Origin of the sequence: Brevibacterium sp. SIMBA_078, assembly GCF_046534565.1 — a bacterium.
Classification (GTDB): Bacteria; Actinomycetota; Actinomycetes; order Actinomycetales; family Brevibacteriaceae; genus Brevibacterium.
Genome location: NZ_JAWRYQ010000002.1, coordinates 227,841 through 285,511, shown reverse-complemented (window position 1 = coordinate 285,511; position 57,671 = coordinate 227,841). Strand labels below are relative to the sequence as shown.

Genomic DNA, 57,671 nt, shown 5'->3' with positions numbered 1-57,671 from the left:
GCTTCGCGCGTCTGCTTGAATCCAACCACGAGCTGTCCCGCGCGCTTGATTCGCAGGCCACCGATGAGAGCAAGCGCGCTCTCGTCTCCGACCTGCTCACCGGCAAGGCACAGCCAGACACCATCAAGCTGGTCGAACAGGCAGCTCTGCACCCGCGCGGACTCCGCGTGGCGAAGGCGCTCGACCAGTACAGCGATATCCTCGCCGCCCGCCAGCAGCGGTCGGTTGCGGACGTCACCGTCGCCCGACCTCTGAGCGAGTCGCAGACCGAAAGGCTGCAGGCGGCATTGTCGGCCAGCTATGGTCGCGAACTCGTCCTCAATGTCCAGGTCGACCCCGATGTTCTCGGGGGAGTCCGGGTGCAGGTCGGCGACGAGATGATGAACTCGACCGTGGCCGATCGACTGGCCGATGTGCAGCGCAAGCTCGCAGGTTGACACTAGTGGCCGGCTTCTCCGGCATCGGCGGCCCACCGGTCGTCGGACGCAAGATTTGAGTAAAGGAAGCAGGGAAACCAGATGGCGGAACTGACAATTCGCCCGGAAGAGATCCGGGACGCTCTCGGGAAGTTCGTTGATTCGTACAACCCGGAGAGCTCGGAAAAGACCGAGGTCGGCAAGGTCGTCACCGCTGGTGACGGTATCGCTCACGTTTCGGGCCTGCCCGGCACCATGGCCAACGAACTCCTGCGGTTCGAAGACGGCACACTGGGCCTGGCACAGAACCTCGACGAACGAGAGATCGGCGTCGTCATCCTCGGTGAGTTCTCCGGAATCGCCGAAGAGCAGAACGTGTACCGCACCGGCGAGGTCCTCTCGATTCCGGTCGGCGACGGCTACCTCGGCCGTGTCGTCGATCCGCTGGGCCGTCCCGTCGACGGACTCGGCGACATCGAGACCGTCGGCCGCCGTGAGCTCGAGCTCCAGGCCGCCGGCGTCATGGACCGCCAGGAAGTGCGTGAGCCGCTCCAGACCGGCTACAAGAGCATCGACGCGATGATCCCCGTCGGCCGTGGTCAGCGTCAGCTGGTCATCGGTGACCGCAAGACCGGTAAGACCGCTCTGGCGATCGACACGATCATCAACCAGAAGGCCAACTGGGAGACCGGAGACCCGAAGAAGCAGGTCCGCTGCATCTACGTGGCCGTCGGCCAGAAGGGCTCGACCATCGCCGGCGTCCGCCGTTCGCTGGAAGAGGCCGGTGCGCTCGAGTACACGACCATCGTGTCCTCTCCCGCGTCTGACCCGGCAGGCTTCAAGTACCTGGCTCCCTACTCCGGTTCCGCTATCGGTCAGCACTGGATGTACGACGGCAAGCACGTCCTCATCGTGTTCGACGACCTGTCGAAGCAGGCTGAGGCCTACCGTGCCGTGTCCCTGCTGCTGCGTCGTCCGCCGGGCCGTGAAGCCTACCCCGGCGACGTCTTCTACCTGCACTCGCGTCTGCTGGAACGCTGCGCGAAGCTCTCCGATGAGCTCGGCGGCGGTTCGATGACCGGTCTGCCGATCATCGAGACGAAGGCCAACGACGTCGGTGCGTTCATTCCGACCAACGTCATCTCGATCACCGACGGTCAGATCTTCCTGCAGTCCGATCTGTTCAACGCCGGCCAGCGTCCCGCTGTCGACGTCGGTGTGTCCGTGTCTCGAGTCGGTGGTGCCGCTCAGACGAAGGCTCTCAAGGGAGTCTCGGGCACGCTGAAGATCTCGCTGGCTCAGTACCGTTCGCTCGAGGCGTTCGCGATGTTCGCATCCGACCTCGACGATGCGACCAAGCGCGATCTGGCCCGCGGTGCGCGACTGACCGAGCTGCTCAAGCAGGGTCAGTACGCCCCGATGCCGTTCGAGAAGCAGACCGTGTCGATCTTCGCCGGAACCAACGGCTACCTCGACGAGGTCCCTGTCGACGACGTGCTCCGCTTCGAGTCCGAACTGCACGATCACATCGAGCGCAAGACCGGTATCTTCACGACCATCCGTGAGACGCTGAAGCTCGACGACGACACGACCGAAGAGCTGAAGAGCGTCCTGGCCGAGTTCACCCAGAACTTCGCCAGCTCGGACCAGAGCGGATCGAAGGCCGGCAGCGAAGACACCGCAGCCGCGTCGTCCGATGAGGTCGAGCAGGAGCAGATCGTTCGGCAGAAGCGTTGAACCTGTTCCGTAACGGCGAAAGGAAGAACTGATGGGAGCCCAGCAGAGGGTCTTCAAACAGAAGATCCGCTCGACTCAGTCCTTGAGGAAGATCTTCAAGGCGATGGAGCTCATCGCTGCTTCGCGGATCCAGAAGGCCATTGCCCGCTCGCAGGCCGCAAGCCCGTACGCGAACGCCCTGACCCGGGCCGTGTCGGCAGTGGCCAGCGAGTCGAACGTGGACCACGTTCTCACCACGGAGTCGGACAACGTCAAGCATGCTGCCGTCCTCGTGATCGGGCCCGACCGCGGATTCGCCGGTGCCTATTCGGCGAACCTGCTGCGCGAAGCCGAGGAACTCATTCGGCTGCTGCGCAACGAGGGCAAGAGCGTCGACCTGTTCACGATCGGCAGCAAGGCCAAGAACTACTACACCTTCCGCGATCGCAAGATCGAGAAGTCCTGGACAGGCATCTCCGAGAACCCGCTGGCCGAACACGCACGTGAGATCGGCGAGGCGCTGTTGGAGAACTTCGACCCGGAGTCGGCTGACTCAGGGATCGACGAGATCTACATCGTCTTCACCCGTTTCGTCTCCAGCGTCACGCATGACCCGGAATACCGGCGACTGCTTCCGCTGGAGGTCGTCGACGCCGAAGAGGCAGCGACCGGCGGACAGGCTGGGGAATCGTCCGATGCACCCGCGTTCCCGCTCTATGAGTTCGAACCGAGTGCGGAGGCTGTGCTCGACGCACTGTTGCCGCGATACATCGATTCGCGCATTCTGTCGGCGCTGCTCAGCGCAGCAGCATCCGAGCAGGCCTCGCGACAGGCGGCGATGAAGACAGCCACGGACAACGCGGATGATCTCATCAAGACCTACACCCGGTTGGCCAACACGGCTCGCCAGGCGGAAATCACCCAGGAACTCACCGAGATCGTCGGTGGGGCGGATGCCCTCGCGGCATCGGCAGCCGGCGACTGACCGGCGAGAGCAGAGAGAAAGAGACCATGACTGCCACAGCAACGGAAACCTCTCCGGCACAGGGCACTGCCCTCGGCCGGATTTCCCGAGTCATCGGCCCGGTTGTCGACATCGAGTTCCCGCTCGACTCCGTGCCCGAGATCTACAACGCACTGACCGCGTCGGTGGAACTGTCCGAAGGAACCCGGAAGCTGACCTTCGAGGTCGCACTTCACCTGGGCAACGGACTGGTCCGCGCGGTGTCGCTGCAGCCGACCGACGGACTTGTCCGGGGACAGGAAGTCGTCGACACCGGCGCACCGATCTCCGTTCCCGTCGGAGACGTGACCAAGCACCACGTGTGGAACACCACCGGTGACTGCCTCAACCTCGCCGACGGTGAGGAGCTGGAGATCTCCGAGCGGTGGCCCATCCACCGTCCGGCTCCGGCCTTCGACGAGCTCGAGTCCAAGACCGAGATCCTCGAAGTCGGCATCAAGAGCATCGACCTCCTGACCCCCTATGTCCAGGGTGGAAAGATCGGTCTGTTCGGCGGCGCCGGTGTCGGCAAGACCGTGCTCATCCAGGAGATGATCTTCCGTATCGCGCACAACCACTCGGGCACCTCGGTGTTCGCCGGTGTGGGCGAGCGTACCCGTGAGGGCAACGACCTCATCATGGAAATGGATGAGGCAGGCGTCTTCAAGGACACCGCGCTGGTGTTCGGCCAGATGGACGAGCCGCCGGGCACCCGTCTGCGCGTGGCGCTGTCGGCGCTGACCATGGCGGAGTACTTCCGCGATGTGCAGAACCAGGACGTGCTGCTGTTCATCGACAACATCTTCCGCTTCACCCAGGCCGGTTCCGAGGTCTCGACCCTGCTGGGTCGCATGCCCTCGGCCGTGGGCTACCAGCCCAACCTGGCTGACGAGATGGGTCTGCTGCAGGAGCGCATCACCTCGACGCGTGGTCACTCGATCACGTCGATGCAGGCGATCTACGTTCCCGCCGATGACTACACCGACCCGGCTCCTGCGACGACATTCGCCCACCTCGACGCGACCACGGAGCTCAGCCGTGACATCGCTTCGCGCGGTCTGTACCCGGCGATCGACCCGCTCGCATCGTCCTCGCGCATCCTCGATCCGCTGATCGTCGGTGACGAGCACTACCGCGTGGCCAACGAGGTCAAAGCGATTCTGCAGAAGAACAAGGAACTACAGGACATCATCGCCATCCTCGGTGTCGATGAACTCGGTGAAGAGGACAAGCTCGTCGTTCACCGTGCGCGTCGTATCGAGCAGTTCCTCTCGCAGAACACCTACACCGCTGAGAAGTTCACTCAGGTTCCCGGTTCGACCGTGCCGCTGGCCGACACGATCGAAGGCTTCTCGAAGATCTGCTCGGGCGAAGTCGACCACATCCCGGAGCAGGCATTCTTCAACGTCGGCGGCCTTGACGACGTTATGCGCAACTACGAAGAGATGCAGAAGTAAGCCATGGCGACACTCGAAGTGAATGTCGTGGCTGCTGATCGCGAGGTATGGGTCGGTGAGGCCAAGCGCGTCATCGCCCGTACCCTCGACGGCGAGATCGGCATCTTGCCGGGCCACGAGCCCGTGCTGGGTGTCGTCGCCGACGGCGAAGCACGAATTCTCACCCCGGGAGAGGACACCATCAGGGTCAAAGCCGATGGTGGATTCCTCTCCGTGGAGAACAACCGTGTGATCATTGCCGCTGATCAGGCCGAACTTCTCTGATCCGCAGGTTACACTGGCAACCGTGAACCCTTCTGTCCTGCTGATCGTTCTGCTCTCGTTGGTAGGACTTGCGCTTGCTCTGATCGTGGTCGTCACGATCCGACGCAGGTCGATCTCGAAGCTCTCGGGTGCCTTTGACTGTTCCATCAACGTGGGCGAGGAGTATTCTTCTCGCCCACGTTGGCGTTTGGGCGTGGCCGTGTTCTCGGTCACTTCCCTGGACTGGTATCCGGTCTTCGCACTGACGCGGCGCGCCGCGTTCCGATTGCCGCGCGCGGATCTCGACATCCTCGTCCGGCGCAAGCCCACCTCCGGTGAGCAGTATTCGGTTCTGCCCGAAGCGGTCGTCGTCGACTGTTCGTACGGCAAGGCGGACGGTCGTCCACGTTCCGTGTCTCTGGCAATGGACACCGAATCCCTGTCCACGATGGCTTCGTGGCTCGAATCATCACCTCCTGGCTTCAATCCGACGATGGGACGTTTCACTTAATGGATGTCTTCCGCTTGACCGGGCCCGCGCAGTTGGCGGGAACCATCGACGTCAGAGGCGCCAAGAACAGCGTCCTCAAACTCATGGCTGCGAGTCTCCTCGCCGTGGGACGCACGACTATCACCAACGTCCCGGCCATCCTCGACGTGCGGATCATGGTCGAACTGCTCGTCCGCCTCGGCTGCGGGGTGGACTATGACGCCGAAGACGGCGTCGTGAGCATCGACGTCCCCGCCGAAGTCGGCATCCAAGCCGACTACGAGCTCGTCCGCGCAATGCGGGCTTCGATCTCCGTCCTCGGCCCGCTGACCGCACGGATGCGAGCCGCACATGTGGCTCTTCCCGGCGGTGACGCCATCGGGTCCCGGGGACTCGACATGCATCAGGCCGGTCTCGAGGCCCTGGGCGCTGTCGTCCACCTCGACCACGGCTATTTCGTCGCCGAGGCGCCGACGGGTCTGCGCGGTACCGAGATCGTCCTCGAATTCCCTTCCGTCGGGGCCACCGAAAATCTCGTCATGGCGGCGACTCTCGCCCACGGCACGACGACCATCGCCAACGCTGCGCGCGAACCCGAGATCATCGACATCTGCACGATGCTCGTCGAGATGGGCGCGCAGATCGAGGGGATCGGCACCTCTGACCTCACCATCACCGGTGTCGAATCGCTGCAGCCGGTCACCCACCGCACGGTCGGAGACCGCATCGTCGCCGGAACCTTCGCCTTCGGCGCCGCATTGAGCGCGGGCGATGTGACCGTGCGCGGAGTCGGACTCGACATCATGCCCAATATCGGGATGAAGCTGCGGGATTCGGGCGCCACGGTGGAAGACCTCGGTGAGATCATCCTCGGTGATGGAACGCAGGGTAAGGGGTTCCGCGTCATCGGCGCTCCGCGTCCTCATGCCATCCGCGTGGCCACCATGCCGTTCCCGGGGTTCCCGACCGATCTGCAGCCGTTCGTCATCGCATTGAACTCGGTGTCCGACGGAATCGGTCTGCTGTCTGAGAATCTGTTCGAAGCGCGCTGGCGCTTCGTGCAGGAGATCGCCCGCCTCGGTGCGAAGGTCCGCATCGACGGCAATCATGCACTCGTCACCGGCAGCGACAGTCTTTCCGGAGCCGAGGTCGAAGCCTCCGACATCCGTGCGGGAGCCGGCTTGGTCATGGCTGCTCTCCGGGCCGGGGGAGTGACCGAGGTATCGGGAATCGATCACATCGAACGAGGCTACGAGAATTTCGTCGACAATCTTCGCGCCCTCGGTGTCGACATCGAACGCGTCGAGAAGCGCGACGTCCTCACCTTCGACTAGTTCTCTTTCGACAGACTCTGCGGACCCTGGCTGTCAGGACTTGCTCCGTTCGTGCAAGTCCGCCCTCGGTTTTCGGTAGTCTCCGCGCTCGTTCAAGCCGGCCCCCCCGTCTGTCCGCGGTTCGCTCTCTCGTTCAAGTCCGCCCTCCTCCGTCGATAGGTAGACAGCGCGGAAAACGCGCTTCGCCTTGAACGGCGACTGAGACCGACCGCCGTTCGTGGGGCTGCGCGGTGGTTCCGCGGACCTGCAGAGCGGCCGATCCTTCGTACGATGCGGTCTGTGCGGACGAGTCGGGAGTTATCCACAGCTCGACATCTCATCCTGGTACTCCCGCGTCTCGTCACCCATGCTTGAAGGCATGTATGGATGTTTGTCGACTGCCGCACTGCTCACGGCCGCGTGGGACTGTCATCGGATCAAAGCCGCCGAAGGATGCTGTCTGCGGCGATTGGAACGAGGGCGATATGTTGTCACCGCAGAATGCTCTGATCCGGCGCACAGTTTCGTCAATGCGATAGCGGCGGCTCCCACAACCACACTGCCGACAGAGTCGAGCGGGATGGCGTCTTCGCCGAATCGGTGAGTCCGCGCAGTGGAGTTCGTCTGGCGAAGATGCTCGTGCGGCGACGCGGCTCAGATCGTGCAGGGCAATAGAGACGGCAAGCACTTGGGCCGTACCGATTTCGCCAATAGGCGGGCCAAGGTCATCGCAGAGTTCGATGGTGCAGGAAAGTACCACCTCGACGGAGCGGATCCGCAAGTGACTTTCGAACGTGAACGGCGCAGTGGGGCCGCGCGGAGTGGCTACGGACGTTGCACGAAGGGAGCGACACGGCTCGGCTTGATCGGCGACGCTGGAGTTGGTGGCCGGCCATCCCGCAGGTTGACCGTGGGCTGATCCGCCGGCTGATCGTGGGTGATCAGAAGAGGCGCGTCTCGGGGTCGTCCATTCCGCGGAGAGCATCGTAGTCGAGAACGACGCAGCGGATGCCACGGTCCTCAGCGAGAGTACGTGCCTGCGGTTTGATCTCCTGAGCAGCGAAGACTCCGTTGACTGGGCTCAGCAGTGGATCGCGATTCATCAGCTCGAGATAGCGGGTCAGCTGTTCGACACCGTCGATATCGCCGCGGCGCTTGATCTCCACCGCCACAGACTTCTGTCCGTCGTCACGAGCCAAGATGTCCACCGGACCGATCGCGGTCATGTACTCGCGGCGCACCAGACTGTAGCCCTCGCCGAGGGTCTCGATATGTTCGGCGAGCAGTTCCTGCAGATGCGCTTCGACCCCGTCCTTGACCAGCCCGGGATCGACCCCGAACTCATAGGAGTCGTCAGCGAGGACCTCCGCGATGGAGATGACGAGACGGTCACCGGTCTTCGTCTGGGAAACCTCCCACAGCTCCGTCAGGCCGGCCTCGGCCTGCTCGGCGTCGGGCTCGATATGCCGAACCGTACACGGGGGAGTCATCCAGTTCAGCGGCTTATAGGAACCGCCGTCGGAATGGATGAGCACCGAGCCGTCGGACTTGAGCATGATGAGGCGGGTGGCCATCGGAAGGTGGGCGGTCAGACGACCGGCATAATCAACGGAGCATTGGGCAATGACTAGACGCACGCGCTTCAGCCTACGTGAGACAATGACTCAATGCCACGATCTTCATCCTCGCGTCGCAAGAACAAATGGCAGCAGTCTCCCCGCGATCTGTCCGACTCTGTGGCAGGCATGAGGACAAACCGTTCACTGCCGGACGGAACCTGGTCCGTGCAGACCGTGAAGGGAAACGAATCCGGCAAAGTCTATGTCTGCCCTGGATGTGGCCGGGATGTCAGTGCCGCCTCGAGCCATGTCGTTGCGTGGCGTCAGGAGGCTCCCCACGGAATCGAGATCGGGGTCGAAAGCAGACGGCACTGGCACCAGCACTGTTTCGACCGCTTCCGGTGAGAGTCGGGGAGATCAGATGATCTCCGGGCCGTCGTGAACAGGGCTGGAGTCGACTGAGACCTACAGTCAGCCAACGTGCCTCACAATGACGATGGGACCCGCATCAGCGGGTCCCATCGTCATAGTCGATTCGGCCGGTCTCAGATCAATCGTGCTGGACCCGGTCGGTCTCGACTCAATCGATCTCAGCGCAGCGAGTTGCGCGAGCGCGAGGTCTTCGAGTTGTCCTTCGAGCCGGAGACCTGAGCGTTGATCGAGATCGTGTCCTCGTCGGTGGCGCCGTTGGGCAGATCTTCGCCTGCCGTGTCCTTCTCATCAGCGGCAGAGTCAGCGTTCGACTCCGCAGCGTTCTTCGAAGCAGGAGTCGACTTCGAGCTTTCGGCCGACTCGTCGGAAGCCTTCGCAGGGCCGTTGCCCTCGGCTCCGGCGCCATCATTCTTCGCAGGACCGGTCGACTTCGAACCCCCGCCCGAGGCGGATCCGGACTTCGAGGTTTCGGCGTCGTTCGATGCTGCGTCATCGGTCGACTTCGCGGAGTCGTCGGTCTTGGGCGCATCCGACGAGTCATCGTCGGCCAGCAGGTCTTCGAGCTCCTGACCGTCGGCGATCTGCTCGGTGGCGTGAGACGCCGATTCGGCCTTCGCCGGATCCACTGAGTCGCCGCCCATGACCCCGGGCATAGCGAACAGCGAACGGAGCTGGTCGAGCTGAGCAGTGATCGTCTTGCGCTGCTTCGTGAGCAGATCGACCTGCGACTGTGCGGAGGCGACATTGCGTTTGGCCTCTGCCGCGGATTCCTCAATGGTCGCCTCGGCGGTGGCGCGAGCTTCCGCAATGAGCGTCTGTGCGCGGGACTTTCCGTCGGCGATGATCTCGTCGGCCTTCTTCACTGCGTCGGTGCGAGTCTGCTCCGCACGCTCGGCAGCTTCCTTAGCCTCGGTGTCGGCCTTCGCTGCGCGTGCCTGAGCCTCTTCGACGAGCTTCTTGTTCTCGACCTGAGCCTCTTCGTAGCGCTTCTTGCGTTCGGTCTCGGCTTCCTTGCGCTTGTTCGCGAGCTCGACGTCGAAGTCGTTTCCGGCCTTCTTCGATGCCTCGTCGCGAGCCTTCGCGGACTTGAGCAGCTCATCGGCCTGTGCCTGAGCAGCCGCCACCGTCTCCTCCGCCTCGGTCTTGGCCTCGGCACGCAGATCCGCAGCTTCCTTCTCAGCGGTCGCCCGCAGTTCGGAGAGCTCGAGATCGAGGCTCTCACGAGCCTCCTTCGCGGAAGCGGCATTCGCTTCCTTGGCCTGGTTGGTCTCGCGTTCGGTGGTTGCGCTGAGCTCGGCTGCGCGCTTCTCAGCGGCCTTGATCGTCTCTTCGGCGCGCAGTTCGGCCGAGGAGATGATCGCATCGGCTTCCGATCGAGCATTGGACAGTGTGTCGTTGCTCTCGGTGTGCATCCGAGCGCGAGCGGACGCCGCCTCGGCGCGGGCCTTGTTCCGGATCGTCTCAGCATCGGAATTGGCCTGAGCAAGGGTCTCGCGGGCCTGCGACTCGGCGATCTTGAGCAGATGGTCGATGCGGCTTCCGGGAGGCCCTGCCGCCTCTGCGTTGTCGTTGGCTGCCTTCTTGAGCTGTGCTTTGGCTTCGGAGAGCTCACCGGCGATCTGCAGCTTCGCCCGATCTGCATTGATGACCTGACTGCGCGCATCGGCCAGGGCCTTGCGGACCGACTCGACCTCGGTGCGCAGCTGCTGCAGTCGCGAATCGACTTCACTCTTCTCGTAGCCGCGCATCGCTGTGCGGAATTCTTCGGTGGGCGTCACTGAAGCGAACTCCTGTCATCTTGGAAAGGGGGTGTTCTTAGGCTGTCCTCGTCCTACTCTAACGGAGACTCCATGAGTGTTGGGTGCGAATGCGAGAGTGCGGACAGAGCCTTCGGGGACGTCCATGCGGACCCCGTGATGCAGGCCACATAGGCCTCGACTAGGCTGGTGGATGTCGAAATGCATACGTGTTGCGGACTCGCGTCCGCAACACGGATATCCGAGGAGGAAATATGGCTGATGCAGTGATCGTCGCCGGAGCGCGCACACCGTTCGGGCGACTGCAGGGAGAGCTGTCGAAACTCAGTGCCGTCGAGCTCGGCGCCGAAGCCATCGCCGGGGCACTCGATCGTGCCGGCATTCAGGGCTCCGACGTCGACTATGTGATCATGGGCCAGGTTCTGCAGGCCGGCAACAGTCAGGGTCCCGGTCGACAGGCGGCGGTCAAAGCCGGCATTCCCATGTCCGTTCCGGCTGTGTCGGTCAACAAACTGTGCCTATCGGGAATCAACACGATCACCCAAGCGGCTCATCTGATCCGAGTCGGCGAGTACGACGTCGTCGTGGCGGGCGGACAGGAATCGATGAGCCAGGCCCCGCACATGCTCATGAAGTCGCGTTCGGGGTACAAGTACGGTGATGTCGTCGCCAAGGACCATATGGACTACGACGGCCTTTGGGACGCATTCACCGATCAGGCCATGGGCGGACTGACCGAAGAAGCCAATGCCGGTGACCGCGAGTTCTCCCGCGTCGAACAGGATGAGTTCTCCGCTCGTTCGCACCAGCGCGCCGCGGCGGCACAGAAGGCCGGTGCCTTCGAGAACGAGATCGTGCCCGTGACCATCAGCTCGCGCAAGGGCGATGTCACCATCTCCGCAGACGAGGGTGTGCGCCCTGACACGACGGCCGAGTCCCTGTCCAAGCTGCGGCCGTCCTTCCGGAAGGACGGAACGATCACCGCGGGCAACGCTTCACAGATCTCCGACGGAGCCTGCGCTGTCGTCGTCATGTCGCGTGAGAAGGCCGAAGAGCTCGGCGCTCCGATCCTCGCCGAGATCCGTTCGCATGCCTGGACCGCCGGACCCGACTCGACTCTCCAGCACCAGCCGTCACAGGCGATCAAGGTCGCTGCCGAGCGTGAAGGCGTCGCAGCCGACTCCTTCGACCTCTATGAGATCAACGAAGCCTTCGCCGCCGTCGGCCTGGCCAGCGCCAAGGACCTCGGCATCGACGAGGACAAGGTCAACGTCAACGGCGGCGCCGTCGCACTTGGCCACCCGATCGGTGCCTCGGGAGCCCGGGTCGTCCTCACCCTTGCCCTCGAACTCCAGCGCCGAGGCGGCGGCACGGGTATCGCCGCACTCTGCGGAGGCGGCGGGCAGGGTGACTCGCTCATCGTGACAGTGCCCGCTCAGGCCTGAGCCGAGTCGTTCGACCGCAATTCAGCCAGATGAACCGGTGGGGAGCCGATCGGCTCCCCACCGGACCGGACAGAAGGGACCATCAACATGCTCGCAGCTTTCTCAGTCGCTCCCAGTGGGGGAGAAGGGGCCGACGCCTCGGTCCACGATGCCGTGGCAGCGGCTGTCGAGATCGTCCGCAATTCCGGTCTGCCGCACCGGACGGACTCGATGTTCACGACCATCGAAGGGGAATGGGACGAGGTCTTCGCGGTCATCAAAGAGGCCACCGAGGCTGTCGGCCAGTTCGGCACTCGAGTGTCCCTGGTGGTCAAGGCCGATATCCGTCCCGGCTACACCGGCGAGATCGACGGCAAACTCGAGCGTCTGGAGAAGGCGATCGACGCTCGGGGCGAAGGCTGAGACGAATTCTCCTGAAATTCTCAGTGACGTGAGTCTCATCTGGCGTTAGTCTTTCTCCATCGGATGCATCGATCGAAGGAGATGGACAATGAATGGTGCAAAGCTCTTCTCGGTTGCCACGGCACTCACGCTTGTCGCGTTGCTGGGCTTCATGCTCGCAGGATTCTTCCCGAGCATCGTCGACTTCGCATTCGGGATCGAGGCCGTGGCAGTCATTCTTGCGATGACGGGAGTGGTGGCCGTGTCATTCGTGACGGTGAGGAAGTCGATGGAGAACGCAGCCCGTCACTACTGAGATGTTCCTGCCGAGCTTTCACAGCAGCGTCGGCCCCGGTTCGAGGCGACGGACGAGACAGTCCGCACCGAACCGGGGCCGCTTTCTGTTCTCATCCGGGCATCGGTTACGATGTTTGAGCCTCCGTAGCTCAGTCGGATAGAGCAACCGCCTTCTAAGCGGTAGGTCGCGGGTTCGAGCCCCGCCGGGGGCGCTTCTCACGCCCGCATCCGTTGATTGGGCGGGTCCGTCTGATCCCTGCTGCCGCTGAGCAATTCCGCGCCGATACGGCGTGGCAGTTGGTGCCGAGCTGGGAAAACATAGAGAGTGGAGGCGTGATGACTGAGAGCAAGAGCGCCGTGACGCCGCCGGTCGGCCAAGCGTTGAACGATATCGTCAAACGCGTTTCGGAGACGCGCTTCACCCTGCGCAGCGAAGACTTCGCCGACGCTCGCGCAGCACACTCGGCACTGACTGCGGAACTCAACGACTACGTGCTGCCGCGGATCAACCGTTCGCGGACTCCGTTCCTCATCGCAGTGGGAGGATCGACAGGTGCCGGCAAATCGACACTGGTCAACTCCCTCGTAGGGCGCAGTGTCAGTCCTGCCGGCGTGCGTCGACCGACGACCGGCAACCCGGTCGTCATCTTCAACCCCGCCGATGCCAAGTTCTTCGAATCAGAGCATTACCTGCCTGACCTGCCGCGCAGCTCCGACGCTCAGTCGGCGATGCCCGGAGTCGTGCTCATCGCTGATGAGAACATCGAAGCGGGCACGGCCATCCTCGACTGTCCGGATATCGACTCCATCTCGGAGACGAACCGCGCGCTCTCGCGCAGGGTGCTGCTCAGCGCCGACCTGTGGCTCTTCGTGACGACGGCGAACCGGTATGCCGATGCCGCACCATGGGCCCTGTTGAAGACGGCGGCTGCGCGAAGCACTTCAGTGGCCATCGTTCTCGATCGAGTTCCACCTGAAGCCAACCGCGAAGTCAGGCATCACCTGTCGAGTCTGCTCGCTGATGCAGGACTGGCGAACTCACCGATCTTCTCCGTCGCCGAGCTCGAGCTGGAAGACGGTCTGCTGCCTCATGCGGCGATCTATCCGATTCGCTCCTGGACCACTCAGGTCGGCACGGAGGGCACCTCACTCGAACGTATCCGCAATCGCACTCTGACGGGTGCGATCGCTGCCCTGCCCGCACAGGTCAGAGAGCTCGCCGACTTCGCCGAAACTCAGGAACAGGCCCACATCGCCCTGGTCGGCTCAGTCGAGAAGAGCTTCCGATCGGCTCAATCCGGACTTGCCGAAGTCTTCTCCGACGGACGGGTCCTGCACGGAGAGGTCAATGCCCGCTGGCAGGACTTCGTGGGCACAGGCCAACTCTTCCGCGGACTGGAGCCGACGATGGCTCGAATGCGCGATCGCATCTCCGCAGCGGTGACCGGCAAACACGACGCGGCCACTCCACTGCATGTCGCCATCCTGCGCAGCGCGGCCGTGTCCCTGCGCGAACAGGCCATCGACGTGGTCGATGAAGTCAATGCCGAGTGGCGAAACACCGCTGCAGGTGCGGCCCTCATCGAAGATCAGCCTGAACTGCGCACGGTGGGCGCGGGGCTCGAGGACTCAGTGAAATCGGCGGTGAGCACGTGGTCGGACGAAGTCAACGCGCTCGTGCGCGATATCGGTCAGGGCAAGAAGTCCAAGGCCCGAATCCTGTCCTTCGGCGTTGCAGGCGTCTGCGCCGTCGTCGAATACGCGGCCTTCTGGGATCCGCGGAGCGCCGGCGAAGGCGGACAGAGCACCCGACAAGGGGCAGGAGTCGCACTCAATCTCGCGGAGACGATCTTCGGAGCCGACGAGGCGGCCGGGCTCATCGCATCGATCCGACAGCGCTTCCTCGACGCGGCTGTGGGCATCGTGGCGGGCTGCCGTACTCCTTTCGACAACGCACTGAGACTATCCGCGGTACCGGCGCGGCAAGCGGGCGCCCTGCGCGCCTCCGGTGAACGACTTGAGGTGGCATTGTGAACAGTTCCGCACAGACCGAGATCCGGCGCCTCGCCGAAGGCATCTCACACGCCCTGTCGCTGAGTGATGACAAGCTCGGCGGAGAGGTTCGCACCGATGCTCAGAATCTGCTCGACCGGGCGGAAGACCGCCTGGGCCTGGGAGAGGACTTTACCGTCGTGGCGTTCGCCGGGTCGACAGGCTCCGGCAAATCCTCACTGTTCAACGCAGTGGCCGGTCTCGAGATCGCCCGAGTCGGTGTGCGCAGGCCGACGACTTCACGACCGACCGCTTGCGTCTGGGGCGAGGGCGGCAACGATGTCCTCGACTGGCTGCATGTTCCCGAACGCAGCCGGACCTGGCGCGAGTCCGCGCTCGACGGCGACGATCAGAGACGCCTGCACGGTCTGATCCTGCTCGACCTGCCCGACCACGACTCCACGGCGGTCGAACACCGTGTCGAGTCGGATCGTCTGGTGGGACTCGTCGACGTCGTGTTCTGGGTCGTCGACCCACAGAAGTACGCCGACTTCTCGCTGCACTCCGAGTACCTGACCAAACTCGCCGAGAACAGCGCGAACATGGTCGTCGTCCTCAACCAGATCGACAAACTCAGTCCGGAAGAGCAGAAGGCCGCAACCGACCATCTGCGCCAGCTGCTCAACGAGGATGGGCTGAGCGAAACGAATGTGCGCATCTCCTCGGCCGTGACCCGTGAGGGCATCCCGGAGATCCGCAGCATCCTCGCCGACACCGTCGACTCGAACGATGCAGCGGCCGAGCGGCTGCTGGCCGATATGCAGGCGATGGCCAATCGGATTCGGAAGGAACTCGGAGAACCGGTCTCCTCGCCCGACGAGTTGGCCGGTGCATCCCGACTGGTCGAGACGATGTCCGAAGCCGCCGGTGTCGAAGCCGTGGCACAGACCGTGCACGATGATTACATCCGCCGTTCCTATCGCAAGACCGGCTACCCCATCCTCGCGTGGGCCCAGCGCAATGCGCCCGATCCGCTGGGTGCCAAGCACGGTCAGGACCGGGACGAGCTCGTCCGCGCTTCGGTGCCGGCGACGACGAAGGCACAGAGCTCCCACGTCCGGCTCATGGCGCACGAACTCATCGCAGAATCCGTGTCGACCATGCCGCAGGCATGGCAGAACGAGGCCGCGGAAGCAGAGAAGAAGAGCACCGACGAGCTGTCGGCGAATCTCGACTCGGCCGTCACGGCTGTGGATATCACTCGCCAGAGCCCGGGTTGGTGGTCGCTGGCACACACCTTGCAGATCATCTTCTTCGTCGCTTCGTTCGTCGGTCTCCTCGGCATCATCGTCTCCGCCCTCGTCGCCGTCATCGGTTCGGGTGCCCTGCCGACCTGGTGTTGGATCGTCAGCTTCGGGCTGTTCCTGATCGGCTGCATCGGTTCATTCGTGACTTCTCTGATGGCAAAGTCTGCGCGGGCCAAAGGCGCGAAGGAAGCGGCTTCCGAGGTCGACGGCAAGCTGCGGGACGCGGTCGGCCGCGTCGCCCAGAGCTCGTATCTCAACTCGGTGAAGAGCGTCATCGGAGAGCACCGACGGGCTTACGAGATGCTCGGCTGAGACGCAGACGCGCGTCTCCGACTCGAACACACTCCGTGGGCTACTCGGACAATGAAGCCCTGTGGACGGAGAACCTCTGTCCACAGGGCATTTCATGTTTCTGGACACTGGAGCGAAGGACCGGGCTGACTGGAGATCCATGCGGACGCAGACGACCGTATGGTTCCATCACACCGATTTGGAGACTCCGATGTCCGCAATCCCGATCACCGTCACCGGCACCATCGCCACCGAACCGAGCGCACGTACGCTGCCGTCCGGGCGAGCCTGCGCCTCGTTCAGGCTGGCCGTCAACCATTGGAGAGTCGACAAGAACACCGGTGAGTTCGTCACCGACGGCACCTCGTGGTTCGGCGTCGACTGCTACGGCGACCTGGCGAGCAATTCCGCGATGTCGCTCAACACGGGCGCCGCAGTGATCGTGTCGGGCAGCTTGAGGAATCGAGAATAGGCCACCGAGGAGCGCAGCGGAATCTCGCCGACGGTGGTCGCGGAGCATATCGGCCCCGACTTGAGGTACGGAACCGCTCATTACAAGCGCGCCAAAGCAGCCGACCGCTCACAGTCGACGGCCGGAGAGTCGAACTCTGAGTCATCCGGATCGAACGATTCGGGTTGGAGCGCCTTGGGCCCAGCCGAAACGCCGCCGGAGTCCGAATCCGACGGTGACACCGATCATGGCGACATCGTCGATACCTCGAGCGGCGACGATGCCGATATCGACACCGGTGCCGAAGATGATCCGATCGCCCAGCAGACCGCAAAAGTCGCGGCGCCCTTCTGATCGCGTGAATTCCTTGGCATCCTGTCGAATCGATGCGCCTCGCGGCCCAAGTCATCCGCTAGAGTGAGACTGTCAATCGTCCCCTCTCGCCGAGGTTGCAGATGCGTCTTGTTCCTGTGCTGAGTGCTGCGGCACTGACTCTGGCATTGTCGGGCTGCTCGCTTCTCGGCTTCGGTGCCGATGATTCGCAGCCGCAGCCGAAGCAGACCCAGGCTAAGCCCGTTGCCGAAGTCGACAAGGTGCTCAAGGCACTCAAACCGCTGACCGGTGACAAGGAATCGGTGCCGTCGACGAAGAAGTTCTTCTCCACGATGCTCGACGCCGGATATGAGCCCGAACAGCTCGAGGCGACGATCGACGAATCGCCACTCGGCAATGAAGTTCCTTCGAAGATGTTCGGAGTCAAGACCGACAAGGGGTGCGTCGTCGGCGAGATCCGGAAGGGCAAAGCCACCGCCGACCTCGTCCAGCCCACGGAATCGACGGGCTCCTGCCTGTTCGGCGAAGTCGAACGGCCGAAAGGTGTCAAAGCGCCGAAGGGCGAGAAGCGCGACGAAGACGGCGACTCGAACGGTGCCGGCCACCTGCCCGGCGAGGACATCAACGGCAAGGACGGTGAAACCGAGAGCCCCGCGCCGAGTGAAGACGAATCCTCGACGGCAAGCACCGGGGGAGCGGAAGGGACTGCGGGCTCCGAAGGCACCGACAGTCCCCAAGGAACCGACGGTTCGCAGGGCACCGACGGTTCCTCCGGTGAGGGCGGGTCCGAGGAGACCTCGAACGAGGGTGACACTTCGGGTGAAGCCCCGTCTCTCGGCGGAGGCTGAGCGCTCGTCAACGCAGGTCTGGCCGCCTCGGCGGAAGTTCGGACATCCCCGACGGATGCCGAGCGTCAAGTGGCGCTGGGGTGCGCCGAACCGATAGCCTGAGAGCACTATGGCCGAATTCATCTACACCATGCACAAGGCGCGCAAAGCGCACGGTGACAAAGTCATCCTCGACGATGTATCGATGTCGTTCTACCCCGGAGCGAAGATCGGTATGGTCGGCCCCAACGGCGCCGGCAAATCAACGATTCTGAAGATCATGGCGGGAATCGAGCAGCCCTCCAACGGTGAAGCTCGACTCAGCCCCGGGTACTCGGTGGGCATCCTCATGCAGGAGCCGCCCCTGAACGAAGAGAAGACCGTCCTCGGCAACGTCGAAGAAGGCGTCGGCGAGATCAAGGCGAAGGTCGATCGTTTCAATGCCATCTCCGAGGAGATGGCCGACCCCGACGCGGACTTCGACGGCCTCATGGAAGAGATGGGCAAGCTGCAGGAGGCCATCGACGCCGCTGACGCTTGGGATCTCGACTCGCAGCTCGAACAGGCGATGGACGCTCTGCGGTGCCCGCCGCCGGACGCGGACGTCTCTGTGCTCTCCGGCGGTGAACGTCGCCGTGTGGCACTGTGCAAGCTTCTGCTCGAGAAGCCCGATCTGCTGCTCCTCGACGAGCCGACGAACCACCTCGATGCGGAATCGGTGCTGTGGCTCGAGCAGCACCTGAAGACCTACCCGGGCGCTGTCATCGCGATCACCCACGATAGGTACTTCCTCGACCACGTGGCCGAATGGATCGCCGAAGTCGACCGTGGGCACCTCTACCCGTATGAGGGCAACTACTCGACTTACCTCGAGAAGAAGCAGGAGCGCCTTCAGGTCCAGGGTAAGAAGGATGCGAAACTCGCCAAGCGGCTGAAAGACGAACTCGAATGGGTGCGTTCGAACCCGAAGGCGAAGCAGACGAAGTCGAAGGCCCGTCTGGCCCGCTACGAAGAGATGGCGGCCGAGGCGGAGAAGACGCAGAAGCTCGACTTCGAAGAGATTCAGATTCCGGCCGGCCCCCGCCTCGGTGATGTCGTCATCGAAGCGGACAAGATCGAAAAGGGCTTCGATGGGCGCAAACTCATCGACGGTCTGAGCTTCTCCCTGCCGCGCAACGGCATCGTCGGCGTCATCGGACCCAACGGCGTCGGAAAGTCGACGCTGTTCAAGACGATCGTCGGTATGGAAGAGCTCGACGGAGGAGATCTCAAGGTCGGAGAGACCGTGAAGATCTCCTATGTCGACCAGTCCCGCGGCGGAATCGATCCGGACAAGAACCTGTGGGAGGTCGTCTCCGACGGACTCGACTTCATCCAGGTCGGCAAGGTGGAGATGCCCTCCCGTGCCTATGTCTCCGCGTTCGGATTCAAAGGCCCGGACCAGCAGAAGAAGGCCGGAGTCCTCTCCGGCGGTGAGCGCAACCGCCTCAACCTCGCTCTTACCCTCAAACAGGGCGGAAACCTGCTCCTGCTCGATGAGCCGACGAACGACCTCGATGTCGAAACCCTCGGCTCGCTGGAGAACGCTCTGCTCGAGTTCCCCGGCTGCGCCGTGGTCGTCTCGCACGATCGCTGGTTCCTCGACCGTGTGGCCACGCACATCCTCGCGTGGGAGGGCACAGAGGAGAACCCGGCGAACTGGTACTGGTTCGAAGGCAACTTCGAAGCCTATGAGAAGAACAAGGTCGAGCGTCTCGGCGAAGATGCGGCCCGCCCGCACCGAGTCACCCACCGCCGTCTCACCCGCGACTGATCTCAGTCCGGTCTGAGCCGAACCGGTTCCGACTCTTCTTTCGCACACAGTGATGCCCCGGTCATAGAGACCGGGGCATCACTGCGTCCGTGCGGAACAGGTGGACGATGAATGCGCCCGCACAGAATCAGTGGCAGTCGTGCGCTGCGTCCGCTCGCGGACGGTCCAAGCGGGCCAGCGTGCAGCCGCGACCGAGTGAGGAGAAGAGTCAGTCCTCTGAGCGGCGGGTGAGTCCGCCGAGGTTCGCGATCCCTCTGAACAGCAGACGGACGAGGATCGTGCCGATGACTCCACACACAACGGCCAACAGCCCGCAGACCGCCACATGCAGATCCGTGCGCCCCATGAACGCCACGAGGCTGAGCAGCCCGATGACGAGGAAAAGCGCCACATTGACCAGTCGGCTGAGGATGGTGCCGATGATGTCCATCATCGTCGGGTCCTTACTCGTCACTGAACCTCCTTGACCCGGACCATGCCTTCCTGGGCCACAGTGGCCAGCAGGGTCCCGTCCTGAGCGAAGATACGGCCGTAGCCGAGACCGCGCCCACCCTGTGCAGCCGGAGACTCCTGCACGTAGAGCATCCAGTCGTCGACGCGCACCCGGTGGTGCCACCACATCGCATGGTCGAGGCTGGCCACCCGCAGCCCCGGGGTTCGCCACGTCAGTTCGTGATGACGAAGGACAGGTTCGAGCAGGTTGAAGTCACTGGCATAGGCCAGAGCCGCGGCATTGAGCACGGGATCGTCGCCGAACGTCGAACTGGCTCGGAACCAGGAATGCTGTTCGGTGATCGAGGGATCCGAGACGCCCGAGGTGTGCAGAGACGGCTCGACAGGACGGACCTCGAAGGGACGCTTCCTCAGCCAGTCGCTGACGACCGGAGAATCCTCCTGGCCGATATAGTCAAGCAGTTCCGGGCAGTCCTCGGGAGCCGGCAGCCCGGTCGGCATCTGCTCGGCATGGCTGAGACCGGGCTGCACGTCCTGGAACGAAGCGCTCAATGACAGGATCGGCGCGCCCTTCTGATATGCGTGGACGCGGCGGGCAGAGAACGAACGGCCATCGCGCAGCCGCTCGACGCCGAATTCGATGGGCTCGCTGACATCGCCGGCGCGCAGGAAATATCCGTGGAGTGAATGGATCAGGCGGTCAATGGGAAGTGTGGCAGCGGCTGCGACGACACACTGTGCGAGCACCTGCCCGCCGAAGACCCGACCGTCGGGTTTGTACTGACTGTGCCCGATGAAGAAGTCCGTTTCGCTGGACGCCGCAGTGAACTCGAGTCGGCGCAGATCGAGGATCTCGTGCAGCCGAGCTACGTTCGCCTCCGCTTCGGAGGATGCTTCGTCGGTCATGGGCTTCTCCCTCGGATGACTGGGCTGATCGTGCGTACGAGTCACGATCCTATCGCGTGCGGCACCGTCGTGATGAAGGTGGCATGATGGGAGGCATGCACTCTGGCGCCACCAACCCCCTTCTCGACGAATTCACCCGCGTACTGTTGGAACTGAGATGGGGTGATATGGACGCCTACGGCCACGTGAACAACGTCACCCAGCTCAAACTGCTGGAAGAGGCTCGCGTCCGTGCCCTCGGCTCTCCCACCCACAGTTCCGATGCACCGACCACGCCGGGAGAACATGGGGTGTCCGAGACGGTCAGCGGGGTCGAGATACCGACGATCTTCGCCGACGCCTCTGCCACCACCGAGCTGTTGGTTGCCTCCCACGCCATCGAATACCGTGCCCCGATTCCCTATCGGACCGGACCCATCGCGGTCGATCTCGTCATCAGCGAAGTCCGACCCGCCTCGGTGACGGTGGGCTATGTCATCTGCGAACCGGACGGTTCGCGCACCTACACGGTCGCCGAGACCGTCATCGTCTTCATCGACATCGCCAGCGGCCGGCCACGGCGCCTCAGCGAAGCCGAGACCGTCGCGATGGAATCGGTGCTCGGCACGCCCGTTCCGCTGCGGAGGGCCCGACGATGACGGATCTGCATATCAACGACCCACTGTCGATGCGGGATCTCTCCGCGTTCACTTCACTGGCGCACAGGGCAGATGCTGACGGAGCGATGCGACTGCAGGTCGCCTCCGACGTCCTGGCCGCCACCGTGGCACCGTTGTTCCCGCACGGGCTCGGCGACTCGACACCGCTGGTGCTGGCCATGCGGATGCTGCGCCTGGACGACCACGAACAAGACGGATTCGACGAGGCGGTGCCGCTGTCGAATCTGCTCGACCGCTTCGCCCGAGACGAGAACGGAACCACTCTGCCGGTACCGCCGAATTCGGTGCTCGTGTCGTGGACCGGGATCGCGCCTCCGCGCGGAGGCTGGTCCGAATACGACACGATCAGCGTCGGACGGCTCCACGAGACTGCGGAGTCAGGGATCGCGGAGATCAGCACCGGTGCGCCCGAGGGTTCCGGGGGACACGCGGTCAAGGCTCTGCGTTCCCGCGTGTGGTCACGTCCGATGACGGGCGAGCAGGGAACCGGGATGCCAGGAGGATTGGCCTTCGCCGCCGCTGCGCTGCGCTTCATTCCACCAGCGGGTCGCGATGACGACCGTCAGCTGCGCATCATGGAATCCGGAAACTGGCTGCGTCTCGTCGCCCCAGGCGGTCACCTGCTCACGCGTGCCCGCGGACTGTGATCAGCGGTCTGTGGTCACCGGAGAGTGATCACCGGATGTTCGGGTTCGTATTCACCATCGCGGTCGCTGCCCGCTGGAAGTAGTCCCAGAACATCTCGTCGTACAGCGGCGGCAGGCTCACATCGTCGAGAGCCGCGCGCATGCAGCGCAGCCAGCGGTCCCGGGCATCGAAATCGATCGGATAGTCGAAATGCCGCATCCGCAGTCGCGGGTGACCCCGCTGCTCCTGGTAGGTCGACGGACCCCCGAAATACTGCTCGAGGAACATCTGCAGACGGTGCTTCGCCCCCTCCAGCTCATGGCCGTCGGGGTACATCGCAATGAGCTGAGGATCCGCATCGACATGCTGGTAGAACACGTCGACGAGGCGGGTGAACGTGTCATGCCCGCCGACGGCTTCGAAGATGGAACCGTCAGTTGTCTGCGACATCGCTCGATCCTTCACTGGGGGAGTCCTCCTGCACGGTGCTGCGGATCTCCTGGTCACTGGGCAGAGCCGAGGGATTCTCGGAATCCTCGGCGACTGCCGGAGTCATCGCCTTCTCCTGAGCGGGCAGAGTGCGCAGAACCGTCTCCTGAACCATACCGATCTGTCCGCCGCGCTTGGCCAGCTGGGTCATCAGTTCGGCACGGAAGGCTCGCTCGACCATCCACTGCAGGTTCGGTTTGGTCTTGACCATGGTGCGAATGACCCGGTGGGAGCCCGACAGCGACTGGACGCCGGCGATCTCGGGATCCTCGAGCATCGCATTGGACAGCTCGGGATCCCTCCGCAGGGTGCGCGTGATGTCCGCGGTCATCTCACGGTACTCGTCCATCGAGGTCCGGTAGTCGAGCGGGATGTCGAGCACGGCGCGCGCCCAACCCTGGGACAGGTTGCCCACGCGCAGGATCTCACCGTTGCGCACATGCCACAGGGTGCCGGTCAGGTCACGGATCTGGGTGCGGCGCAGGCCGACGTCCTCGACTTCGCCGACGGCTTCGCCGAGGTCGACGGTGTCACCGATTCCATACTGGTCTTCGATGACGATGAAGAATCCCGACAGGTAGTCGCGGACGAGCTCCTGAGCACCGAACGCGATGGCAACACCGGCGATACCGGCAGAAGCGAGGATCGGGGCGATGTTGAAGCTGAGCGCATCGAGGATCATGAGGACCGCGATGACACTGACGAGGATCGTCGTCACCGACGACAGCATGCGGCCCACGGTCTTCGCCCGCTGGGCTCGGCGCTGCTTGATCGTCTGCTCATCGATCCCGGTCCGCTGAGCCTCAAGCGCAGTGGCGGAGAATTTCGTTCGGCCGGCGCTTTCGGCCTTCTCGCTGCCGACTGTGCCCTTGGCCACTGCGGTGGTGAACCGACGGATGAAGAGTCGGATGATGAGGTTGACGACGATGGCGCCGATGATGATCACGGTGATCTTCAGCGGAGCACCGAGGAGGAACGTTGCCCAATCGAAGTCACTTGCGTTCTGAACAGTGGAATCTATTGCTTCGGTTGTCATGATCATTCGAGACTAACTGTGGAGGTTCAATGATCCCTTGGAAGCGCTGGACACACGCTGAACCTGCAGCGCCCGCTTCGCATCGGCGAGGTTCTCCCGCATCAGCCGCACCAGGCCCTTCGGCGCTGAGGGGTGATCGTCGAGCCACTGCGACGTGGCGTCGACTGTGGCAGAACTCACCGGTGGGTACAGCCGCAGAGTCATCGTCTGCGCCATCTCCAGGGTGCGCGTCTCCCACCAGCCTGCCACCCGTGCGAAGTATTCGTCGGCGAAGGACCGCAGCGGCGCCTCGGCGGCGATGGTATCTCCGGAGTTCGTCTGCAGCCCGGTACCGAAGCCGAGAGCGAGCGCCCCGAGCTCCGAGTTCGGCAGATTCGCATCGTCGACCATCCGTGTGAAAGTCTGCGATTTCGACGCCGAGGTGGGGCGGCTGGCCCGTGCTGTCGCGGCGTGGCGGACGCCGGTGGCGCTGGGGTCCCTGCGGCTCATGTCCTCGACTGTCGAATCGTCGACGACGTCGTTCGCGCACAGGCTGATGATGATCTCCCATGTGAGATCGGTGTCCAGGGCGATCCCGTAGACACGTTCGGTCTCCGGTCGCAGCCAGGACTTCAGCCGATCAAGCTGAACGGGGGTGGTCGCGTGACGGATGAATCCGCGCACGAACTGGAAGGCCTGGTCCGATCCTTCCTCGGTCGTCTCGAGGACCTCGATGAAACGGTCAGCCACCTCGGCGTGCATCCTCTCGCGCTCCTGCGGCGGCAGGTAGGAGCCGACTGCCGTATCGAGCTGGCGCATCTGCGTGAGCAGTCCGGAGGAATGGGTGATGGCGCCCAGGTGGGTGAGCACAGTGCCGATGTAATCGTGGACGGGCCGTTCGCCGTCACGGACCTCATCCCACAGCGTTGCCAGCACGAGGAGCTGGGTGAGCGAATCGTCGAAGTCACCCAGTCTGTTCGCCGCAGTGTCCATGCTGCGGGCGTCGAAGCGGACCTTCGCATAGCTGAGATCGGCGTCGTTGACGACGATGACATCGGGCAGCGCCAGGCCTCGAGCCTCGTCCACCTCTGCGGATTCTCCGTCGACGTCGAGAGGGAAGGAATGAATGCGTTGCAGACGTCCCTGCCCATTGTCCGAATAGAAGCCGACGGCCAACCGGTGCGGACGCAGCGACGGAGTCGGCTGACCAGGAATCGACCAGGGCTGCTGAGTCACGCGCAGGCTCGAGATCGTCTGCTCGTCCGTTCCCGATGCCTCGGCCGTGCCATCACCGGCCTCAGCGGTGACGACGGCTTCGAGGAGGTTGACCCCGGATTCCTCCAGCCACAGCTTCGACCAGCTCTCCAGATCCCTGCCCGAGGTGGCCTCGAGCTCCGTGAGCAGATCGGAGAGCTCGGTGTTCGACCACGCGTGCTTGTCGAAGTAGCTCTTGAGGCCGGAGAAGAACTCCTTGCGACCGACCCAGGCCACGAGCTGTTTGAGCACGGAAGCGCCCTTGGCGTAGGTGATTCCGTCGAAGTTGACTTCGACGTCGGCAAGATCGTCGATCGGGGCGACGATCGGGTGTGTGCTCGGGAGCTGATCCTGTCGGTAGGCCCACGACTTCTCGATCGTGGCGAAGGTCGTCCACGCATCGGCGAATTCGGTGGCCTCGGCCGTCGCCAGCGTCGACATGAACTCGGCGAAGGACTCGTTGAGCCACAGATCGTTCCACCAGCGCATGGTGACGAGATCGCCGAACCACATATGGGCGAGCTCGTGGAGGATCGTGACGGTCCGTCGTTCGACAAGAGCCTCGGTCGGACGCGACCGGAACACATAGTTCTCGAGGATCGTCACGGCGCCGGCATTCTCCATCGCTCCGGCATTGAACTCGGGCACGAAGAGCTGATCGTACTTCTCGAACGGGTAGGAGACACCGAATTCGCGTTCGAAGAACTCGAAACCGGCCTTCGTGATCCGGAACAGCTTCGTCGCATCGAGGTGTTCGAGCAGAGACGCACGGCAGTACAGGCCCAGCGGAACTATCGAACCGTCGGAGGAAGTCAGCTGCGAATGCACGGACTCATACGGGCCGGCGATGATCGCGGTGATATACGACGAGATCGGCGTGGTGGGGGCGAACTGCCACACCGCCATGCCCTCCTGCGGTTCCTCTCCGAGCTCGGCGAAAGTCTCCTTCGGATCGCTCGGAGTCGGAGTGGGGGAGTTCGAGACGACGGTCCACTTCTCCGGCGCGACGACGGTGAATGAGTACGGAGACTTGATATCGGGCTGTTCGAAGACGGGGAAGACACGGCGTGCGTCTGGGACCTCGAACTGAGAGTAGAGGTAGATCTCATCATCGATCGGGTCGACGAATCGGTGCAGACCCTCTCCGGTGTTCATATAGGTGAAATGGGCATCGACGATGAGTTCGTTCTCAGCGGCGAGGCCGGGAAGGGTGATGCGGGCCGGTGCGACCACCTCGGCAAGGTCGAGGTCCGTGCCGTTGAGGCGGACGCGCTCGACACTGGCGGTGATCGCGTCGATGAAGGTCGTCGAATCCGCTGCCGCAGTGAACCGGATACGTGAACGGACGCGGAAACTCTCACCAACTCCTGTGAGGATCAGAGTGTGCTCGTAGCTCGAGACGTCCACGACGGCTGAACGTTCGCGTGCTTCGTCGCGGGTGAGGTTGTGTTGCGGCACAGTGAGGTGACCTTCGCTTCGGGAACCGGGTGTACGCAGTCATTCTTTCATGAACACGCTCCGCTGCGGCGGTGTCGGTGCGACGGATCGCGATTCGGCCACCGTCACCGAGGCTGGCGGGTCTTGATAGATTGTGCACTGACACGATGGGTGCCCGGCCTGGGACCCGCGAGCGTTTGACGGAGGAGAGACAGTGAGCAAGGAAACACTCGATCTGTGGTTCGACACGGCCTGCCCGTGGGCATGGATGACCTCACGCTGGGGACTCGAGGTCGCGAAGGTCCGCGACGTCGAGGTGAAATTCCACCCGATGAGCCTGAACTTCCTCAACCGTGACAAGGACATTCCCGAGGACTACCGGGCGCTGATGAACCGGGCCCTGGCCCCGATGCGCATCGTCACCGCCGCAATCGCCGAACACGGTGAGGAGATCGCCGAACCGCTCTACACCGCAATCGGTACACGGATCCACCCGGGTGGAGAGAAGGACTTCGAGAAGGCAGTGTCCGAAGCTCTGGCCGAACTGCAGCTGCCCGCCGACCTCATGAAGTACGGCGAGACCGATGACTACGACTCACAGCTCCAGGCCTCCCACGACGAGGCCCTGAGCTTGGTCGGCGACGATGTCGGCACACCGATCTGCCGCGTCGCCGGGACCGCGTTCTTCGGTCCTGTCGTCACCCCCGCTCCGAAGGGAGAGGATGCCGGACGCCTCTTCGACGGAGTCCTCGCGGTCGCCTCGACGCCGGGATTCTTCGAGCTCAAGCGCACCCGCGACCAGGGCCCGATCTTCGACTGAGCTGTTCGCGCCGAACCAACGGCCGCGACTGAACAGTCCGTTCACGCAGCGGGCTCAACCGCTGCAGATTCCACCGAAAGGCAGACACATGAAGGTTCACCTCGGCACCGACCACGCCGGATTCGAATTCAAAGAAGTCCTCAAGTCCCATCTCGAGTCGGCCGGACACGATGTCGTCGACCACGGCGCACTTGAGTACGACGCGCTCGATGACTACCCGGCCTTCTGCATCGCCGCGGCACAGGCCGTCGTCGATGACCAAGCCGCAGGCGTCGACGCGTTCGGCGTTGTCATCGGCGGATCGGGCAACGGCGAACAGATGGCCGCGAACCTGGTCAAGGGAGCGCGTACCGCACTGGCCTGGAACCCGGAGATCTCGAAGCTGGCCCGTCAGCACAACAACGCTCAGATCGTTGCGGTCGGTGCCCGTCAGCATCCCGAAGCCGACGCGATCGCGATCGTCGATGCGTTCTTGGCCGAACCGTTCTCCGGCGATGAGCGTCACGAACGTCGCATCGACATCATGGCGAAATACGAGGAGCAGGGCCCGCAGGCTCTGTGACCGGACGAAGGGACTGAGTCTATGAAGATCGACGGTGCTGTGCTGCGAGAGATGAAGCGGTCCAGGCCCTTCGCCCAGTCACAGCCGATCTCGGTTGAGACGCTCGAACTCGATGAGCCGGGTCCAGGGGAGGTCCGGATCCAGATGACGGCCGCCGGGGTCTGTCACTCGGACCTGTCCGTCGTCGACGGAAACCGTCCTCGCCCGCTGCCGATGCTGCTCGGGCACGAAGGCGCGGGAGTCGTCGAGAAGCTCGGCGACGGCGTCGATGATCTCGAGGTCGGCCAGCAGGTCGTCACAGTGTTCCTGCCCCGGTGCGGGGAATGCGCGAACTGCCGCACCGACGGCAAGCTGCCGTGCACCCCCGGCAGCGCCACGAATGGAGCCGGGACCCTGCCGTTCGACGGCCGCAAGGTGCGTCTCCATGACGACACCGGTGCGGAAGTGCTCCACCACCTCGGTGCGTCCGTATTCGCCACTCACGCAGTGGTCAATCGGGCATCCGTGGTTCCCGTCGATGACGATGTTCCCGCCTCCATCGCTGCGGTGCTCGGATGCGCCGTGCTCACCGGCGGGGGCGCGGTGCTCAACGCGGGACGGCCGGGACCGGATCACGAGGTGATGATCGTCGGCCTCGGCGGAGTCGGAATGGCTGCGCTCATTACGGCCTTGTCGATCGAGACCGCCGGAGTCATCGGCGTCGACGCGAACCCTGACAAGCTGGTGCGGGCGAAGGAACTCGGTGCCGTCGAGGTCTACACCCCCGAACAGTTGGGGGAGCGGAAGGCTCCGATCGTCATCGAATGCGTCGGGCATGCTCGGGCCTTCGAGACCGCGTTCACGGCCACAGCCGTCGGCGGGACGACTGTGACGGTGGGGCTGCCCGCCCCGGACGCGCAGTCTCACATCACCCCGGTGACCCTGACAGCCGAGGCTCGGACCGTGATCGGCTCCTATCTGGGGTCAGCAGTGCCGAGTCGGGATATCCCCGTCTATGCCCAGCTGTGGAGAGAAGGCAAGCTGCCCGTCGAGGAGCTCATCTCCGACACGATCAAGCTGAACGAGCTCAACGAGGCCTTCGACGCGCTCTCCGACGGGACGGTCGTCAGGCAGGTCATCGACTTCGAGGCGTGAGCTGCGGCTCTGCTGTCGGCCTGTCGAAATTCGACATGAAGAAGCCGCCCGGACCGATCGGTCCGGGCGGCTGAAGTCTGTCGGGATGACAGGATTTGAACCTGCGACCCTCTGTTCCCAAAACAGATGCGCTACCAAGCTGCGCCACATCCCGCGACGGCTCCTATCTAACCACAGGCGGGTCGCGACGCGCACCTTGCGAATCCCGCACACCCGTCAATGCGACGCACCTCACAGTGAGATCGCACGAGTGACGCAGGTCACCGAATGTCGATTTGGCGCTCGAAGAAGTTCTCGACTATAGTCGAACTCGCGACACGGGGATGTAGCTCAATGGTAGAGCCTCAGTCTTCCAAACTGATGGTGCGGGTTCGATTCCCGTCATCCCCTCCACGAACCGGTCTGACACGATGGTCAGGCCGGTTTCTTCGTTCCCGGACGGGTAAGATCCTCAGATGACCACAGTCGATCAGCCGCCGCAGAGTACGCCCTTGCGCGATGAGCGTGACACTGCGTCGGCGATCGCGCGACCCAGCCGGCGAGCGATGCTCGCCGGAGCGGTCGTCGGGATCGGTGCGATCGGCCTCGGTTCGGCGATCACCGCGGCACTCGCCGATGCGGCCCGACCGGATCCCGTCCGCTCGGTCACTGCCGCATACACCGGATCAGGTCGGCGCGAAGCCCTCGATGCCCTCGCCGCGCGACGCCTGCCCGCACAGTCACGCGTCATGCCGGATCTGGTCGATCCGGGCCCGGCGCGGCGGCAGCGGGAATTCCTCGCCAGCTGCGAATCGTGGCTGGGATTTCTGCCTGCCCACCGCCGCGACCTCGCTGTCTCCGCCCTGCTCGACCTGTGGGTCCTCAGCGATGAATTGCCCGCCCCGGTCGCCGGATGGGCCGATGCCTGGCGCTATGTCTGGCCGCGGGACACGGCTTTCTCTGCAGTGGCTCTGTCGCGGGTCGGGTTGTCGGAACTGTCATGGAGCCATCTGCGCTATCTGCAGTCCGTGCAAGCGGTCGACGGGTCGTTCGCCGCCCGCGTCGACCCGTCGACTGGTCTGGCTCCGGACGATCGCGAGTCACAGTTCGATTCCCTCGGTCTCGTCCTCTGGGCGGTCTCCGAAGTGCATGCCGTCTCCGCGACGACGACCGCGCCGTCCGACCTCGGGGAGCTCGATGACCTGCTGCGACGGACCAGTCGGCGCCTGTTCGACCTCACCGACCGCGGTCGCAGCCTGCCTCCGGTCGGTCCGGACTACTGGGAAGTCGGAGAATCACAGGTCACCCTCGGTTTGGCCGGACCGACTCTGGTCGGGATGAACTCACTCACTGCGCTGACCAAGGCGAATGGGGATCTGTGGAGCCGCCTCGGCGAGGATGCGGCAGCCGTTCTGCTCGCAGCGGATGACTTTCGTGCGACCTTCACTCGAACCTTCGGTGCCAATGGGATGCAGCGGTATCCCACCTCGGGCGGATCGGATTCGGCCATCGCCTACCTGCCCGCCGCCGGGCTCGTGCCGAAGCGGTCAGAAGGGATCTACGCGCTCGAACCTGAGCTTCTCGCAGGAGTATGGGACCGCCTCGAACAGCCGGCCGGAGGGATCAAGCCCGGACACGGCTGGATCATCGACCGCTCCAGCTGGACGCCGTCGACGTCGCTTATGGCGCTCGGCTTCGCGCGCCTCGGGCTGAGCGACCGAGCCGAATCGATCCTCGACTGGCTGGCAGACCATCGCACCAGTGCAGGATCGCTGCCGGAGAAGATCAGCGCGGACGGTGATCCGATCTCCGTGGCGCCGTTGTCGTGGACGGCAGCCAACGTCATCATCACTCTCGACGAACTCTACGGACACCGAGGTGGAGCGAGCTCGTGAAATCACCCCGGTTTCGCGTATCGGGCGGGGTTTCGCGTAACATAGGTGATTGCGTCTTGCGGACGTGCGCGAACTATTCGTGGACTTTCGCTCCCTCTAAGGTCACGAGATGACCGATCAGGCTGTGAGATGGCCGTTTGCGGTCACGAACCCGGATGATCAGGTCGGAGATGACCGAAAATGCATGACTGTCGAATTTGAAAGGTCACACTGTGAAGAGCTCCGTCGAGCAACTCGACCCCACCCGGGTCAAGATCAGCGTGGAAGTCCCATACGCCGAACTCAAACCGAGCGTCGACGAGGCATACAAGACCATCGGGGCTCAAGTCACCGTCCCCGGGTTCCGTAAGGGCAAGGTCCCCGCGCGCATCATCGATCAGCGCGTCGGCCGTCCTGCTGTGATCCAGGAAGCCATCAACAACGGACTTGACGACTTCTACCGCAACGCGGTCGAAGAACATGACCTCAAGCCGATGGGCCAGCCCGAGGTCGAGATCTCCGAGGTTCCCGGTCTCGACGGAACCGAAGACGGCGAACTCGGCTTCACCGTCGAGGTCGACGTGCGCCCCGAGGTCGAACTGCCTGCCTACGACACGATCAACATCGAGGTCGACCCCATCGAGGTCACCGACGCCGATGTCGACGCCGAGCTCGAGCAGCTGCGCACCCGCTTCGGAACACTCGTCGCCGTTGACCGCCCCGCGACCAAGGACGACTTCGTCACCCTCGATCTCGTCGCCACCATCGGCGACGAAGAGATCGACACCGCTTCCGACATCTCCTACCAGGTCGGTGCCGGAACGATGCTCGAAGGCATGGACGAAGCTCTCGACGGCCTCTCCGCCGGAGAGACCACGACCTTCGAGACCACCTTCGCAGGCGGCGAGCACGCCGGCGAACAGGGCACCGTGAAGATCACCCTGGGTGCTGTGAAGGAACGTGAACTGCCCGAGGCCGACGACGACTTCGCTCAGCTGGCCAGCGAGTTCGACACGATCGACGAACTGCGGGAGGACCTCCGCGTCCAGGCCGGCAAGGCCAAGGAGACCGAACAGGGCGTCCAGGCACGCGACAAGGTCCTCGAGCACCTCATGGAGACCCTCGACGTCCCGGTTCCGGCCAAGATCGTCACCGACGAGGTCGAGCGTCACCTCGAGTCCGAGAACCGTTCGGACGACGACGAGCACCGCAAGGAGGTCACCGAGGAGACCGAGCGCAACCTGCGCACGCAGTTCATCCTCGATGCCGTCTCCGAAGCCGAGAACGTCGAGGTCAGCCAGCCCGAACTCATCGAGTACCTGATCTCCGCTTCGCAGCAGTACGGAATGAACCCCAACGAGTTCGCCCAGATGCTCGACAGCTCCGGCCAGGTCAATGCGCTGGTCGGCGAGGTCTCGCGCCGCAAGGCCCTGGCCGCCGTCCTCGCCGGTGCCACGGTCAAGGACACCGCCGGAAACGTCGTCGACATGGAGGCCTTCACCTCCGCCGGTGACGACGCCGAGGAAGCCGGTGCCGAGGATGCCGACGCGACCGCGCAGAGCGCGGAAGCCGCGGACGAAGCACCTGCAGAGGTCGCCGAAGAGAACTGAGGACGAGCCGCCTCGGCGGTGGAATCCTGATGAGACGGTGGGTACGGATTGTGATCCGTACCCACCGTCTTCGCATCTGCGCAGGTCCCGATCACGCTGAGGGCGAACACAGGCCTCGCCGCGGACTAAAACCCGGGGGAGAGCGGTTAGAGTCCATAACAAGCCATCCACAGAACACAGGAGTGAAACGTGAGCGCATACGACATGACAGCTCCCGTCGGCCTCGACGCCGGTGGGGGAATGGGTCTGGACGACCATATCTTCAATCGTCTTCTCAAAGAGCGCATCATCTGGCTCGGTTCGGAAGTGCGTGACGACAACGCCAACGCCATCTGCGCGCAGATGATGCTGCTGGCCGCCGAAGATCCCGAAGCGGACATCTCGCTCTACATCAACTCGCCCGGCGGTTCCGTCACCGCCGGAATGGCCATCTACGACACGATGCAGTACATCAAGCCCGATGTCTCCACCGTGGCCATGGGCATGGCCGCCTCGATGGGACAGTTCCTGCTCTCCTCGGGCACCCCGGGCAAGCGCTACGCCACCCCGCACGCCCGCATCCTCATGCACCAGCCGCTGGGCGGCATCGGGGGTACGGCCACCGACATCAAGATCCAGGCCGAACTGATCCTGCACATGAAGAAGCAGATGGCCGAACTGACTGCTCAGCAGACCGGGAAGTCGCTCGAGCAGATCCTCCAGGACAACGACCGCGACCACTGGTTCACCGCCGAAGAGGCGCTCGAATACGGATTCATCGACAAGATGGTCACCCGCGCGTCCGACGTCGAGAACAACTGAGCAGGAGTGAGGGAAGAATGAATTCAATGAACTTTATGCCGGGTTCGACGGCGTCGAACATGCCGCAGTCGCGTTATGTCATGCCGCAGTTCGAAGAGCGCACACCCTATGGCTTCAAGCGCCAGGACCCCTACACCAAGCTCTTCGATGACCGTGTCGTGTTCCTCGGCGCGCAGGTCGATGACACGTCCGCCGACGACGTCATGGCTCAGCTGCTCGTCCTCGAATCGCAGGATCCTGACCGTGATATCACTCTCTACATCAACTCGCCGGGTGGGTCGTTCACGGCGATGACGGCCATCTACGACACGATGCAGTACATCAAGCCGGAGATCCAGACCGTCTGCCTCGGTCAGGCCGCCTCCGCAGCCGCCGTGCTGCTGGCCGCCGGCACTCCCGGCAAGCGTCTCGCCCTGCCGAACGCGCGAGTGCTCATCCACCAGCCCGCGATGCAGGGGCAGGGACAGGGGCAGGCCTCTGACCTCGAGATCCAGGCCGCTGAGGTGCTGCGGATGCGCGAATGGCTCGAAGGAACTCTGGCCAAGCACTCGAACAAGGAGGCCGCTCAGGTCTCGAACGACATCGAACGCGACCTCTTCCTCACGGCCGAGCAGGCCAAGGACTACGGTCTCGTCGACCAGGTGCTCTCTTCGCGCAAGAACGCGAGCTGATCACCTGTCGGAGGACAGGGGAGACACTGAGAACGGGTTGGTGCGATTGCGATCGGACGGACCCGTTCTCAGTTCCTTCCGCCGACACACCGAGTCGTGGCTGGGGGCTCGTGTCAGCCACGTATGGGAAGCTATTGAGGTACAGGAAACACGAGCGGTAGAGTTGGGGCCAAGCGTCCTGGCGAAAGGTTGTGACAGTGGCTCGCAGTGCGGACGGAGCAGACCTGCTCAAATGCAACTTCTGTGGGAAGTCTCAGAAGCAGGTTCGGAAACTCATCGCCGGACCTGGTGTTTACATCTGCGATGAATGCATCGGATTGTGCAATGAGATCATCGAAGAGGAGCTCAGCGAATCCAGTCCGGAGCAGGCCGAACTCGAGCTGCCCAAACCTCGTGAGATCTTCGACTTCCTCCAGGAGTACGTCGTCGGTCAGGAACCGGCGAAGAAGGCACTGTCGGTAGCCGTCTACAACCACTACAAGCGGATCCGATCGCTGCAGTCCGGTGACGAGAAGACCCTCGGCTCCAGCGACTCCGAGGTTGAGATCGCGAAGTCGAACATTCTGCTCGTCGGTCCCACCGGCTCGGGAAAGACCTACCTCGCCCAGTCGCTGGCGAAGCGTCTCAATGTCCCGTTCGCGGTCGCCGATGCCACCGCGCTGACCGAAGCCGGCTACGTCGGCGAAGACGTCGAGAACATCCTTCTCAAACTCATTCAGGCCGCAGACTTCGATATCCAGCGCGCCGAGCACGGAATCATCTATATCGACGAGATCGATAAGATCGCTCGCAAGTCGGAGAACCCGTCGATCACCCGCGACGTGTCCGGTGAGGGCGTGCAGCAGGCACTGCTGAAGATCCTCGAAGGCACTCAGGCGTCGGTGCCGCCGCAGGGCGGGCGCAAACACCCGCACCAGGACTTCCTGCAGATCGACACGACCAATGTGCTCTTCATCGTCGCCGGCGCTTTCGCCGGCATGGAGGAGATCGTCGCCGGCCGCAAGGGCAAGCACGGCATCGGCTTCGGCGCACTGCTGCAGTCGAAGAACGACGAAGAAGACCTCTACGCGGACATCCTTCCCGAAGATCTGCTCAAGTTCGGCCTCATCCCGGAGTTCATCGGCCGGCTGCCGGTGCTGGCCACCGTGTCCAACCTCGACCGGGCCGCGCTGATGTCGATCCTCACCGAGCCGAAGAACGCCTTGGTCAAGCAGTACCAGCGGATGTTCGAGTTCGACAATGTCTCCCTGACATTCGAGACTGAGGCACTTGAGGCCATCGCCGATCTCGCTCTGCTGCGCGGCACGGGCGCTCGAGGCCTGCGCTCGATCATGGAAGAGGTCCTGCAGCCGGTCATGTTCGATGTGCCTTCACGCGAAGACATCGCCGAGGTGGTCGTGACCAAGGACGTCGTCGAATCGAATGTCGCCCCGACCCTCGTGCCGAAGTCACGGAACAGGACGAATAAGAAGTCTGCCTGAGTCTCTTTTCGCATGAGACTCCTGGCCGACACACGACCACTGCGCTACGCGTCGTTCCGACGACTGTGGGTGGCCAATATCGTCACCGTCATCGGTGCGCAGATGACTGTTGTGGCGATCCCCGCACAGATCTTCCATATCACCGGGTCGTCCGGGTATGTCGGGCTCGCCGGTGCGTTCGGGCTGGTTCCGCTCATCGTCTTCGGATTGTGGGGCGGGTCGTTGGCCGACGTCATCGATCGACGCAGACTGCTCGTGATCTCGACGGTCGGTCTGATCGTCACGAGCGCGATACTTGCCCTCATCGCGGTGCTCAGCATCGACAATGTCTGGCTGCTGCTGTCGGTGTTTTCGATGCAGCAGGCATTCTTCGGCCTGAACCAGCCGGCGCGGGGAGCTCTGCTGCCGTCGATCATCCCGCTCGGCCTGCTGCCCGCGGCGAACTCGCTGAACATGACCGTGATGACACTGGGCGCCGTCGTCGGCCCTGTCGTCGGCGGAGCGCTGATCCCGCTGTTCGGATACCAGCTGCTCTACGGCATCGACGCCGTGCTCCTGTTCGCTACGCTCTACGCAGTGATCCGACTGCCGTCGCTGCCGCCGCAGAAACAGCCCGATACTCGGTCGGGATTCAAAGGCATCGTCGACGGGTTCCGGTATCTGCGGACGAACACCGTCGTCATGGTCTCTCTGCTGGTGGACATCATTGCGATGGTCTTCGGAATGCCGCGGGCACTGTTCCCGCAGATCGCCGCTGAGACCTTCGACGGTCCGCCCGAGGGCGGCATTGTCTTCTCGCTGCTCTTCGCTGCGCTGGCCGGCGGAAGCGCATTGGCTGGGATCTTCTCCGGATGGGTCTCGCGCGTGGAGCGCCAGGGACTGGCCGTCATCGTCGCCATCGTCGTCTGGGGTGCGGCGATGACGGTGTTCGGGGTGTCGCTCGAACTGGCGGCAGGGTTCTGGCTGACTGCGCTCGTCGTCGCATTGGCTGCGATGGCGGTCGGCGGAGGAGCCGATATCGTTTCCGGAGCTTTTCGGCAGACGATGCTCCAGGAGGCCGCAACCGATGCGATGCGCGGTCGGATGCAGGGAGTGTTCATCGTGGTCGTCGCCGGCGGACCTCGTATCGCAGACGTCCTCCACGGCTCCGTCGCGGCCGTTACAGACACCACGGTCGCCTCGGCGGGCGGCGGCGTCGCCGTCATCGTTCTCGTGCTTGCCTGTGCGGTGGCCTTTCCGACCTTCCGGAAGTACCGGGTCGAACGCGGCGGGCACGAGCACACTGTCGCCACTGCCTGATCCATCGAGCAGACCTGACGTTCGACCGTGCTCGTCCTACAAGTCGTCGCAGAATCAGCGCGAGTCGTCGCCCTGGAGGGCCTGCTCCATCCCGGCCAGTATTCCCGGCCACCCCGATCCCATGCCCTTGAATGCCTGACGGCCCAGCGGAGAGTCGACGTCGAGTCCCGAATGAGCCAAGAAGAGTCGGGTCCCTGTGCCTTCGGGCATGAGCGTCCACGTCAGCGTCGAATCCAGCGTGCCCTCGGAGAACGTATAGGCGAGGAGGCGCTGCGCATCGACCCGGGTGACCGTGCACGGCTGCTTCCCGAACCCGCCCATGTCGAGAGTGAAGGAATGTCCGACGACAGGGGCGATGTCACCGGCGGCCCACCACCGCGCCATGACGTCAGGCTCGGTGAGCGCCCGCCAGACGGTGGCAGGGGAGTGGGAGAGGAACTGGTCGACTTCGATCGTGCGTTCGTCTGTCATGAGCTGCGTCCTAGTCTGTGACGGGGTTGTCTGCGGATTCCGATTCCTCGAGTTCGTCCAGTGCCCGGGACAGATCGCCGAGGCGGTCGCGCCAGTAGCGTTCGAAAGGGTGGAGCCATTCTGCGAGTTCGGCGAACGGAGCGGCCTCAAGGTGATAGATGCGCTTCTGCCCCTGTGGCTCCTCGCGGACCAAACCGGTGTGTCGGAGCACTCGCAGGTGCTCGGAGACCGCTGGACGACTGAGTTCGAACAGGGCGGTCAGCTCGGACACCGAACGTGGTTTGGTGCGGACCGCCTCGAGGATCGAGCGCCGGGTGTCGTTGGCTACGGCCGAGAAGACATCGGAATTCACACGATCGAGCGTATGTCGGGTTTCTCCGACATGTCAAGATAATCCGACATATCTGCGCTTTCGGGAATTGTCGCGCAGCTTGCGCCGCGGCTCATACCCTGCACAGCAGGCGGCATGACGTCCCGGTGAATTCGCATTCCTCACCGTTGCCCTTACACCACCGCGCTGGTGTCATAACGCCCCGGTACTGGCGTATCCCTCACCCGTCCTGCCCAAACACCGTAGTGCACCCAGGTGTTGAGTGACGACGGGTGAGGGGCGCCCCATGCGGCGCCATAGGGAGATGGGCGGGAGAGACGACGACACCCCCGACTCGCCGCAGAAGCAGCAGGTCGGGGGTGCGTCAGTGTGGTGAGACGGTGGACGGCCGCCAGGTGCGTCAGCTGGTAGTGGCTGAGTAGACGGCGTTCTCTGCTGGCTGGACGACGACGAAGCCGGGGCCGTGGAATGCCAGCTGCACGGACTCGCCGGAGCCGCGACCGAAGAATGTGCCGACGCTGACGTCGGTCTTGATCTGCGGGGCCAGCGCCGAGGACCAGCAGACGGCTGCCTGCGGGTCGACGAAGGTCGGCTGCTGCGAGCAGTCGAGGACCATGGGCTCACCCTTGCAGCAGATGGCGGCAGTGCCCTGTCCGGCAAGTTCGAGGTTGAACAGTCCCGAACCGCTGACCATCGCACCGACACCGCCCTTGATGCGTTTGATCTCCCAGCTGAGCGCGTCGTCGAAGGCGAGCAGGTTTGCAGTGTTGACGGTCAGTGCGTCCTGCGGACCTTCGAGCGCCATCATGAAGATGTTCGAGGCTTCCCTGGCGAAGAACACTTCTCCGTGTCCCTCGACGCGCATGACGTTCCCGCCCTCGCCGGTGGCTGCCTTCTTCATGAACTGGCCGACCGACTTCGACCCTTGGTGGGTGAAGTGGACATCTCCCTGATAGGCGACCATTGCGCCTTTGGTGGCTATCATCGGCGCGTTCGGCGTGACCACCGAACGCAGCATCTTGTTCGACTGGAGCGTCCACCGCTCTTGGTTCTGGACCTCGGCGTTGCGCTTGGAAAAGAGTTCGCTTCTCACGGTTCTGGGGACCTTTCGTTCAGGGAGGACTTCAATGGTTCTTCAGTGGTCGATAACCATAGTACGGGTGAGAGTGCGCAGAGCCAGGTCATTTCGTGTATCCGTTCCGGAACATGCGCAGAGCCCCACGGCATCCGCTGCTCCGACTCTGCGGAGGAACGAATGCCGCGGGGCTCTGCGGGACCAGTTCGGGTCTCGGGCAGCCGGCGGTGCCGGAGGGTGCGTCGGCTGACCGTCAGGTCCGGCTGGTGTTCGGCTCAGTCCTGGTCGACGAAGTCGATCGAGGCAATGGTGATCTCATCGCCGGCTTCCTCGGTGCTCAGGGATTTGATACGGCCCGCGGCCCTGAGGTCGCCTTCTGCCGCCGTGATCGCGGAGACGACGGTGGCCGGCGCCTGAATGGTCACCGAAGCGACCTCGGTCTTCTGCGATACCTTGGCCTCGGTCTTCGTGCGGCGGATCTCGGTCAGTGCGGCTGCCACCGAGGCCAGCAGCTCGGGGTCGACGGACGATTCCGGATGGCTCAGCGCCTCATCTGCCGGCCATGCGGCGCGGTGGACCGATCCTTCACGCCACCAGGACCAGACCTCTTCGGTGACGAAGGGAGTGAACGGAGCGAACAGACGCAGCAGGACATCCAGAGCAGTGGCCAAGGTGACGTGCGCCGACAGCTGATCGTCAGATCCCGATGAGCCGTAGGAACGGTCCTTGACGAGCTCGACATAGTCATCGGTGAACTCCCAGAAGAAGCTCTCGGTCACACGCAGTGCATGAGCATAGTCGTAAGCGGCCATGTGCTTTCCGGCCTGCTCGACGACCTCGGCAAGCTTCGCCAGCAGGGCGCGATCGAGATCGTGGGTGACGGCACCGAGCTGACCGATGAGGCCGGCATGCACTCCCTGTGCCAGAGCGAACTTCGAAGCATTGAGCAGCTTCATCGCCAGCCGGCGGCCGATCTGCATCTGCGTGACGTCATAGGCGGTGTCCGCACCGAGTTTCGCGCTGGCCGCCCAGTAGCGGACCGCGTCGGGACCGAATCCCGGCTTCGCCGCGCCGAGGATGTCCGACGGAACCACGACATTGCCCTTTGACTTCGACATCTTCTTCCGGTCCGGGTCGAGGATCCACCCCGACAGGCCGGCATGCTTCCACGGTGCCGCATCGTTGAGCGAGTTCGCTCGGACCACGGTGGAGAACAGCCAGGTGCGGATGATGTCGTGTCCCTGCGGACGCAGGTCGAAGGGGAAGACCTTGTCGAAGAACTCCTCGTCGCGCGACCAGCCGCCGAGCAGCTGCGGCGTCAGCGACGACGTCGCCCAGGTGTCGAGGACATCCGGGTCTGCGGTGAACCCGCCGGGCACATCACGCTGGTCATCGGTGAAGCCGGCAGGAGCCTCGGCGATGGGGTCGCACGGAAGCGACTCGGGCACGATCGGGTCATCGTAATCGGGCTGGCCATCAGCGTCGAGGCGGTACCACAGCGGAATCGGGACACCGAAGAACCGCTGCCTGGAGACCAGCCAGTCGCCGTTGAGGTTCTCCACCCAGTTCTCGTAGCGGGAGCGCATGTACGCCGGGTGCCATTCGATCTCGCGACCGCGGGCGATGAGCGCATCCCGCAGCTCGGCCGACCGTCCGCCGTTGCGGATGTACCACTGACGGCTGGTGACGACCTCGAGCGGCTTGTCGCCCTTTTCGTAGAACGGGACCGGATGCGTGATCGGCTCGATCTCACCGATGAGGTCACCGGAGTCGATGAGCATCTGCGCAATGTCCTTGCGCGCAGAGAACGTCGTCTTTCCTGCCAGTGCCTCATAGTTGGCCACAGCATCGGACTTCGGTGAGTTCGCGATCCACTCGGGCACTTCGAGGTTGAGGCGGCCGCCGCGGTTGATCACCGCACGGGTCGGCAGATCGAGTTCACGCCACCACGTGACGTCGGTGAGGTCGCCGAAGGTGCAGACCATGGCGATGCCTGTGCCCTTATCGGACTTCGCAAGCTCATGGGCGCGGATCCCGACGCTGACGCCGAAGAGCGGCGAAACGACGTTCGTGCCGAACAGGGAGGCGTAGCGTTCGTCATCGGGATGGGCGACGAGTGCCACGACCGAAGGAATGAGCTCCGGACGCGAGGTGAGGATGATGATCGGTTCCGCCGAGGTGTCGGCCAGGCCATCAGCGCCCTCGGGGAAGAACTTCACCTTGTGGTACGCGCCTTCGCGCTCACGATCCTCGAGTTCGGCCTGAGCCACAGCAGTGCCGAAGGTGACGTCCCACATGGTCGGCGCGTCCTGCGAATAGGCATGCCCGTTCTTCAGATCGGTGAGGAAGGCCCTCTGGCTCACCGCACGCGAATCGTCATCGATCGTGCGGTAGGTGTACTTCCAATCCACGGACAGTCCGGTGGAGCGGAAGAGGTCCTCGAACACCTTCTCGTCCTCGGCGGAGAGTTTCTCGCACAGTTCGATGAAGTTCTGGCGAGAGACCTTGACGAAGTCGCGCGAATTCTTCGGTGCCTTCTCCGGCGGCTGGAAGTCCGGGTCGTAGGGCTGGCCGGGATCGCAGGTGACTCCGTAGTAGTTCTGCACGCGACGTTCGGTCGGCAGGCCGTTGTCGTCCCAGCCGAGGGGATAGAACACGTTCTTGCCTGTCATCCGCTGATAGCGGGCGATGATATCGGTCTGGGTATAGGAGAACACGTGTCCGACATGCAGCGACCCCGAGGCGGTCGGCGGGGGAGTGTCGATCGAGTAGACCTGCTCGCGATCGGTGTCGACGTCGAAGGCGTAGACGTTCTGCTCGCTCCACGCGGCGTCCCATTTGTCCCGCAGCCCCTCGAGGGCCGGCTTGTCAGGAAGGTTCACTGACTCGTGCGTCGAGTCCGAAAAGGCAGGTGTGTTCATAGTTGCTGATTTTCTCACCCGGTTCGCGATCGGCCAAACCGGTTCGCGCCCGTGGCCGCGCGAAGCCCCACCCGAGCTTGAGGGCAGCACTCCCGCCTCGGCTGCCGCAGCTCGACGGCGTGGGACGGCTCACACCCTGAAGGCGCAGTGAGTCGCCTGCGTCGCGGGCAATGACATCATGGACACATGGCGCCCTTGGACCGAATTCCGACAGAGAATCCGCCGCCCACGTCGACCGCGTGGATGAATCCGGCACGTGCGATTGCGATCATCGCCGTCGTGGCCATCCATTCCCTGGGCACCGTCGTCGAAGAGAACTTCGCGAGTATGGGGCCCGACTGGTGGCTGGCCAATGCCATCGACTCCGCCTGCCGGTGGTCGGTGCCCGTATTCATCATGATCTCCGGGGCCTTGGCCCTCGACCCCGACCGGGGCAGCAAACCGCGGAGGTTCCTGTCCAAACGTGTCTGGCGAATCGGCATCCCCCTCGTGTTCTGGACGGTCGTGTACGTTCTGTTTCGTCGCTACTACCTGCAGCCCGACGACGAAACCTGGAATCCGGGCATTGCGATCCTCACCGGATCGCCATTCGTCCAGCTCTACTTCCTCTACGTCCTTGCCGGTCTGACGCTGCTCACACCGTTCTTCCGCCTGCTGAGCGTCCACGGCTCCCGCCGTCTGCAGTGGGGGACCGGTCTGATCTTCCTCGGCATCGGCATGGCCGACCAGTGGGTGTCGATGGTCTTCGACGTCGGCGAAGCCAATATCGCCACTCGGTTCCTGCCGATGGCCGGGTTCTATATCCTCGGCTGGGTGCTGCGCGATATCGTGCTCTCGGTCAGAGGTGCAGTCCTGGCGTGGGTCAGCCTCATCATCGCGGTCGTCGGAACCGCGGTCTGGGCCGGTCTGGGGCCCGGTGAGAAGCCGTGGATGTTCCCTTACGAATACCTCGCACCGGGGGTCGTCCTCGCCTCCATGGCCGCTTACCTCCTCCTGCATTTCCATCTGCGCGAAGGCTTCGGACTGCTGCACCGGTTCTACCCGTATTCCTTCGGTGTGTTCCTCCTCCATCCGCTGCTGCTCTACCCTGTCCGAAATGCCATGGGGCTGCCTGATACCGTGCCCGGCGTCCTGCTCCACGCCGTCATCATGCCGATCGCCTATGCGATCGTCTGTGCCGCAGTCACCTGGGTGGCAGTGAAGATCCCCGGCTTCCGTGCCGTCTTCGGCGAAGGCGGGCCCCGCAACCCGTACACCCGACCAAGCGTGAAGAAACTCCGACCGGGCGCGAAGGGGTCCCCACCTGTCGCGTCGACGACCCCGGAAGAAGCAGCGTCGTCAGATCCGGCCGTGAGCCGACCGATCGAGACCGATCTCGGTTCAGAAGACACCGCACGCGGCCGCGAGCCGACTCCGTAGACTGAGACCCGAACAGCAATCCCCGCTTCGGGAATCCAGACACGAACCCGCCGACAGACCCGACAGAGGAGAACACAGATGGAAAAGCTCAGAGCAGTAGTCACAGGCGCCAGTTCCGGAATCGGTGCGGCCACGGTCCGACAGCTGCGCGAGCAGGGCTGGGACGTCGTCGCCGTGGCCCGCCGAGAGGACAAGCTCAAAGCCCTCGCCGAGGAGACCGGAGCCGACTACATCGTCGCCGACCTCACCGATGACGCCGCCGTGGCGTCCATGGCCGAACAGGTGCTCGCCGGGGGAGCCGTCCATTCCCTCGTGGCCAATGCCGGCGCCGCATTCGGAACCGACACCGTCGCCGAGGCATCGGTCGACGGATGGCGGGACATGTTCGACATCAACGTCCTCGGAGTCCTGCGCGTCGTCAAAGCACTGCTGCCGGCCCTCATCGATTCCAGCCGCGGAGATATCGTCGTCATGTCTTCGACCGCCGGCCATCAGGCCTACGAAGGCGGCGGAGGCTACGTCGCAGCGAAGCACGGCACCCACTCGATGGCAGCGACCCTGCGCCTCGAACTCGCCGGCGAACCCGTGCGCGTCATCGAGATCGCACCGGGAATGGTCGCCACCGACGAGTTCACCTTCAAACGCGTCGGCGGTGATGAGGCGAAGGCCGCGAAGGTGTACGAAGGCGTCGAGAACCCGCTGACCGCGGACGACGTCGCCGACGCCGTCGTCTACACGCTCACCCGTCCCCACCACTTCAACGTCGATCTCATGGTCATCCGACCGATCGCCCAGGCCGCTCAGCACAAGGTCGCCCGCAACCGGGGACTGTGAGCACCCACGGCTCCAGCCCGCGGCCGCCTCGGCGAGGGAGATCCCCCGCGCCGCCGAGTGGTCTCGGGCGGAGTCGACGGTATACGATTGTCTTGCGTCGATCCGGCTATCACCGGGGAGCATCCGGAAGAACGGAGCCAGCGTTCCAAACGCCGCGTTCTCAGTAGACCCGGACGGGTGGACCCGTCATCGTCTGAGTGAATGAGCGATCCGCTGACCGTCCTGAACCGGTCGGACTGCGGATAAGCGAGGTGGTACCGCGGCAGACTGTCGTCCTCGTGACAGTGACCGCAGTGACCCAGAAGGACGCTCATGACTCAGCCTCTCTATCCCAAGGTTTCGACCTCGACCTTCGGACTCTCGTCGTCCCCGAACTTCCCTGCCATCGAAGACGCAGTGCTGCGCTACTGGCAGGAGGATGACACCTTCAAGGCGTCGATCGCCCAGCGCGACGCCGGCGAGAACGGCGAGAACGAATTCGTCTTCTACGACGGACCTCCCTTCGCCAACGGCCTGCCCCACTACGGTCACCTGCTCACCGGCTACGTCAAGGACGTCGTCCCGCGGTTCCAGACGATGCGCGGCAAGAAGGTCGACCGCCGCTTCGGCTGGGACACCCACGGCCTGCCGGCCGAGCTCGAAGCCGAACGTCAACTGGGCATCACCGACAAGTCCGAGATCGGCCGCATGGGACTGGCCGCATTCAACGACGCCTGCCGCTCTTCGGTCCTCCGCTACACCCAGGAATGGGAAGAATATGTGACCCGTCAGGGCCGGTGGGTCGACTTCGACAATGACTACAAGACGCTCAACGTCGAATACATGGAGAGCGTCATCTGGGCGTTCAAGCAGCTCTGGGACAAAGGCCTCGTCTACGAGGGCTACCGCGTGCTCCCTTACTGCTGGAAGGACGAGACGCCGCTGTCGAACCATGAGCTGCGCATGGACGACGACGTGTACAAGATGCGTCAGGATCCGGCAGTGACCCTCGGTTACAAACTCAAGGACTCCGACGAGTGGGTCCTCATCTGGACGACGACCCCGTGGACGGTTCCGTCGAACCAGGCCGTGGCCGTCAACCCGGAGATCCCGCTCGTCGCAGTGGTCCCCGGTGAAGACGGTGCCGAAGAACTTCAGGGCAAGACCCTCATCCTCGCCGAAGCACGTCTGGGTGCCTATGCTCGTGAACTCGGTGCCGAACCGCAGGTTCTGCGCACCTTCCCCGGCAGCGAACTCGTCGGCGCCTCCTACGAACCTCCGTTCCCGTACTTCGAGGGCCGTCAGGAGGAGTTCGGCGAGAACATGCACACGATCCTCGCAGCGGACTTCGTTACCGTCGAAGACGGCACCGGAATCGTCCACCAGTCGCCAGCCTTCGGTGAAGAGGACAAGGAACTCACCGACTCCTACGGCATCACCGCGGCCCGTCCCGTCGACGACGCCGGTCGCTTCGATACGACCGTTCCCGACTACGCCGGCCAGCAGGTCTTCGACGCCAACAAGGCGATCATCAAGGACCTGCGCAACCACACTGGTCCGATGGAGTCGCGGGGTGCTCTGCTGGTCCGCCACGAATCCTACGAGCACTCCTACCCGCACTGCTGGCGCTGCCGGAACCCGCTGATCTACCGTGCGGTGTCCTCCTGGTTCGTCCGCGTCACCGAGTTCAAGGACCGCATGGTCGAACTCAACGAGCAGATCAACTGGGTGCCGGACAACGTCAAGCACGGACAGTTCGGCAATTGGCTCGAAAACGCCCGCGACTGGTCGATCTCGCGCAACCGCTTCTGGGGTTCGCCGATCCCCGTGTGGATCTCCTCCGACCCGGCCTACCCGCGCACCGACGTCTACGGTTCCCTGGCCGAGATCGAAGCCGACTTCGGACGTCTGCCGCGCAACGACTCCGGAGACGTCGACCTCCACCGCCCGTGGGTCGATGACCTCACCCGCCCGAACCCGGACGATCCGACCGGGAAGTCGGTGATGCAGCGCATCCCGGAGATCTTCGACGTCTGGTTCGACTCCGGTTCGATGAGCTACGCCCAGGTGCACTACCCGTTCGAGAACTCCGAATGGTTCGACAACCACTTCCCGGCCGACTTCATCGTCGAATACGTGGGACAGACCCGCGGCTGGTTCTACCTGCTGCACGTTCTGGCCACGGCGATCTTCGACCGTCCCGCCTTCACGAACTGCATCTCCCACGGCATCGTGCTCGGTTCCGACGGGCAGAAGATGTCGAAGTCCCTGCGCAACTACCCCGATGTCAACGAGGTCTTCAACCGCGACGGCTCGGATGCCATGCGCTGGTTCCTCATGGCTTCGTCCATCCTGCGCGGCGGCAACCTCGTCGTCACCGAACAGGGCATCCGCGACGGTGTCCGCCAGGTCGTGCTCCCGCTGTGGAACACATGGCAGTTCTTCGCCACCTACTCCAACGCGGCCGACGGTCCGGCAGGGGAGAAGACCGGCTACCAGGCACAGTCGCGCTACGACTCGTCCCAGGTCCTCGACAGGTACCTCCTGGCCAAGACGCACGACCTCATCACCGAGTTCGCCGAGGCGATGGAGGGCCTCGACATCTGGGCGGCTTGCGAACTCGTGCGCAGCTACCTCGACATGCTCACGAACTGGTATGTGCGTCGTTCGCGTCGCCGGTTCTGGGACGGCGGCACCGACACGCATGAGTCCTTCGACGTGTTCTATACCTGCCTGGAGGCATTCTGCCGTGTGGCCGCGCCCCTGCTGCCGTTCACGGTCGAAGAGATCTATCGCGGACTGACCGGGCAGCGGTCGGTGCACCTGGCCGACTACCCGGATGCCGAGGCATTCCCTGCCGACGCCGACCTCGTCGCGGCGATGGACCTCACCCGCGATATCTGCTCTACAGCCTCCTCGGTGCGCAAGGCCAACCAGCTGCGGGTGCGCCTGCCGCTGTCGCAGCTGACCGTCGCCACCGACACGGACCTGAGCTCCGACTTCACCGAGATCATCGCCGATGAGCTCAATGTGCGTACCGTCGAGGTCCTCGACGTCGCCGAGGCGGAGGCCGCCGGATTCTCCCTGTCACAGAATCTCGTCGTCAACGCCCGTGCCGCCGGACCCCGTCTGGGCAAACAGGTCCAGCAGGTCATCAAGGCCTCGAAGTCAGGCGACTGGTCCGTCACCGACGGCACCGTCGTCAGCGGCGGAATCGAGCTCGTCGACGGCGAGTACACCCTCGAATCCGTGGCCGAATCCGGCACCGAGGGCATGGAGCTCGCGGCTCTCGACTCCGGCTTCCTCGCCCTCGACACCCGGGTCACACCCGAGCTCGAGGCCGAAGGCATGGCACGTGATGCCGTGCGCGCCATCCAAGGCATCCGCAAGCAGCTCGATCTCGACATCTCCGACCGGATCGCCGTCACCCTCGAAGCCGGCACCGAGGTGGTCGCCGCGCTCGAGCCTCACGTCGACCTCATCGCCGGTGAGACCCTGACGACCACTCTGAACTTCGGCCCGGTCGACGCCGGTGCCGAGGTCTTCAGCCCCGAAGAGCTCCCCGGCGGCACCCGTCTGGCGGTGAAGCGGGCATGAGCGAGGACAACACCCCAGCCGAGGATCCGGTGGCAGCAGCTGAGGAGCTGCTGGCCGCTGTCGAAGATCCGCAGACCGCAGAACAGGACGCGGATTCGGAACCTCTGCCCGAACCGGTCGTCGATGACGCCACTCGGGTCGAGCTCGCCCGGGTCTATGCCCTGCTGCTGGCCCGGGCGGGGGAGACGCAGGTCGAGCTGCGCCTCGATGCGACTCGGCGGGCGTGTGAGATCCTCGGCGATATCCACACTGCGACCCCGACAATCACGATCACGGGCACGAACGGGAAGACCTCGACGGCACGGATGATCGATTCGCTCATCTCCGCTCATGAGCTCCGGGTCGGCCGGTTCACCAGTCCCCACCTGCATTCGGTGACCGAACGGATCTCCGTGGACGGCGCACCCGTGTCCGCTCACACCTTCGTCCGCATCTATGACGAGATCGCCCCGTACCTGGACATCGTCGATGCCCAGCTCGAAGCCGAAGGGCGCGCGAAGCTCACCTACTTCGAAGCGCTGACCGTGCTGGCCTTCGCGGTGTTCGCCGATGCTCCGGTCGATGTCGTCGTCACCGAGGTCGGCATGGGCGGACAATGGGATTCGACGAACGTGGCCGATGCCCACGTGTGCGTGTTCACGAAGATCGGTCTCGATCATCAGGCGTTCCTCGGAGACACCATCGAGGAGATCGCCGCGACCAAGGCTGGAATCCTCGATCGCAGCGTTGAGGACAGCCCGGCTCCCGAACCTGTTGCCGTGTCTGCTGTCCAGGACGAGGCCGCACAGTCGGTCCTTGACGAGGAAGCTGCCCGCCATGGGGTTCCGCTGGCCGCTGAGGAGCGGGACTTCCGTCTCCTCGACCGGCAGCGTGCCGTCGACGGTCAGCTCATCACGGTCCAGGGCCGCAGAGACGTCTACTCCGACCTGTTCCTGCCGCTGCACGGAATTCACCAGGCCCACAATGCCGCGGTCGCGATCGTGGCAGCCGAGGCCTTCCTCGGAGCCGAAGACAAGCCACTCAACCAGGAGACGGTGGCCGAGGGGCTGGCCAGGGTGACCTCACCGGGCCGTGCGGAGCTCCTGCGCACGGGACCCAGCGTCGTCGTCGACGGCGCCCATAACCCGGATGCCGCACATGTGCTGGCCGACACCCTCGCCGAGGCGTTCGACTTCGACTATGTCGTCATCGTGCTGGCGATGCTGGCGGACAAGGACAGTGACGGTGTCATCGAAGAGCTCCATCGCAGCGCAGATGTGTTCGTCGTCAGCGAGAATCTCAACTCCCGTGCGCTGCCGGTCGACGACCTCGCCGAGGCGGCGCGGGAGTGGGTCGACGAGGATTCCGTCATCGTCGCCTCCGATCTCAATGCGGCCCTGATGAAGGCCATCGACCTTGCCAACAGCGTCGATGCGAAGAGTCCGGGGATCGTCGTCACCGGCTCCATCTACACAGTGGCCGAAGCGCGCCTGCTCCTCGGACGAGGTGAGGAAGGATGAAATCGAAGTACCCCGTGCTCTGCGGATCGATCCTCATCTGCGAGCTCGTCGTCGTCTACTTCGCCGTGCTCACGACATTCGGCTTGTCGGTGAAGTCGGCGCAGACCCTGACCCTGGCACAGCTGCTCATCGGCGCCTCGGTCATCGCCGTGCTGGCCATCATCGCCGTCATCCTGCTGCCGCGGCGGATCGGTGCGAAACGCCCCGGTGTGATCATCGGGTGGGTCGTGCAGGGGCTGCTGCTGGCCTCCGGCTTCGCGCTCACCTCGATGTTCTTCGTCGCGGCGCTGTTCATCGCCCTGTGGGCCGTGGCCGTGTACTGGTCGGCTCGCATCGATCGTGAGGTCGCCGCGCGCAGCTGAACTGTGAGAACACCGAGGCGGGAGCGCCACGGTGCCCGGGTAGACTGTGGACCGACGTCCACACGACATTGGAAGGACCGGAATGGAACGTACGCTCATCCTCATCAAGCCCGACGGAGTCGCTCGCGGACTCGTCGGACAGATCGTGGCCCGAATCGAAGCCAAGGGCTATGCGATCGACGCCTTGGATCTCCGTTCGGCCACAGCCGCCGAACTGGCAGCCCATTACGCCGAGCACGAAGGCAAGCCCTTCTACCAGCCGCTGGTCGACTTCATGTCCGAAGGGCCGATCGTCTCGATCATCGCCTCCGGACAGGGCGTCATCCCCGGCTTCCGGTCCCTGGCCGGCGCCACCGACCCGACGGCCGCTGCTCCCGGTACGATCCGCGGCGATTTGGGTCGCGACTGGGGTGAGAAGGTGCAGAAGAACCTCGTCCACGGATCCGATTCCACAGAATCGGCCGAACGCGAGATCGGAATCTGGTACCCGGCTGAAGGCTGATGACAGTCAGAAGACCGAACGCGGCCGACGACTGAGCCGCACCGGTCGAAACAGTGAGGGCGCCCCACCGAACGGTGGGGCGCCCTCACTGGATTCGGTTCACGGTCAGAGCAGATTGGAGAAGAACGCCCAGAACTGCACGACGATGCAGGCGAAGATGATGAGCATCCACAGCACCGACAAGGCGATGTTCTCCTTCGCCAGGACCCGCAGCACGGCATTGTCGGCGGCGCGCCGACCGAAGGCGCCGGTAAGCAGATTGCGGGCGGTGACAGCCATGAACATCGGAATCGTCACGGTCCACACGATGATGCACCACGGGCAGCCGACTCCGATCTTGTAGATCGAGACGTAGAACAGGAACATCACCAACGCCACGCCGCAGCCCAGTCCGATGTTCAGTCCCACCATCACCCAGCGGGGCAGCCGGGTGCCTGACAGGATGAGCACACCGAGCAGCAGCGGGATGATGAAGGCCGCCACGCCCATGAGCTGATTGGGGAAGCCCAACAGCTCGGCTTCGGCATGTTCCATGACCGAACCGCACGAGAAGAACGGGTTGAGGTCGCAGGAGAGCACGACGTCCGGATTCGCCAGTTTCTCGTACTTCTCCGCCGACAGGGAGAACGAGGCGAGGAAGCCGATGGCAGAGGCGATGATGAGGAAGATCCCGAACGGCACCGATCTGAGCACCCATGATGAGGTGGTGTCGGCGGACTCGAGGTCATCGGATTGAGTCAGTGTGGTGTTCACTCCTCAAGAATGCCTGGCCATGTCCCGTGCGGCAAACCCCGTACCCATCGAAACCTCAGTGCAGAGGCACTTCTGTGACATAATGGTCGGACGGATACCTGTTCCCACACCGAACAGGAGAAGTGCCTCCACCGAGTCGAGGGTATGACCTCGCAGGTCGACAACAAGATGAGGCAGCACGGAAGGCCTACGCGCTGAGCGCGAGCCGGATGTGCCATCCACAGGTTTCGGTCCATTGCGGACCATGCAAGGATCCGAAGATCCGTACGGTGTGGACGGCGTCTTCGGACTGGGAGATACGATGAACGATACGTCGAACGACGGCACAGAGTCGACAGATCCGACCGAAGGCATTCTCGCGGACCTCGCGAATCTGCAGCAGTCGGCGGGTGCCAAAAACGCCGAACACGAGGATGTCCACGACAGTGTGCGTGCGCGCCTCGATGACATCGCTGAGGCGGCCGAATCACTGCGTATCGGCGATGCTGATGACGGCGACGACGAGGACGAGGACGACGCAGAACCGACCCCTCGCCGAGGCGGGCAGAAGTCCGCACGAGATGCCGTGGCCAATCGGGGACTGATCTTCGAGGAGTTCGTCCGCGGAGACTCGGACGACGATGATCACGACGAGGACGCAGACGACGCCGATGGCGATGATGAGTCCGATTCCGCGTCGCAGGCGTCGCCGGGCTTCGATCCGCGCAATCCCTTCGCGGCACCTGCCGCTCCAGTTGCCGCACCCGAACCCCGGACCACTCCGGCTGTGCCCTATGACGGCGGCCTGATCTTCCAGGTGCCGAAGGCCGAACACGCCGAGGTCGTCACGATCGAAGACGATGACTCCGACGACGACTGGGATGATTCCCAGGCCTCCGATGACGAGACGTCGTCCTCGCAGGAGAGCCGTCAGAACGAGCATGGTGAGGACGATTCCTCCAACGGTCCACGTCGGCGTCGAGGCGGCCGCGGGCGCCGATCGCGGGGTCGCGATGACTCCCACGACGATTCCTCGGACGCCGACGATTCGAAGGACTCCGAGGACGACTCCTCGGACTCTGCAGGCAACGAGGACGCGAAGTCGTCGAAGCGGGGATCTCGGTCGAACAACCGCGGTTCGAAGCGCTCCGATTCGGACGCCGAGGACTCACATTCGAAGTCGGATCACAAAGACTCCGATCACAAAGCCTCCGACCACAACGACTCCGACGATTCGGATTCGGACGATGGTGATGACGATTCCGACGGCGGTTCGCGCCGTCGGCGCCGTCGTCGGTCTCGCACCCGCAGCACCGACCGCGACGAAGTCACCTCGCTCAAGGGTTCGACCCGCCTCGAGGCCAAGCGCCAGCGTCGTAAGGAGGGCCGCGAAGCCGGACGTCGCCGCCCCATCATCACCGAAGCCGAATTCCTCGCCCGACGTGAGTCCGTCGACCGGACCATGCTGGTCCGGGAGAGCGGCGACCAGACTCAGCTCGTCGTCGTCGAAGACGGGATCGCTGTCGAGCACTACCTCAAGGAGAACCGTCAGCAGTCCTCGCTCATCGGCAACGTCTACCTGGGCAAGGTCCAGAACGTGCTGCCGAGCATGGAGGCGGCATTCATCGATATCGGCAAGGGCCGCAACGCCGTGCTCTACGCCGGTGAAGTCAATTGGGACGCCCTCGGCATGGACGGCAAGGCGCGCCGCATCGAAACCGCGCTGAGCCCCGGCGATGCCGTGCTCGTGCAGGTGACGAAGGATCCGATCGGGCACAAGGGCGCCCGTCTGACCAGCCAGATCTCTCTGCCCGGCCGGTTCCTCGTCTACGTACCGGGCAATTCGATGACCGGAATCTCGCGGAAGCTGCCCGACAACGAACGCGCACGCCTGAAGAAGCTGCTCAAACAGCTCGTCGGCGATTCGAACGGCGTCATCGTGCGTACCGCTGCCGAAGGCGCCACCGACTCCGACCTGTCACGTGACGTCGAACGTCTCGCCAAACGGTGGGAGACGATCGAGAAGAAGTCGAAGTCGACGAAGGTGCTGGCCCCGCAGCTGCTCTACAGCGAGCCGGACATGATCGTGCGCATCATCCGTGATGTCTTCAACGAGGACTTCAGCTCGCTCGTCATCGACGGCGACGGCGCATGGAACACCATCCACGAGTACGTCGAATCCGTGGCCCCGGACCTGCTCGATCGCGTCCACAGCTACAACGAGGACGAGGACATCTTCGGCCACTACAGGATCGAAGAGCAGATCCAGAAGGCGCTGCAGCGCACCGTGAATCTGCCCTCGGGAGGTTCACTCGTCATCGACCGCACCGAAGCGATGACGGTCGTCGACGTCAATACCGGCAAGTTCACCGGCTCCGGAGGCAACCTCGAGGAGACGGTGACCCGCAACAACCTCGAAGCCGCCGAGGAAGTCATTCGGCAGATCCGCCTGCGCGACATCGGCGGAATCATCGTCGTCGACTTCATCGACATGGTGCTCGAGTCCAACCGCGACCTCGTGGTGCGCCGCCTCGTCGAGTGCCTCGGTCGCGACCGGACGAAGCATCAGGTCGCCGAGGTGACATCGCTGGGACTCGTGCAGATGACGCGCAAGCGCATCGGCACCGGACTCGCCGAATCCCTGGTCAGCGCCGGCGAGGACCTCACCGGTCGGGGACTGCTGCTGCCGGGTTCGGAAGAAGACGGATCGAAGGCCCATCGCGGCGGCCGCTCTTCGAACCACGACAACCGTCGTGACCGCAAGCGGCGGGGCGACTCAGGCTCGAAGTCCAAGCACAATGAGTCCGAATCGACTGATGAGACAGTGTCCTCGGATGCTTCTCGGTCGGCTGTCGCCGCGATTGCGAAAGCCACCCTGAAGAAGGATGATGCCGATTCGACCGAATCGACATCCGACGCTCAGACTCAGTCCGATGACTCGTCGAACGACGGTGAGAACGCCAAGTCCCGCCCGCGTTCGCGCAACGGACGCCGCCGCTCTCGCTCGAACCGCAGCGATGACTCGCAGACCGAGACGCGCGACGAGAAGTTGAGTGACAACGAGAAATCGAACGGCAACGCGAAGACGAGCAGCAACGAGCAGGAGTCGGCAGAGACGAAGTCCGCAGCCGAGCAGAAGCCGGTCGCCGAAGAACCGAAGGATCTGCCGCTGATGATCGGCGCCGACAGCGAGACGAAGGTCGCCGCCGCCGAACCGGTCAAGAGCACTCCGGCGAAGAAGCGCGAACCGGCGAAGAAGGCCCCTGCCCCCAAGCAGGAGCAGCTGCCCACCTCGTTCGTCATCATCGGTGAGGACTGAGCGCCTGTCCTGAGTTGAGGCAGAAGACAGCGCCCCGCCGACGGATGACGTCGACGGGGCGCAGTCGCGTGCGGTGAACTCCGGGTCCTGGCGGTCAGCCTGCCGACTGCTGGTTGCGGGTGGTGCTGATCGTCGGCTGTGCGGCCTGGTCACCGCAGAGGACGATCATCAGGTTCGATACGAGGTCGCTGCGTTCGGTCTGCCCGAGCCTGACGATCTGCCGTCCTTCGATCTCCTCGATCGCCGTCTCGACCATGCCCACAGCTCCTTCGACGATGAGCTGACGGGCGGCGACGACGGCCGTGGCCTGTTGGCGCTGGAGCATGGCACGGGCGATCTCCGGAGCGTAAGCCAGTTGCGTGATGCGCGATTCGATGACCGTGACGCCTGCGGCCATGACGCGGGCGGCGACCTCATCGGAGAGCCGTGAGGTGATCTCGTCTGCGTTGTCGCGCAGCGACATGCGGCGCGGATCCGAGGAATCGTAGGCGTAGGAGTTCGCGATGTGCCGAACGGCGGTCTCTGCCTGGATCGCGACGAACTCCTCGAAGTCATCGACCTCGAACATCGCCTGTGCGGTGTCGCGGACCTGCCAGACGACCACAGCGCCGATCTCGATCGGATTGCCGTCGAGGTCATTGACCTTCAGCGTCGAGGTCTCATGGTTGCGGATGCGCGTCGAGATCTGATCCTTCGTGTAGAAGGGATTGACGAATCGCAGACCCGACTGCCTGACCGTTCCGACGTACTTGCCGTAGAGCTGGAGGACGACGGCATGTCCGGGCGCCACCGAGGTGCAGCCCTTGAACAGGAACATCGAAGCGATGAAGCTGAGGACGGCGACGATGAAGAGGACGACACCGACGACGACTTGGGCGAAGGTCATGACGAACCCGATGATGCCCAGGAGCACGGCGAGGAGCAGCAGGACGATGGCGCCGACGATGGCGAAGTAGCCCGAAACCCCGCCTGCCGGCTTCTCTCGGACACGTTCGCCATCGGGGGAGACGATGCGCGTGGGGACAGAATTCCCCTGCCCCGAGGCAGATGGGCCGCGGTGGGAATCCGGTGTCTGCACGGGCGACCGTCTGGTCCCAGGGGGAGAAGTCTGTGGCGAGACGGGCCCGGACCCGGCGGCCGGACCCGGACCCGGATCGGCGGGCTGTCCGTCCGAGCGGGGTCTCTGCGGTGCCGGTGGCAGCGGTGCGCCTTCACGGTGGTGCGGTGGCGCACCGGTGTTCGCCTGAGCACCGGCCGGCGGACCGTACGGCGCCGTCGTTCCCGAGCCGCCGACCGCCCCGGACTGAGCGCCCTGCGAACCATAGTGGCCGTTGGGATTCGTCACGGCTTCGGCTCCGGGATAGGCAGCGGGCTGACTGTGTCCGGCCTGGATATGAGTGCTCGGATCTCCGCTGGGGACGGGGCCGCGATCAGTGGTCGGGTTCGACGCTCGAGTGGGTCGCTGATCTGGCTGCTGGGGGTTCTGAGTCATGCTCCCAGTCTAGGCCAGGTAATGAGACGGGAATCTCAAACAGTCGTGGAACGGCCAGTTTCGTAACGGTTCGATAACTGAAACCGTCCCACAACTTGGAACGCTTGAATGTGACGCAAGTCTCAGTAGGTTGTCACACTATGAACAATCTTCATATCTCAGCAGCGCCGGCCTCGCCGGTCGACGGTGCCATCAATTCCTGGTTCGATCCGATCGCGACATGGTTCGGCAGTATCATCTTCTTTCCGATCACCATCGGAGAGATCTCTTTTCCATTCGTCGTTCTGTGGCTGATATTCGCCGCAGCGGTCTTCACGGTCTACTTCGGCTTCATCCAAGCTCGAGGAGCGAAGCTGTCGCTCGAGATCATCCGCGGAAAATTCTCCTCGAAGTCCGATCCGGGTGAGGTCAGCCACTTCCAGGCACTGGCTTCTGCGCTGTCGGGCACCGTCGGTCTCGGCAATATCGCCGGTGTCGGAGTGGCCATCGCCCTCGGCGGACCTGGAGCAACCTTCTGGATGATCGTGGCCGGACTTCTGGGTATGTGCACGAAGTTCGTCGAATGCACCCTCGGAGTGAAGTACCGCGAGATCGACGAGAACGGTGTGGTTCACGGTGGTCCGTTCAAGTACCTCCCTGTGGCCTTCCGCCGCTTCTCCAAGCCGGTGGCCACGGTGCTCACCGGACTGTTCGCCATCGCCATCCTCATCTTCGGCGTCGTCGGCGGCGGAATGTTCCAGGCCAACCAGACTTTCGCCCAGGTCCGCACGGCCACCGGCGGCGATGACGGATTCCTGGCCGGCCCCTTCGCCTCGCTCGTCTTCGGAATCATCTTCGCCGCTCTCGTCGCCCTGGTCATCCTCGGCGGCATCCGCTCCATCGCCAAGGTCACCGACAAACTCGTACCCGGAATGGCCATCTTCTATGTCATCTCGTGCCTCCTCGTGCTCGGACTCAACTACGCGAACATCCCGAACGCCATCGGCGAGATCTTTGCCGGCGCGTTCAACCCGCAGGGTGTGGCCGGCGGCATCGTCGGAGTCATGATCATCGGCTTCCAGCGTTCGGCCTTCTCGAATGAGGCAGGAATCGGATCAGCTGCGATCGCTCACTCGGCGGTCAAGACGCGTCGCCCCATCTCCGAGGGATTCGTTGCACTCCTCGAACCATTCATCGACACTGTCATCGTCTGCACGATGACGGCACTGACGATCATCGTCGCCAACCAGGCGTCGTACCGGGAGGATCTGGGTGCCGGTGAGATCGGTGGAGTGGCACTGACTTCGGATGCCTTCTCCACGGTCGCCTCGTGGTACCCGATCCTGCTGGCCATCGCCGTCGCACTGTTCGCCTTCTCAACCCTCATCACGTGGGCGTACTACGGTGAGCAGGCATGGAGCTACCTGTTCGGCAACGCGAAGGCCAGTGTCACGGTTTTCCGCACGCTGGTCTGCCTCTTCGTCGTCGTCGGCTGTGTGGCGACCTTCTCCAAGGTCGTCGAGTTCGCGGATGCGGCCCTGTTCATGTGTGCCTTCATCAACATCCTCGGCCTCTACCTGCTCATGCCGGTGGTCAAGAAGGAGATGAAGAAGTATCTCGCCGATCGCAAGGCCGGGACTCTGAACGACCCGGACACCACCGACGCTGTCCCGGTCGACCAGCCCGCCTGAGTCTCGACCGCCTCGAGACAAGAGCGACGCCCCGATCAAGGATGCCTGTGCCCCGTGCCATTCGGACGCGGGGCACAGGCATGTCCAGGCATCGATAGACTGGGAGCGTGGATGAGAACAGAGACGACAGGACACGCGCAGTCGCCCGGCTGCAGGAGCTGCGAGGCAGCATCGACAACATCGATGCCTCCCTCGTTCACCTCCTCGCCGAACGCTTCAAACTCACCGAGCGAGTCGGCGAACTCAAAGCCGACCATGGTCTGCCCCCGGCCGACGAGTCTCGGGAAGCCAGGCAGGTCGCCCGGCTGCGAGAACTCGCCGAGGAGTCCCATCTCGACCCGGAGTTCGCCGAGAAGTTCCTCGCGTTCATCGTCGCCGAGGTCATCCGCCGGCACGAGCGCATCGCGGAGTCACGCGAAAGCTGAGTCAAAGCGTCGGCGGCAGTCGCCCGCCACAGGGGGGTGGACGAGAGATGGCTCACATCGGGCAGGTCTTCCACTCGAGCAAGGGCGACGGGTTTGCCGTTGCTGTGCACTCTCGACTAGAATTGATCGTCGGTGCGCGTGACGCACCACGGCTGGTGATTCCTCTCAATGGGATGTCTGCGGGACGCGTTCTGCTGCAGCCAAGGGACAACCGCCGTTCGTTTGTTTTCAACAGAAAGAGGGTTCGACCATGGTCTATGCCATCGTCCGCGCCGGAGGCCACCAGGAAAAGGTGAGCGTCGGCGATATCATCACAGTCAACCGAATGAAGGCGAAGGCTGGAGACAGCGTCGAACTCGATGCCGTACTTCTTGTCGACGGTGAGACGGTCACGACCGATCCCGACGCTCTGGCGAAGGTCTCGGTCAGCGCTGAGGTCGCCGGTGAAC

The 57,671-nt window shown here is 63.7% G+C and carries 50 protein-coding genes and 3 tRNA genes (2 of these 53 cut by a window edge); 39 read left to right on the top strand and 14 right to left on the bottom strand.

What is annotated here, in order from left to right; translation table 11 throughout:
- The 7 genes from SB749_RS09640 to murA all read left to right on the top strand — a co-directional run.
- A protein-coding gene (locus SB749_RS09640; protein ID WP_370036408.1) for a F0F1 ATP synthase subunit delta crosses the window boundary here: on the top strand, positions 1 to 437 show its 3' portion. Its footprint begins 370 nt before the window's first position; only the last 437 of its 807 coding nucleotides appear in the window; the start codon falls outside the window, past its left edge; it ends in the stop codon at positions 435 to 437.
- Positions 438 to 518: 81 nt separating this feature from the next.
- Entirely contained in the window at positions 519 to 2,153 is a 1,635-nt protein-coding gene (atpA, locus tag SB749_RS09635) for a F0F1 ATP synthase subunit alpha (RefSeq protein WP_264801510.1), read from the top strand.
- 31 nt (positions 2,154 to 2,184) lie between these two features.
- A complete protein-coding gene (locus SB749_RS09630; RefSeq protein ID WP_410710142.1) occupies positions 2,185 to 3,117 on the top strand; it encodes a F0F1 ATP synthase subunit gamma in 933 nt (310 codons plus the stop codon).
- 26 nt (positions 3,118 to 3,143) lie between these two features.
- On the top strand, positions 3,144 to 4,592 hold the full coding sequence (gene atpD, locus SB749_RS09625; RefSeq protein WP_264801512.1) for a F0F1 ATP synthase subunit beta: 1,449 nt from the start codon (positions 3,144 to 3,146) through the stop codon (positions 4,590 to 4,592).
- Positions 4,593 to 4,595: 3 nt separating this feature from the next.
- Positions 4,596 to 4,856, top strand: a complete 261-nt coding sequence (locus tag SB749_RS09620; protein WP_101545515.1) for a F0F1 ATP synthase subunit epsilon — start codon at positions 4,596 to 4,598, stop codon at positions 4,854 to 4,856.
- Between the two features lie 22 nt (positions 4,857 to 4,878).
- Positions 4,879 to 5,346, top strand: coding sequence for a DUF2550 domain-containing protein (locus SB749_RS09615; protein ID WP_025776910.1), 468 nt, complete (start codon positions 4,879 to 4,881; stop codon positions 5,344 to 5,346).
- A complete protein-coding gene (murA, locus tag SB749_RS09610; protein ID WP_410710141.1) occupies positions 5,346 to 6,659 on the top strand; it encodes a UDP-N-acetylglucosamine 1-carboxyvinyltransferase in 1,314 nt (437 codons plus the stop codon). Before SB749_RS09615 ends, murA begins: the two co-directional genes overlap by 1 nt.
- Positions 6,660 to 7,579: 920 nt before the next feature.
- On the opposite strand, the gene nucS is transcribed toward murA, so the two are convergent.
- Both nucS and SB749_RS09600 read right to left on the bottom strand, forming a co-directional pair.
- On the bottom strand, positions 7,580 to 8,275 hold the full coding sequence (gene nucS, locus SB749_RS09605; protein WP_139466990.1) for an endonuclease NucS: 696 nt from the start codon (positions 8,273 to 8,275) through the stop codon (positions 7,580 to 7,582).
- Positions 8,276 to 8,787: 512 nt separating this feature from the next.
- A complete protein-coding gene (locus tag SB749_RS09600) occupies positions 8,788 to 10,407 on the bottom strand; it encodes a cell division protein (protein ID WP_139466991.1) in 1,620 nt (539 codons plus the stop codon).
- A gap of 233 nt (positions 10,408 to 10,640) precedes the next feature.
- On the opposite strand from SB749_RS09600, the gene SB749_RS09595 reads away from it, so the two are divergent.
- The 10 genes from SB749_RS09595 to ettA all read left to right on the top strand — a co-directional run bounded on the left by SB749_RS09595 (position 10,641) and on the right by ettA (position 19,523).
- Positions 10,641 to 11,831 carry an acetyl-CoA C-acetyltransferase gene (locus tag SB749_RS09595; RefSeq protein WP_410710140.1) on the top strand — a complete coding sequence of 397 codons (1,191 nt, stop codon included), beginning with the start codon at positions 10,641 to 10,643 and terminating at the stop codon, positions 11,829 to 11,831.
- A gap of 87 nt (positions 11,832 to 11,918) precedes the next feature.
- The gene (locus SB749_RS09590) at positions 11,919 to 12,233 is read left to right on the top strand and encodes an MTH1187 family thiamine-binding protein (RefSeq protein WP_139466993.1); all 315 of its coding nucleotides are present in this window, start codon (positions 11,919 to 11,921) and stop codon (positions 12,231 to 12,233) included.
- 88 nt (positions 12,234 to 12,321) lie between these two features.
- Positions 12,322 to 12,528: a hypothetical protein gene (locus SB749_RS09585; protein ID WP_410710139.1), complete on the top strand. Its 207-nt coding sequence runs from the start codon at positions 12,322 to 12,324 to the stop codon at positions 12,526 to 12,528.
- A 119-nt stretch (positions 12,529 to 12,647) separates the two neighbouring features.
- A tRNA-Arg gene (locus tag SB749_RS09580) sits at positions 12,648 to 12,721 on the top strand.
- 124 nt (positions 12,722 to 12,845) lie between these two features.
- Positions 12,846 to 14,543, top strand: coding sequence for a dynamin family protein (locus SB749_RS09575; protein WP_410710138.1), 1,698 nt, complete (start codon positions 12,846 to 12,848; stop codon positions 14,541 to 14,543).
- Complete coding sequence (locus SB749_RS09570) at positions 14,540 to 16,120, top strand: GTPase (RefSeq protein WP_410710137.1); 1,581 nt, start codon at positions 14,540 to 14,542, stop codon at positions 16,118 to 16,120. Before SB749_RS09575 ends, SB749_RS09570 begins: the two co-directional genes overlap by 4 nt.
- A 190-nt stretch (positions 16,121 to 16,310) precedes the next feature.
- Entirely contained in the window at positions 16,311 to 16,571 is a 261-nt protein-coding gene (locus tag SB749_RS09565; RefSeq protein ID WP_410710136.1) for a single-stranded DNA-binding protein, read from the top strand.
- Positions 16,572 to 16,604: 33 nt separating this feature from the next.
- A complete protein-coding gene (locus SB749_RS09560) occupies positions 16,605 to 16,904 on the top strand; it encodes a hypothetical protein (protein WP_410710135.1) in 300 nt (99 codons plus the stop codon).
- A gap of 101 nt (positions 16,905 to 17,005) precedes the next feature.
- The gene (locus SB749_RS09555; protein ID WP_410710134.1) at positions 17,006 to 17,731 is read left to right on the top strand and encodes a DUF6993 domain-containing protein; all 726 of its coding nucleotides are present in this window, start codon (positions 17,006 to 17,008) and stop codon (positions 17,729 to 17,731) included.
- Positions 17,732 to 17,840: 109 nt separating this feature from the next.
- A complete protein-coding gene (gene ettA / locus SB749_RS09550) occupies positions 17,841 to 19,523 on the top strand; it encodes an energy-dependent translational throttle protein EttA (RefSeq protein WP_410710133.1) in 1,683 nt (560 codons plus the stop codon).
- A gap of 208 nt (positions 19,524 to 19,731) precedes the next feature.
- Here ettA and SB749_RS09545 read toward each other — a convergent pair whose 3' ends face one another.
- Both SB749_RS09545 and SB749_RS09540 read right to left on the bottom strand, forming a co-directional pair.
- Positions 19,732 to 19,977, bottom strand: a complete 246-nt coding sequence (locus SB749_RS09545) for a hypothetical protein (protein WP_229663906.1) — start codon at positions 19,975 to 19,977, stop codon at positions 19,732 to 19,734.
- Positions 19,974 to 20,882 (bottom strand): acyl-CoA thioesterase, encoded by a 909-nt coding sequence (locus SB749_RS09540; protein WP_410710132.1) that lies wholly within the window; start codon positions 20,880 to 20,882, stop codon positions 19,974 to 19,976. The genes SB749_RS09545 and SB749_RS09540 overlap by 4 nt, the downstream gene beginning before the upstream one ends.
- Positions 20,883 to 20,977: 95 nt before the next feature.
- On the opposite strand from SB749_RS09540, the gene SB749_RS09535 reads away from it, so the two are divergent.
- Both SB749_RS09535 and SB749_RS09530 read left to right on the top strand, forming a co-directional pair.
- Positions 20,978 to 21,520: an acyl-CoA thioesterase gene (locus SB749_RS09535; RefSeq protein WP_139467001.1), complete on the top strand. Its 543-nt coding sequence runs from the start codon at positions 20,978 to 20,980 to the stop codon at positions 21,518 to 21,520.
- Positions 21,517 to 22,188 carry a hypothetical protein gene (locus tag SB749_RS09530; protein ID WP_410710131.1) on the top strand — a complete coding sequence of 224 codons (672 nt, stop codon included), beginning with the start codon at positions 21,517 to 21,519 and terminating at the stop codon, positions 22,186 to 22,188. Before SB749_RS09535 ends, SB749_RS09530 begins: the two co-directional genes overlap by 4 nt.
- A gap of 28 nt (positions 22,189 to 22,216) precedes the next feature.
- On the opposite strand, the gene SB749_RS09525 is transcribed toward SB749_RS09530, so the two are convergent.
- From SB749_RS09525 to pepN, 3 genes are read right to left on the bottom strand one after another with little or no spacing between them, the layout of a single operon-like run.
- Positions 22,217 to 22,618 (bottom strand): globin, encoded by a 402-nt coding sequence (locus tag SB749_RS09525; RefSeq protein ID WP_410710130.1) that lies wholly within the window; start codon positions 22,616 to 22,618, stop codon positions 22,217 to 22,219.
- A complete protein-coding gene (locus tag SB749_RS09520) occupies positions 22,602 to 23,693 on the bottom strand; it encodes a mechanosensitive ion channel family protein (RefSeq protein WP_410710129.1) in 1,092 nt (363 codons plus the stop codon). The genes SB749_RS09525 and SB749_RS09520 overlap by 17 nt, the downstream gene beginning before the upstream one ends.
- 12 nt (positions 23,694 to 23,705) lie before the next feature.
- Complete coding sequence (gene pepN / locus SB749_RS09515; RefSeq protein ID WP_410710128.1) at positions 23,706 to 26,384, bottom strand: aminopeptidase N; 2,679 nt, start codon at positions 26,382 to 26,384, stop codon at positions 23,706 to 23,708.
- A 193-nt stretch (positions 26,385 to 26,577) separates the two neighbouring features.
- Here pepN and SB749_RS09510 point away from each other — a divergent pair, with 193 nt between their 5' ends.
- The 3 genes from SB749_RS09510 (at position 26,578) to SB749_RS09500 (ending at position 28,879) form a co-directional block, all read left to right on the top strand.
- Complete coding sequence (locus tag SB749_RS09510) at positions 26,578 to 27,183, top strand: disulfide bond formation protein DsbA (RefSeq protein ID WP_410710127.1); 606 nt, start codon at positions 26,578 to 26,580, stop codon at positions 27,181 to 27,183.
- 88 nt (positions 27,184 to 27,271) lie between these two features.
- Positions 27,272 to 27,745: a ribose-5-phosphate isomerase gene (locus SB749_RS09505; protein WP_410710126.1), complete on the top strand. Its 474-nt coding sequence runs from the start codon at positions 27,272 to 27,274 to the stop codon at positions 27,743 to 27,745.
- Between the two features lie 21 nt (positions 27,746 to 27,766).
- Positions 27,767 to 28,879, top strand: coding sequence for an alcohol dehydrogenase catalytic domain-containing protein (locus tag SB749_RS09500; protein WP_410710125.1), 1,113 nt, complete (start codon positions 27,767 to 27,769; stop codon positions 28,877 to 28,879).
- Between the two features lie 80 nt (positions 28,880 to 28,959).
- On the opposite strand, the gene SB749_RS09495 is transcribed toward SB749_RS09500, so the two are convergent.
- Positions 28,960 to 29,033: transfer RNA gene (locus SB749_RS09495), tRNA-Pro, on the bottom strand.
- 165 nt (positions 29,034 to 29,198) lie between these two features.
- Between SB749_RS09495 and SB749_RS09490 the strand changes: the two genes are divergently transcribed.
- The 7 genes from SB749_RS09490 to SB749_RS09460 all read left to right on the top strand — a co-directional run bounded on the left by SB749_RS09490 (position 29,199) and on the right by SB749_RS09460 (position 36,594).
- Positions 29,199 to 29,272: transfer RNA gene (locus tag SB749_RS09490), tRNA-Gly, on the top strand.
- A 62-nt stretch (positions 29,273 to 29,334) separates the two neighbouring features.
- The gene (locus SB749_RS09485) at positions 29,335 to 30,753 is read left to right on the top strand and encodes a hypothetical protein (protein ID WP_410710124.1); all 1,419 of its coding nucleotides are present in this window, start codon (positions 29,335 to 29,337) and stop codon (positions 30,751 to 30,753) included.
- 212 nt (positions 30,754 to 30,965) lie between these two features.
- Positions 30,966 to 32,342: a trigger factor gene (gene tig / locus SB749_RS09480; RefSeq protein ID WP_410710123.1), complete on the top strand. Its 1,377-nt coding sequence runs from the start codon at positions 30,966 to 30,968 to the stop codon at positions 32,340 to 32,342.
- Between the two features lie 204 nt (positions 32,343 to 32,546).
- Complete coding sequence (locus SB749_RS09475; protein WP_101545567.1) at positions 32,547 to 33,143, top strand: ATP-dependent Clp protease proteolytic subunit; 597 nt, start codon at positions 32,547 to 32,549, stop codon at positions 33,141 to 33,143.
- A 26-nt stretch (positions 33,144 to 33,169) separates the two neighbouring features.
- Complete coding sequence (locus SB749_RS09470; RefSeq protein WP_139467010.1) at positions 33,170 to 33,814, top strand: ATP-dependent Clp protease proteolytic subunit; 645 nt, start codon at positions 33,170 to 33,172, stop codon at positions 33,812 to 33,814.
- 197 nt (positions 33,815 to 34,011) lie between these two features.
- Positions 34,012 to 35,295: an ATP-dependent Clp protease ATP-binding subunit ClpX gene (clpX, locus tag SB749_RS09465; protein WP_169252138.1), complete on the top strand. Its 1,284-nt coding sequence runs from the start codon at positions 34,012 to 34,014 to the stop codon at positions 35,293 to 35,295.
- A 12-nt stretch (positions 35,296 to 35,307) separates the two neighbouring features.
- Complete coding sequence (locus tag SB749_RS09460; RefSeq protein WP_410710122.1) at positions 35,308 to 36,594, top strand: MFS transporter; 1,287 nt, start codon at positions 35,308 to 35,310, stop codon at positions 36,592 to 36,594.
- A 54-nt stretch (positions 36,595 to 36,648) separates the two neighbouring features.
- On the opposite strand, the gene SB749_RS09455 is transcribed toward SB749_RS09460, so the two are convergent.
- From SB749_RS09455 to valS, 4 genes are all read right to left on the bottom strand, one after another.
- Entirely contained in the window at positions 36,649 to 37,065 is a 417-nt protein-coding gene (locus SB749_RS09455; protein WP_410710121.1) for an SRPBCC family protein, read from the bottom strand.
- 10 nt (positions 37,066 to 37,075) lie between these two features.
- Positions 37,076 to 37,417, bottom strand: a complete 342-nt coding sequence (locus tag SB749_RS09450) for an ArsR/SmtB family transcription factor (protein ID WP_410710120.1) — start codon at positions 37,415 to 37,417, stop codon at positions 37,076 to 37,078.
- A gap of 379 nt (positions 37,418 to 37,796) precedes the next feature.
- Positions 37,797 to 38,489, bottom strand: a complete 693-nt coding sequence (locus SB749_RS09445) for an AIM24 family protein (RefSeq protein WP_082819338.1) — start codon at positions 38,487 to 38,489, stop codon at positions 37,797 to 37,799.
- A 257-nt stretch (positions 38,490 to 38,746) separates the two neighbouring features.
- On the bottom strand, positions 38,747 to 41,392 hold the full coding sequence (gene valS, locus SB749_RS09440; protein ID WP_410710119.1) for a valine--tRNA ligase: 2,646 nt from the start codon (positions 41,390 to 41,392) through the stop codon (positions 38,747 to 38,749).
- Positions 41,393 to 41,578: 186 nt separating this feature from the next.
- Here valS and SB749_RS09435 point away from each other — a divergent pair, with 186 nt between their 5' ends.
- The 6 genes from SB749_RS09435 to ndk all read left to right on the top strand — a co-directional run bounded on the left by SB749_RS09435 (position 41,579) and on the right by ndk (position 49,584).
- Positions 41,579 to 42,811 carry an acyltransferase gene (locus SB749_RS09435; RefSeq protein WP_410710118.1) on the top strand — a complete coding sequence of 411 codons (1,233 nt, stop codon included), beginning with the start codon at positions 41,579 to 41,581 and terminating at the stop codon, positions 42,809 to 42,811.
- 78 nt (positions 42,812 to 42,889) lie between these two features.
- Entirely contained in the window at positions 42,890 to 43,645 is a 756-nt protein-coding gene (locus tag SB749_RS09430) for an SDR family oxidoreductase (RefSeq protein WP_410710117.1), read from the top strand.
- A 312-nt stretch (positions 43,646 to 43,957) separates the two neighbouring features.
- The gene (gene ileS, locus SB749_RS09425) at positions 43,958 to 47,221 is read left to right on the top strand and encodes an isoleucine--tRNA ligase (RefSeq protein WP_410710116.1); all 3,264 of its coding nucleotides are present in this window, start codon (positions 43,958 to 43,960) and stop codon (positions 47,219 to 47,221) included.
- Complete coding sequence (locus SB749_RS09420; RefSeq protein WP_410710115.1) at positions 47,218 to 48,720, top strand: bifunctional folylpolyglutamate synthase/dihydrofolate synthase; 1,503 nt, start codon at positions 47,218 to 47,220, stop codon at positions 48,718 to 48,720. The genes ileS and SB749_RS09420 overlap by 4 nt, the downstream gene beginning before the upstream one ends.
- Positions 48,717 to 49,082, top strand: a complete 366-nt coding sequence (locus tag SB749_RS09415) for a DUF4233 domain-containing protein (protein ID WP_410710114.1) — start codon at positions 48,717 to 48,719, stop codon at positions 49,080 to 49,082. Before SB749_RS09420 ends, SB749_RS09415 begins: the two co-directional genes overlap by 4 nt.
- An 82-nt stretch (positions 49,083 to 49,164) precedes the next feature.
- Entirely contained in the window at positions 49,165 to 49,584 is a 420-nt protein-coding gene (ndk, locus tag SB749_RS09410; protein WP_039210750.1) for a nucleoside-diphosphate kinase, read from the top strand.
- A gap of 105 nt (positions 49,585 to 49,689) precedes the next feature.
- Here ndk and SB749_RS09405 read toward each other — a convergent pair whose 3' ends face one another.
- Positions 49,690 to 50,337, bottom strand: a complete 648-nt coding sequence (locus SB749_RS09405; RefSeq protein WP_181270465.1) for a vitamin K epoxide reductase family protein — start codon at positions 50,335 to 50,337, stop codon at positions 49,690 to 49,692.
- A 244-nt stretch (positions 50,338 to 50,581) separates the two neighbouring features.
- Here SB749_RS09405 and SB749_RS09400 point away from each other — a divergent pair, with 244 nt between their 5' ends.
- Positions 50,582 to 53,635 carry an Rne/Rng family ribonuclease gene (locus SB749_RS09400; protein WP_410710113.1) on the top strand — a complete coding sequence of 1,018 codons (3,054 nt, stop codon included), beginning with the start codon at positions 50,582 to 50,584 and terminating at the stop codon, positions 53,633 to 53,635.
- Positions 53,636 to 53,729: 94 nt separating this feature from the next.
- On the opposite strand, the gene SB749_RS09395 is transcribed toward SB749_RS09400, so the two are convergent.
- Entirely contained in the window at positions 53,730 to 55,127 is a 1,398-nt protein-coding gene (locus tag SB749_RS09395) for an SPFH domain-containing protein (RefSeq protein WP_410710112.1), read from the bottom strand.
- A gap of 140 nt (positions 55,128 to 55,267) precedes the next feature.
- Between SB749_RS09395 and SB749_RS09390 the strand changes: the two genes are divergently transcribed.
- From SB749_RS09390 to rplU, 3 genes are all read left to right on the top strand, one after another.
- Positions 55,268 to 56,797, top strand: a complete 1,530-nt coding sequence (locus SB749_RS09390; RefSeq protein ID WP_410710111.1) for an alanine/glycine:cation symporter family protein — start codon at positions 55,268 to 55,270, stop codon at positions 56,795 to 56,797.
- Between the two features lie 107 nt (positions 56,798 to 56,904).
- Entirely contained in the window at positions 56,905 to 57,222 is a 318-nt protein-coding gene (locus SB749_RS09385; protein ID WP_410710110.1) for a chorismate mutase, read from the top strand.
- Between the two features lie 250 nt (positions 57,223 to 57,472).
- On the top strand, positions 57,473 to 57,671 hold the 5' portion of the coding sequence (gene rplU / locus SB749_RS09380; protein ID WP_025776790.1) for a 50S ribosomal protein L21. 110 nt of this gene lie beyond the right edge of the window; only the first 199 of its 309 coding nucleotides appear in the window; it begins with the start codon at positions 57,473 to 57,475; its stop codon lies beyond the right edge, outside the window.

What these genes read in the sequence shown, in the direction of transcription:
- SB749_RS09620 (WP_101545515.1), top strand. Translation starts at nt 4,596, where the DNA reads ATGGCGACACTCGAAGTGAATGTCGTGGCTGCTGATCGCGAGGTATGG.
- SB749_RS09395 (WP_410710112.1), bottom strand. Translation starts at nt 55,127, where the DNA reads ATGACTCAGAACCCCCAGCAGCCAGATCAGCGACCCACTCGAGCGTCG.
- SB749_RS09435 (WP_410710118.1), top strand. Translation starts at nt 41,579, where the DNA reads ATGGCGCCCTTGGACCGAATTCCGACAGAGAATCCGCCGCCCACGTCG.
- murA (WP_410710141.1), top strand. Translation starts at nt 5,346, where the DNA reads ATGGATGTCTTCCGCTTGACCGGGCCCGCGCAGTTGGCGGGAACCATC.
- valS (WP_410710119.1), bottom strand. Translation starts at nt 41,392, where the DNA reads ATGAACACACCTGCCTTTTCGGACTCGACGCACGAGTCAGTGAACCTT.
- SB749_RS09555 (WP_410710134.1), top strand. Translation starts at nt 17,006, where the DNA reads ATGCGTCTTGTTCCTGTGCTGAGTGCTGCGGCACTGACTCTGGCATTG.
- SB749_RS09525 (WP_410710130.1), bottom strand. Translation starts at nt 22,618, where the DNA reads ATGTCGCAGACAACTGACGGTTCCATCTTCGAAGCCGTCGGCGGGCAT.
- SB749_RS09460 (WP_410710122.1), top strand. Translation starts at nt 35,308, where the DNA reads ATGAGACTCCTGGCCGACACACGACCACTGCGCTACGCGTCGTTCCGA.
- SB749_RS09430 (WP_410710117.1), top strand. Translation starts at nt 42,890, where the DNA reads ATGGAAAAGCTCAGAGCAGTAGTCACAGGCGCCAGTTCCGGAATCGGT.
- SB749_RS09530 (WP_410710131.1), top strand. Translation starts at nt 21,517, where the DNA reads ATGACGGATCTGCATATCAACGACCCACTGTCGATGCGGGATCTCTCC.
- SB749_RS09485 (WP_410710124.1), top strand. Translation starts at nt 29,335, where the DNA reads ATGACCACAGTCGATCAGCCGCCGCAGAGTACGCCCTTGCGCGATGAG.
- SB749_RS09520 (WP_410710129.1), bottom strand. Translation starts at nt 23,693, where the DNA reads ATGACAACCGAAGCAATAGATTCCACTGTTCAGAACGCAAGTGACTTC.
- SB749_RS09455 (WP_410710121.1), bottom strand. Translation starts at nt 37,065, where the DNA reads ATGACAGACGAACGCACGATCGAAGTCGACCAGTTCCTCTCCCACTCC.
- SB749_RS09590 (WP_139466993.1), top strand. Translation starts at nt 11,919, where the DNA reads ATGCTCGCAGCTTTCTCAGTCGCTCCCAGTGGGGGAGAAGGGGCCGAC.
- SB749_RS09595 (WP_410710140.1), top strand. Translation starts at nt 10,641, where the DNA reads ATGGCTGATGCAGTGATCGTCGCCGGAGCGCGCACACCGTTCGGGCGA.
- SB749_RS09585 (WP_410710139.1), top strand. Translation starts at nt 12,322, where the DNA reads ATGAATGGTGCAAAGCTCTTCTCGGTTGCCACGGCACTCACGCTTGTC.
- SB749_RS09575 (WP_410710138.1), top strand. Translation starts at nt 12,846, where the DNA reads ATGACTGAGAGCAAGAGCGCCGTGACGCCGCCGGTCGGCCAAGCGTTG.
- atpD (WP_264801512.1), top strand. Translation starts at nt 3,144, where the DNA reads ATGACTGCCACAGCAACGGAAACCTCTCCGGCACAGGGCACTGCCCTC.
- SB749_RS09500 (WP_410710125.1), top strand. Translation starts at nt 27,767, where the DNA reads ATGAAGATCGACGGTGCTGTGCTGCGAGAGATGAAGCGGTCCAGGCCC.
- SB749_RS09565 (WP_410710136.1), top strand. Translation starts at nt 16,311, where the DNA reads ATGTCCGCAATCCCGATCACCGTCACCGGCACCATCGCCACCGAACCG.
- SB749_RS09475 (WP_101545567.1), top strand. Translation starts at nt 32,547, where the DNA reads ATGACAGCTCCCGTCGGCCTCGACGCCGGTGGGGGAATGGGTCTGGAC.
- SB749_RS09400 (WP_410710113.1), top strand. Translation starts at nt 50,582, where the DNA reads ATGCAAGGATCCGAAGATCCGTACGGTGTGGACGGCGTCTTCGGACTG.
- SB749_RS09535 (WP_139467001.1), top strand. Translation starts at nt 20,978, where the DNA reads ATGCACTCTGGCGCCACCAACCCCCTTCTCGACGAATTCACCCGCGTA.
- SB749_RS09505 (WP_410710126.1), top strand. Translation starts at nt 27,272, where the DNA reads ATGAAGGTTCACCTCGGCACCGACCACGCCGGATTCGAATTCAAAGAA.
- ettA (WP_410710133.1), top strand. Translation starts at nt 17,841, where the DNA reads ATGGCCGAATTCATCTACACCATGCACAAGGCGCGCAAAGCGCACGGT.
- ileS (WP_410710116.1), top strand. Translation starts at nt 43,958, where the DNA reads ATGACTCAGCCTCTCTATCCCAAGGTTTCGACCTCGACCTTCGGACTC.
- atpA (WP_264801510.1), top strand. Translation starts at nt 519, where the DNA reads ATGGCGGAACTGACAATTCGCCCGGAAGAGATCCGGGACGCTCTCGGG.
- ndk (WP_039210750.1), top strand. Translation starts at nt 49,165, where the DNA reads ATGGAACGTACGCTCATCCTCATCAAGCCCGACGGAGTCGCTCGCGGA.
- SB749_RS09540 (WP_410710132.1), bottom strand. Translation starts at nt 20,882, where the DNA reads ATGACCGACGAAGCATCCTCCGAAGCGGAGGCGAACGTAGCTCGGCTG.
- SB749_RS09420 (WP_410710115.1), top strand. Translation starts at nt 47,218, where the DNA reads ATGAGCGAGGACAACACCCCAGCCGAGGATCCGGTGGCAGCAGCTGAG.
- SB749_RS09470 (WP_139467010.1), top strand. Translation starts at nt 33,170, where the DNA reads ATGAACTTTATGCCGGGTTCGACGGCGTCGAACATGCCGCAGTCGCGT.
- SB749_RS09630 (WP_410710142.1), top strand. Translation starts at nt 2,185, where the DNA reads ATGGGAGCCCAGCAGAGGGTCTTCAAACAGAAGATCCGCTCGACTCAG.
- SB749_RS09415 (WP_410710114.1), top strand. Translation starts at nt 48,717, where the DNA reads ATGAAATCGAAGTACCCCGTGCTCTGCGGATCGATCCTCATCTGCGAG.
- SB749_RS09390 (WP_410710111.1), top strand. Translation starts at nt 55,268, where the DNA reads ATGAACAATCTTCATATCTCAGCAGCGCCGGCCTCGCCGGTCGACGGT.